Consider the following 56,190-nt stretch of genomic DNA (forward strand, 5'->3'; position numbering starts at 1 on the left):
CTGTCACATACCCAATTTGCTGAAGCGTCGAAAGACGAGTCGGCACACCGAATTTCTTGACGACCATAGAGCATTGGAACCACCTGATCCCATCCCGAACTCAGCAGTGAAACGATGCATCGCCGATGGTAGTGTGGGGTTTCCCCATGTGAGAGTAGGTCATCGTCAAGATTAAATTCCGAAACCCCAATTGCGAAAGCAGTTGGGGTTTTGTTTTGCGCGTAGAAAAAGTCGCAAGATCAAAAAAGGGACGGCCTGATGGGCCATCCCTTTTTTTGTGCTCGAGCGTTAATGAGGCTTCAAGGGAACGCCACCACTGGCCGATAACCTTAGGGTCAAGCGGTCTTCACTTCTCGCCGTTTCCATTCGTATTTGCAGTTCAAGAGAAAACGCTTGATAGGCCGTGGCTACTGGCTATCATCTGCGCGCCGTAAAGGGGGCAGTTGATCTTATTTGTGTATTTGTGTTTTTGGCTCTTCTTCTTAATCTGCCTGGAAATCTTCGATGCTGTCGTATCACCAAAAGAGTTTTCTGATCGTCGATGATTTCTCGGATTTCCGCAGTTCCGTCAGGTCCATGCTGCGGGAGTTGGGTGTCAAGGATGTGGACACGGCAGACACTGGCGAACAGGCGCTGAAAATGTGTTCGCAGAAGTCCTATGATTTCATCTTGCAGGATTTCCACTTGGGCGATGGCAAGAAGAATGGCCAGCAAGTGCTCGAAGACCTGATGATCGAAAAGCTGATCAGCCATGAAAGTGTGTTTGTCATGGTCACCGCCGAGACCAGCCAGGCCATGGTGCTGAGTGCTCTGGAGCACGAGCCCGACGCGTACCTGACCAAACCCTTCAACCGTTCCGGTCTGGCCCAGCGTCTCGAGCGGCTGGAGCAGCGAAAAACCTTGCTCAAGCCGATTCTTCAGGCGCTCGATCGAGGCAAACCGGTTGAAGTGCTCAACGCTTGCATCGCCCTGTGTAAGCAAGACATTCGTTACTCGCCGTTGTGCCTGCGTTACCGTGCCGACGCCCTGCGTGACCTCAATCAGAATGAGGCGCTGGAGCGCCTATACGACAGCATCATTGCCGATCGACCTTTGCCTTGGGCATTCGCCGGGCTTGGCAAGCTACTGTTCAAGCGCGGCCAGGTCGCTCAGGCCAAAGGTGTCTACGAAAAGGCATTGAAGGTGTTCCCGATGATGCCGGCGCTCTACGATGGCATGGCGGATGTACTGGTCGCGGAAGGGGATACCAAGGCCGCCCAGAAAGTATTGGAAGAGGCGATTCGCCTTTCGCCCTTGGCAGTGCGTCGGCAGGCACAGCTAGGCAAACTGGCAATGACCAACGAGGATTTTGATACCGCCTCCAAAGCCTATCGCCAGGCTGTTGCTCAAGGTGCGCAATCCCGTTTCAAGGATGCGGAGAGCAACCTCGGACTGGCCCATGCCTTGATCAGCAAAGGCAGCGAAAGAGGTCTGGATACCCGGAGCCGTCTGGAGATCAACACAACGCTGAGTGCCGTGGCCAAGGAGAATCCAACCGATCCGGGCCTGCAGATTCGCGCACGGTTGATGAAGGCCACCAGTTTGTTGCTCAACGATGCCGAAACCGCCGACAAGCTCACTGAGCAAGCGATGATGCGCCTCGACGGTATGGAGCAGTTCATGAGCGCTGAGGCGGCGCTGCTGGTCGCCAAGCAGTTGCAGATGCTTGGACAAGCCGATGCAGGCGCCTCGATGTTGAAAAACTGCGCGGAAATCTACGGGGATGATCCGGCGGTCATGAAGGGCATTGCCAAACTGACCGATGACCCGAGCATTCTCAATTCGGGTAACGATGCTGCTGAACTCAATCGTCAGGGCGTGCGGGTGTACAAGACCGGCAATCTGGTGGAGGCCCGACAGGTGTTCCGCAAAGCGCTGGCGCTGCAACCGAAGAACATCAGTATCGCGTTGAACCTGGCGCAGGCGCTGTTGCATGGCACTGATACAAATGTCGCGTCGGCTGAACTTGAAGAATGCCGCACCTGCCTGAAAATGGTTGGTTTGATGCCTGACTCCGATGCACGTTATCCGCGATACCAGAAGCTCAAAAGCAAGGCGTTTGGCGAATGAATGACGACTCGCAATCCCTAGATTTTTCTACGGTGATCGCGTCCACCGTGCACGATATGAAGAACTCGTTGGCCATGCTCATGCAGGCCCACAGTCAGTGGCTGACCGGGCTGCCAGAGCCGGCTCGGCATACGCCGGAGCAGGGTGTGATCGAATTCGAGTTTGCTCACCTCAACGGAATGCTCGTGCAGTTACTGGGCCTGTACAAGCTGGGCGTCAATCAGATGCCCTTGCAGCCCGCCTATCACGAACTGGACGACTTCATCGAGGCGCAGTTGGCGTGTCATCAGGATGTGTTCGTCAGTCGCGGTATCGCTGCGACGTTTGAAGTGGATCCGTTGAGTCCGTTGGGTTTCTTCGACCGTGAATTGATCGCGTCAGTGCTGGCCAACGCCATCAACAACGCCATTCGTTATGCGCGTCATGCTGTGTTGATCAGTGTCAGCGACGAGGCGGGCCAATTGGTGCTGACTATCAACGACGATGGTGACGGTTACCCAGGCGAGATGATCGAGCGTCAGGCTGATTACGTGCAGGGCATCAATCAAAGCAGTGGCAGCACTGGCCTTGGTTTGTATTTCGCCGGCCGGATTGCCGCTTTGCATCAGCGCAACGGTATCGGCGGGCGCACCGAAATCAGCAACGGCGGCCCGTTGGGTGGCGGCGTGTTCAGTATTTATCTGCCCTGATTGTTCTCGCGCGAAGCTTTTTGTTGGGCGCTGCTTGATATTCCGAACACGCGAAGCCTATTTTGTACGGGTCGCCGTTCGCGGCTCGTACGATAACAAGGATAGCGTCATGACAACCGATGGCCAGGGCTCACTCGCGCAGCGATTGACGGGCGTTGATGAGATTGAATGTGTTACGCCGGATTTGAATGGCGTGCCACGGGGCAAAGTGATGACCGCCGAGGGTTTCCTCGAAGGGCGGCGTTTGCAGTTGGCGCGGGGCGTACTGCTGCAATGCATCATGGGCGGATATCCGCCAGCACGTTTTTACGGCAGCGATGACGGCGATCTTGCTCTGGTGCCAGACCCGACGCAGATTCACCGTTTGCCCTGGAGCAGGCAGCCGCGCGGATTTGCCATCTGTGATGCGGATGAACTGACCGGCGAAAGCTCCAGCCTGTCGACTCGCGGCCAACTCAAGGCCATCATCGCACGCTACACCGCACTCGGCCTGGCGCCGGTGGTAGCGACTGAGCTCGAGTTTTTTGTCTTCGCCCCCAATCCTGATCCGACGCAACCTTTCCTGCCGCCAATTGGCCTGGATGGTCGCCGCGAAGACGGTCATTCGGCGTTCAGTGTCAGTTCCAATAGCGGCTTGCGGCCGTTTTTCAATGAAGTGTATGAGTGCATGGCGGCGCTGGGTTTGCCTCGCGATACGTTCATGCATGAGATGGGTGTCAGCCAGTTCGAGATCAACCTGCTGCACGGTGATCCGCTGTTGTTGGCCGACCAGACATTTCTGTTCAAGCACCTGCTCAAGGAAGTCGCGCTCAAGCATGGCCTGACCGTGGTGTGCATGGCCAAGCCGTTGGCGCACACGCCGGGCAGTTCGATGCACATTCACCAGAGCATCGTAGACATCGATACCGGGCGGAACGTGTTCAGTGATGATGCCGGGCAACCGACGGCAATCTTCCGGCATTTCATCGCTGGGCAGCAGGCCGGCATGGCGGATTTCACGGCGTTGTTTGCTCCGAACGTCAATTCGTACCAGCGCTTGTGTCATCCCTTCGCATCGCCGAACAATGCGTGCTGGTCCCATGACAACCGCTCGGCAGGTTTGCGTATTCCCGCCAGTGCGCCGGTCGCTCGCCGGGTTGAAAACCGCTTGCCAGGTGCCGACGCCAACCCCTATCTGGCGATTGCCGCGAGCCTTGCAGCGGGGTTGCATGGTATTGAGCGACGACTGGAGCCGAGCGAGCCGATCCAGGGGGAATTCGAGGTGCCGGATAATCTTTCGTTGCCGTGTACCTTGCACGCTGCTCTCGAACGTCTGAAGCGTAGTCACTTGGCGAAGGAACTGTTCGGCAAGGAGTTCATCGAAGGCTACATCGCTTCGAAGACCATGGAGCTGACCAGCTTTTATGATGAAATCACGCCCTGGGAACGACGTGTTCTAGCCGCTCAGGCCTGACGAAATATCGACACCGGGCTATCGTTTGGTAGCCCGTTACTCACTGCAAGGAGCCGCTCGGAACGCCGATGCGCCAAATCTGGAAATCCTTTCGAGCGCTTTATTTCGCCTCGCTGATGATGTTGATCGGCTCAGGCCTGTTGAGTACTTACCTGGCGTTGCGCCTGGCTGCCGATAATGTCGATAGCCTGTGGGTTGGTGCGCTGATGGCAGCCAACTATTTCGGCCTGGTGCTGGGCGGCAAGATCGGCCACCGGCTGATTGCCCGGGTCGGGCATATTCGAGCCTATTCCGCCTGCGCCGGGATCGTCGGTGCGGCGGTGCTGGGCCATGGTCTGGTCAACTGGCTGCCCGCGTGGCTGTTCCTGCGGGTGATCGTCGGCCTTGGCATGATGTGCCAGTACATGGTCATCGAAAGCTGGCTCAACGAGCAGGCCGAGGCCAAGCAGCGCGGTCTGGTGTTCAGCGGTTACATGATCGCTTCCTACCTGGGCTTGGTGCTGGGTCAGCTGATTCTGGTCATGCACCCGGGGCTCGGTCTTGAACTGCTGATGTTGGTCGCCTTGTGCTTCACTTTGTGCCTGGTGCCGGTGACCCTGACACGACGGATTCACCCTGCGCCTTTGCATCCTGCACCGATGGAGCCACGGTTCTTCATCAAGCGTGTGCCGCAGTCGCTAAGTACGGTGTTAGGGGCGGGCTTGATCGTTGGCTCCTTCTACGGTCTGGCGCCGCTGTATGCCTCGCAGCAAGGGTTGTCCACCGAGCAGGTGGGTCTGTTCATGGGTAGCTGCATTTTTGCCGGGTTGCTGGTGCAGTGGCCATTGGGCTGGCTATCCGATCGCTATGACCGGGCGCTATTGATTCGTTGTTTTGCGTTCAGCCTGGCGCTGGCCGCCATGCCGCTGGCGATCATGACGCAGGTGCCACTGGAGGTGTTGTTCATCGCCGGTTTCCTGTGTTCGCTGGTGCAGTTCTGCCTTTACCCGTTGGCGGTGGCGTTCTCCAACGACCACGTCGAGGGGGATCGCCGGGTCTCGCTGACGGCCATGTTACTGGTGACCTACGGCGTGGGTGCCAGCATCGGGCCGCTGGTGGCTGGTGTGCTGATGAAGTTGTTCGGCAGTCAGATGCTTTATGCGTTCTTCAGTTTCTTTGCGTTGGTGCTGGTGTGGCGCATTCGCCCGAAAGCGGTGACCAACTTGCATCAGGTGGACGATGCACCGCTGCATCACGTTGCGATGCCAGACAGTATGTCGAGCTCGCCACTGGTGGCTGCTCTCGATCCGCGGGTGGATGAGCAAGTGGTGCAGGATCAGATGCAGAACCCGGTTCCCCCTGAGCCGACGCCCGATCCTGAGTCCCCCTCTGATACTCCGCCAGAAGATCCGGATGCGGGGAGGGAGCAGAGCTTCACCGAAGCCAGGCCTTAACCTTCAGCCAAAAAAAACGGGCAGTCACCGCGAGGGACTGCCCGTTTTTATTGATACGTTGCTATCAGAAATCGTCTTTGTCGAAGCGGCGTGCTTCGCGCTGCAACTGATAGACGAATCGCTCGACCTGACGCTGCACCAGCCCGCTCATGTTATGGAAGCGAACACCGGCGAACGTCGTGGAGATTCTTTCTTCGAAGTGCAGGTAGCGCAGTTCGACCGGGGCCGTCATTTTGCCGAAGGGCAGGGCGGCCGAGAAGCGGTCATAGACCTGACCCAGTTGCAGGCTGCCGGTGATGTCGCCTTCAAAGCGTAACTTGCAGCCGGTAGCGGAAATGTCCAGCAGTTTGCCGCTGATAGGGGCCTTGAGTTTTTCGCCGTCCAGGTCGACGTTGACCAGTTGGGCCAGCTTCAACGCCGCGCGGAACGCATTGCGGCGCTGGTGGTAGACCACTTCATCGGGCAGCGTGCCGCGGTAGCAACGAGCGCCACCGGATTCGTCGATGGTCAACGGGCCATTGCTTTCCCAGGCGATGCGGACGCCCTCGTGAAAGCCTTCGACCTTGAACGGCTCGCCGGCCAGCAGAAAGCGCTCGCCGTCACGGGGGATCATTTCGTCCAGGGCAATCATGTTGCTTTCACGGTCGATGTCCACCAGATAGCTCTGGAAGCGCTGGGTGCGCTCATGGAACGTGATGATCAGCGGGTCATGACTTTCTTGCAGCTGGCGCAGGTTGCCGGAGATTTCCAGGGGCGTGCTGAGCACCTTGGGTGGCTGCGGAGCATCTTCCGCATTTAAGGCATTGGACACGGTTAATCAATCTCCAGACAAATTTTGACTACTACTGGCCATCATATTGCCAGCATGTTTCGCGTCTTGATAGAGCGCGCTCATCGATGGGCTCAAGCCTGACTGAGCGGACGCGGTTTCACAAGCTTGGAAAAGGTTCCACTGGCATCGTAGAGCGCTGGAGGTTCGCCGCCGGTAAGGATTTTCAGCTGGGTGGCCGTGGCGACCTGCTGAACCACGATCGACTGACCGTTGTTGGCATTGGCCGCTTGGCACTGGGACAGAAGGTCGGTGAGGACATCGCTTTGCGCCAGCAACGCTTCGCCAACGCTGGACTGGCTGGCGAGTTGCTCAAGTCCACTGCGGTTGGTGGGCAAATTGAGACTGGCAAGAATTTCGCTGCGCTTGCGGCCATGCTGTTCGAGCAAGATGATCAATGCCTGCTTCTGCGCCAGGATGCCTTCGAGCAGGTTCATGTCGCGACCATGCAAGGCAAGGGATTCGATGCGCAGTAGCTCCAGCAATTGTTGCGCCGGAGCAAAATCGTCGGTGATCAGTTGCAGTAAATTAGTGTCGTGCATGGCTGGCCTTGGGGTTTAAGCGTCCAAAAGCCTCGCGCTGGCCGTGGCCTAGCGCTGGGCTTCGAAGTTGAGCAGTTTGCTGGCTACACGGTTGCTGTCGACTTTATAGCTGCCATCGGCAATCGCTGCTTTCAACTCGGCCACACGGGCTTTGTCGACAGCTGGCTGATCGCGCAGCGTATCAGTGACCTTCTGCAACTGTTGAGCCTCATTGCTGAGATGTACCGATTCCCCGCTCGTGACGGTGCTGGCCTGTTCGGCCGGGGTATTCAGCGGCGCGGATTTGCCGGCATCGGCGGTTTCCTTGGCAACGCTGGTACGTGTACTGCCCGTGAGTGACGAGGAGCTGTTCAAACGGCTGAAATCGATGACCATGATAAAAAACCTCTGGGAATTTGGACGCTTGCCATGTTTTCGGCCATACCCGGAAAAACTTTAGGCTCATTTATCAATGAGCTTGCGCGCGCCAGCGCTTGCCCTGCACAGGGCACAGTTTAGGGAACAGCCTCGGTTAGCGCCACATCTGCACAAGCAGAGCGACCTACATGGGCACCTCGACCTGCCCCGGCGCGATGACTTGCGCCTTGATCACTCGATTTGAATTGAGATTCTTCACCCGGATTTGTTCGCTCAAGCCACCGTTGGCCAGTGCTTCGCCGGGCATTCGCACGCTGAGCGTACCACTGCGGGCGGTAATCACCACCTGATCGCCTTTGCGGATGACTTCCGCCTGTTCGATGTGCACCAGGCTGATGACCTGGTCGTTGACCATTGGTCGGGTCAATCGCTGCCCGATCGCCTGGTCCAAAGACGTCAGATAGCCCTGGCTGAGCAGGCTGACATCGCGCTCACGCAAGGTGACGTCCGCGGGTTCGACAATACCGGCACGGCGCAGGGGCCGGGTGGTGGTCACAACATCGCGAAACAGGCGAACTTGAGCGGGTACGAAGACGGTCCACGGGGATGTTCCCTCACAGCGGACCTTGACCGTTACCCGGCCCAACGGCTTGGCCGGACTCTCCAGAGTGGCTGTCAATTCCTTGTCGCACATTGGCATGCGCAGGCGTGGATCGAGCTGGTTGACCTGGATCTCGTAGCGACCTTCCGTTTGACTGGTAGCCAGATAGTCTTCTACGGTGAACTCAAGAAAGCCCTGAGTGACGCCGATAAGCATGTCAGGCAAGGTAACTGTGTCGGCAAGGGCAGGGCTGCCAGCGTTGAACAGGCAAGCAGCGGCGAGCACACCGAGCCATTGGCGGCAGGGGGTGATCAGGCGTCGGAAAAATGTCGGTTCTGTGTTCATAGAAAGATAAAAAGCAAGCGCCGTGCCGTTTAGAGATGAATGTGCGTCGCAACAACACTTAGCGTTGGTGTAGGAGTCTGGGCATGGCTGGTGTAATGGATTCGGTGAACCAGCGCACGCAACTGGTGGGGCAGAATCGCCTTGAGCTGTTGTTGTTCCGTCTCGACGGCCAGCAGCTGTATGGGATCAACGTGTTCAAGGTTCGGGAGGTGCTGCAATGCCCCCAACTGACGTTGATGCCCAAATCCAGTCCTGTCGTGTGCGGCGTGGCAAATATTCGGGGGGCGACCATTCCGATCCTGGATCTGGCAATGGCGACCGGCTCCGGTGCTTTGAAGGACAAGAACAATCCCTTCGTGATCATCACGGAGTACAACACCAAGACCCAGGGTTTCCTGGTGCGCTCGGTGGAGCGCATCGTCAACATGAACTGGGAGGAGATCCATCCGCCACCCAAGGGGACGGGACGCGATCACTACCTGACGGCAGTGACGCGGGTCGACAATCAGTTGGTGGAAATCATCGACGTCGAGAAGGTGCTGGCGGAAGTGGCGCCGACACCGGAAGCGATTTCGGCTGGCGTGGTGGATGTCGAAACCCAGCACAAGGCGCTTTCGTTGCGCGTGCTGACGGTCGACGATTCGTCGGTGGCGCGCAAGCAGGTGACGCGTTGCCTGCAGACGGTGGGTGTGGAAGTGGTGGCGTTGAACGACGGTCGGCAAGCGCTGGATTACCTGCGCAAACTGGTCGACGAGGGCAAGAAGCCGGAAGAAGAGTTCCTGATGATGATTTCCGACATCGAGATGCCGGAGATGGACGGGTACACGCTGACGGCCGAGATCCGCAACGACCCTCGCATGCAAAAGCTTCATATCATCCTGCATACTTCGTTGTCCGGTGTGTTCAATCAGGCGATGGTCAAGAAAGTCGGTGCCGATGACTTTCTGGCCAAATTCCGACCTGATGACCTGGCATCCCGGGTCGTTGACCGGATCAAAGCAGCAGATATCAGCTAGGGGCGTTTGGCCCCCGGCAGTCAACACGATTTAAGAGGCGGCAGCATTGTCTACGGGTAATTTGGATTTCGAACAGTTCCGGGTATTCCTGGAAAAAGCCTGTGGCATTTTGCTCGGTGAAAACAAGCAGTATCTGGTCTCGAGCCGTCTCAACAAACTGATGGAGCAGCAAGGCATCAAGTCCCTGGGTGAGCTGGTGCAGCGTATCCAGACGCAGCCGCGCAGTGGTTTGCGCGAGATGGTGGTGGACGCGATGACGACCAACGAAACCCTGTGGTTTCGTGACACCTATCCGTTTGAAGTCTTGAAGAACAAGGTGCTGCCCGAGGCGATCAAGGCCAGTCCCGGCCAGCGTCTGCGGATCTGGTCGGCGGCGTGTTCGTCGGGGCAGGAACCGTATTCGCTGTCGATGTCCATCGACGAGTTCGAGCGGGTCAATGCCGGGCAGTTGAGGATGGGCGTGCAGATTGTTGCCACCGACCTTTCCGGCACCATGTTGAACAACTGCAAGACCGGCGAGTACGACAGCCTGGCCATCGGCCGTGGTCTGTCACCGGAGCGCTTGCAGCGTTACTTCGACCCGAAAGGGCCGGGGCGCTGGGCGATCAAGGCGCCGATCAAGAGCCGGGTTGAATTTCGCTCCTTTAACCTGCTGGACAGCTACGCGAGCCTGGGCAAGTTCGACATCGTGTTTTGCCGCAACGTGCTGATCTACTTCTCTGCTGAAGTGAAGAAGGACATCCTGTTGCGCATTCACAGCACGTTGAAGCGCGGTGGTTATCTGTTCCTGGGTGCTTCCGAGGCGCTGAACGGATTGCCGGATCATTACCAGATGGTCCAGTGCAGCCCGGGGATCATTTACCAGGCGAAATGATTTGATGGCGGTAACGAAAACGGGAGTCCTCAAGGGGCTCCCGTTTTTTTATGCCTGATGATTTCCCGCCCACACCACTAAACCCTGTGGGAGCCTGCTCGCGAACGGTGGGTCGGGCAACGCAGGTGTCGACAGACAAGACGCCTTCGCGAGCAGGCTCGCTCCCACAAGGGGATCTGCGTTGCTCTTGAGAAAGCGGCAGAAAAGCGGCATTCAGCGGAAACCGGTTGCCGCTTTTCTGGCATTGCCGTCTTGCCACTGCCCGCAAAGCCCCGGTTTACGGGCTTTTTTGAATTGGCATGACGCTTGCTATGTTCATCGTACGAAAAATCAGGTCACCCGAAGGTTTCCCGACATGAGCATCAGCTTCGATAAAGCGCTCGGCATTCACGAAAAGGCTCTGGGCTTCCGCGCCCAGCGTGCCGAAGTCCTGGCCAACAACATCGCCAACGCCGACACCCCGAACTACAAGGCGCGGGATCTGGAGTTCTCGAAAGTGCTCGAGGCGCAGAACGACAAAGCCAGGAACGGCACGTTCGCCTTGAACATGACCAACAGCCGGCATATCGAAGCCGAAGGCCTGGGCAATGGCGACGAGTCGCTGATGTACCGCACGCCGATGCAACCTTCGATCGACCAGAACACCGTGGACGCCCAACTGGAACAGTCGAACTACGCGGAAAACTCCGTGAACTTCCAGGCCAGCTTCACCCTGCTCAACAGCAAATTCAAAGGGCTGGTGTCAGCCCTGCGCGGAGAGTAAGCCATGTCTCTATCCAGTGTTTTCAACATTGCCGGTAGCGGCATGAGTGCCCAGACCACTCGCTTGAACACCGTCGCGTCGAACATCGCCAACGCCGAGACCGTTTCGTCGAGCATCGACCAGACCTACCGCGCGCGTCACCCGGTGTTTGCCACCATGTTCCAGGGCGGCCAGAGCGGTGGCAGCGATTCGCTGTTCCAGAACCAGGATGCCGCCGGTCAAGGCGTGCAGGTGCTCGGCGTAGTCGAAGACCAGAGCAACCTTGACGCGCGCTACGAACCGAACCATCCGGCAGCCGATGCCAAGGGTTACGTCTACTACCCGAACGTCAACGTGGTGGAAGAGATGGCCGACATGATTTCCGCGAGCCGTTCTTTCCAGACTAACGCCGAAATGATGAACACCGCCAAAACCATGATGCAGAAAGTCCTGACCCTGGGTCAGTGATAAGGGGCGACTCAGATGAGTGTTAGCGATACCACCAGCGGTATGTCCCTCAACGACATCCTGGCCAACTCCTCGATCAAGACCAACAAGGACACTGATTCCCTGGCGTCGGCGGCCGGCAGCGCCACCGGTAAAAAGGCCCTGGGCAAAGACGCATTCCTGCAGTTGCTGGTGACGCAACTGAAAAACCAGAACCCGCTGGAGCCGCAAGGCAACGGCGAGTTCGTGGCGCAGCTGGCGCAGTTCAGCAGCCTTGAAGGCATCACCACACTCAACGATACGGTGAGCGGCATTGCCGGCGCCTTCGGTTCATCCCAGGCACTGCAGGCCTCGTCGCTGGTGGGCCGTTCGGTCATCGCGCCGGGTGACAAGGCTGTGGTCGACACCACCAAGGGAATGACCGGAGCGGTCGTACTGCCACAGTCGGTGGCTCAAGCCGAAGTGAAAATCACCGACAAGGACGGCAAAGTCATTCGCACCATCACCCTGGCCGACCAGAAAGCCGGCAATGCCAGCTTCACCTGGGATGGCAAGGACGAAGCAGGCAATGTGGCTCCGGCGGGTACTTACACCTTCGCGGCAACCACCACCATCGATGATCAGGCTGTTGCGCTGATCACCAACCTGCCGGCGACCGTCACCAGTGTGACGCTCAGCCAGACCGGTGGTGAATTGATGCTCAACCTCGCCGGGCTGGGCAGCATTGCCCTGTCCAAAGTGCAAACCATTGGTATATAGAGCCGACTAACCCGGCACAAAGGAGTGGAATATGTCTTTCAACATCGGCCTTAGCGGTCTCTATGCCGCCAACAAGCAACTGGACGTGACCGGCAACAACATCGCCAACGTCGCGACCGTTGGCTTCAAATCGTCCCGTGCGGAATTCGAAGATGTGTACTCGGCGACCCGGCTGGGCACCGGCAGCAAGACCACCGGCAGTGGCGTGCGTCTGGCCAACGTTTCCCAGCAGTTCACCCAGGGCGACATCAACAACACCGGCAACGTGCTGGACATGGGCATCAATGGCTCGGGTTTCTTCGTGCTCAACGACAACGGATCGTTGTCCTACACCCGTGCCGGTACCTTCAAGGTCGACAAGGAAGGCTACGTCACCAACACCGACGGTACCGCGCGTCTGCAAGGTTATGGCGTGGACGCCAATGGCAAGATCATCAATGGCGTGCTGACGGACCTGCGCATCGACACGTCCAACCTGGCACCGAAAACTACCACCAACGTTTCGTCGACGATCAACCTGGACTCCAAGTCCGATGTGATCGACCAAGTGGCCAACCCGTTCGACCCGAGCAAGCCGGGAACCGCTTTCACAAAGCAGTTCACTACCCAGATCTACGATACTCAGGGTAACAAGCACCAGATGGACCAATACATGGTCAAGACGGCGGCCAACACCTGGGATGTCTATACGTTGATCGATGGTCGCAACCCGGACGGCAGCGATCCGATGAACGCAGCTTCGCGTCCGGTCCCTTCGACCATGGCTTTTGACACAAGTGGCAAGCTGGTTTCGGTCACCACGCCGGGCACTCCGCCAGTCGTCAGCCCTGATCTGCAAATCACTGGCTGGATTCCGGGCAAAGTGACCAATGGCGTTTGGGCGCCCAACGGCGCAGCCGCCGACCCGGCGGGTGTGACTGTCGCCATGGGCAACACCACGCAGTTCAACGCTGACAGCGCTCGTTCCATTCCTGATCAAAACGGCTACGCCACCGGCCAGATCACCAACCTGACCATCGATGGCAGCGGTGTGATGCTGGCCAACTTCAGCAACTACCAGACCAAGCCGATCGGTCAACTGGCGCTGGCCAGCTTCACCAACGAACAAGGCCTGCAGCCAGTGGGCGGCACCAGCTGGAAGGAAACCTTCGCCTCGGGTCAGCCGGGCTACGACGCACCGCAAACCGGTTCCCTCGGTGAGATCCACTCCAACTCCCTGGAAGAATCCAACGTCAACGTCACCAACGAACTGGTCGACTTGATCAAGGCGCAGAGCAACTACCAGGCGAACGCCAAGACCATCTCCACCCAGAGCACCATCATGCAGACCATCATTCAGATGACCTGATGCTGGATTGCGCTTCATAAAAAGCCCCTCGGAAGAGGGGCTTTTTTGTAGCTGACAACATCACATTCTCCCGAACCTTGTAGGAGCCGGCTTGCTGGCGATCCAGGCGCCTCGGTTTTCCAGACAGACCGCGTCATCGTTCATCGCCAGCAAGCCGGCTCCTGAAAAAAGAAAACCCCCGACAATCCAGAGGACTAATCGGGGGTTTCAGGTCAGCGCCATGCGGCGCTTAACGGCTCAGCTTATTGGCAAGCTTCGCAATCCGGCTCGTCGATGGCGCAGGCCTTTGGCACTGGAGCAGGACCGGCAGGGGCTGCCAGGACCGAGTCGTCACCGTGGTTGCCGCCGCTGGAAACAGCGTTCAGCTTGCCGGTGTTGATGGTCGACTTCTCGGTGCTGGTCGCGGCCAGGGCACGGAGGTAGTAAGTGGTTTTCAGGCCACGGTACCAGGCCATGCGGTAGGTCACGTCCAGCTTCTTGCCCGAAGCGCCAGCGATGTACAGGTTCAGCGATTGAGCCTGGTCGATCCACTTCTGACGACGGCTGGCGGCGTCAACGATCCACTTGGTGTCCACTTCAAACGCGGTCGCGTAGAGCTCTTTGAGTTCTTGCGGGATGCGCTCGATCTGCTGCACCGAACCGTCGTAGTACTTCAGGTCGTTGATCATGACCGAGTCCCAGAGGCCGCGAGCCTTCAGGTCGCGAACCAGGTACGGGTTGATCACGGTGAATTCGCCCGACAGGTTCGATTTCACATACAGGTTCTGGTAGGTCGGTTCGATCGACTGCGATACGCCAGTGATGTTGGCGATGGTCGCGGTCGGTGCGATGGCCATGATGTTGGAGTTACGGATACCTTTCTGCACACGGGCGCGCACAGGTGCCCAGTCCAGGGTTTCCTTCAGGTCAACGTCGATGTACTTCTGGCCACGGGCTTCGATCAGGATCTGTTGCGAATCCAGTGGCAGGATGCCTTTGGACCACAGCGAACCCTGGAACGTCTCGTAGGCGCCACGCTCGTCAGCCAGGTCGCAGGACGCCTGGATCGCGAAGTAGCTGACCGCTTCCATGGACGTGTCGGCGAACTGCACGGCAGCATCGGAACCGTAAGGAATGTGCTGCAGGTACAGCGCATCCTGGAAGCCCATGATGCCCAGGCCGACCGGACGGTGCTTGAAGTTGGAGTTCTTCGCTTGCGGCACCGAGTAGTAGTTGATGTCGATCACGTTGTCGAGCATGCGCACGGCAGTGTTCACGGTGCGTTCCAGCTTGGCGGTGTCCAGCTTGCCGTTGACGATGTGGTTCGGCAGGTTGATCGAGCCCAGGTTGCAAACGGCGATCTCGTCCTTGTTGGTGTTCAAGGTGATCTCGGTGCACAGGTTCGAGCTGTGGACCACGCCAACGTGCTGCTGCGGGCTACGCAGGTTGCACGGGTCTTTGAAGGTCAGCCACGGGTGGCCGGTTTCAAACAGCATGGACAGCATTTTGCGCCACAGGTCTTTGGCCTGGATGGTCTTGAACAGCTTGACCTTGCCCGGGTACTCGGTCAGGGCTTCGTAGTACTCGTAACGCTCTTCGAACGCCTTGCCGGTCAGGTCGTGCAGGTCCGGTACTTCGGATGGCGAGAACAGGGTCCACTTGCCGTCATCGAAGACGCGCTTCATGAACAGGTCAGGGATCCAGTTGGCGGTGTTCATGTCGTGGGTACGACGGCGATCATCACCGGTGTTCTTGCGCAGCTCGATGAACTCTTCGATGTCCATGTGCCAGGTTTCCAGGTAGGCACAGACAGCGCCTTTGCGCTTGCCACCCTGGTTAACGGCGACGGCGGTGTCGTTCACCACTTTCAGGAACGGTACGACGCCCTGGGATTTGCCGTTGGTGCCCTTGATGTACGAACCCAGCGCACGAACCGGCGTCCAGTCGTTGCCCAGGCCGCCAGCGAATTTCGACAGCATGGCGTTGTCGTGGATCGCGTGGTAGATGCCCGACAGGTCATCCGGCACGGTGGTCAGGTAGCAGCTCGACAGCTGTGGACGCAGGGTACCGGCGTTGAACAGGGTCGGAGTCGACGACATGTAGTCGAAGGACGACAGCAGGTTGTAGAACTCGATCGCACGGTCTTCTTTGTGCTTCTCTTCGATCGCCAGGCCCATGGCCACGCGCATGAAGAAGATCTGCGGCAGTTCGAAACGCACGCCATCCTTGTGGATGAAGTAACGGTCGTACAGGGTTTGCAGGCCCAGGTAAGTGAACTGCTGGTCACGCTCGTGGTTGATCGCCTTGCCGAGTTTTTCCAGGTCGAAGGAGGCCAGGACCGGGTTCAGCAATTCGAATTCGATACCCTTGGCGATGTAGGCCGGCAGGGCCTTGGCGTACAGGTCGACCATTTCGTGGTGGGTAGCGCTTTCGGCCACACCGAGGAAGCCCAGGCCTTCGGCACGCAGGGTGTCCATCAGCAGGCGGGCGGTCACGAACGAGTAGTTCGGCTCACGCTCGACCAGGGTACGGGCGGTCATCACCAGGGCGGTGTTGACGTCGGTCAGGGCCACGCCGTCGTACAGGTTTTTCAGGGTTTCGCGCTGGATCAGGTCGCCGTCGACTTCTTCCAGGCCTTCGCACGCTTCAGTGACGATGGTGTTCAGACGACCCATGTCCAGCGGTGCAAAAGTGCCGTCGGCGCGGGTGATGCGGATCGACGGGTGAGCGTTGACGGCTTCTTCGGCCGGCGCATGGGCCGCGCGTTCTTTGGAGCGACCGTCACGGTAGATCACGTAGTCACGAGCGACTTTCTGCTCGCCGGCGCGCATCAGGGCCAGTTCGACCTGGTCCTGGATTTCTTCGATGTGGATGGTGCCGCCCGATGGCATGCGACGCTTGAAGGTGGCGGTGACCTGTTCGGTCAGGCGGGCCACGGTATCGTGGATTCGCGACGAAGCGGCAGCGGTACCGCCTTCAACTGCGAGAAACGCTTTGGTGATGGCGACGGTGATCTTGTCATCGGTATAAGGAACGACAGTGCCGTTACGCTTGATCACGCGCAGTTGGCCAGGCGCGGTGGCGGACAGATCCTGATTCGAATCGGTAGCCTGCGGCAAGGTGCCCTGCGGGTTCTCGCGAGTTGTGTCGGTTTGCATGGGGGGTTGTCTCCACATTCTCTATGTTTGTTTGGGCACCATCACAGTGCCCACCGTTCCGTCCTGAAGCACTACAACCGGCAAGGGCCGGGCATACCAACTTCGGGACAGATCAGGAAGGGGGCTATTGGGCGCCGCTTCCATGCCGAAGTCTTTGGTCTTGCGCCTTGGGCGCAAGACCGGGGTCCTTTGAGGTGACAGTTCAGGACTGCAACACCCGTACCGTTTTCACCCCTTCGGGCCGAAATACAGTAGCCATCCGCATGCGCGGTTTGGTCTTTCGAAAATACGCTTGAATCAACCGGACAGAGGCAAGAAAAGCGCTTGAAATTGGTGTCCGGTTTGTGTTTGGTTTTTTGCGCTAAACCCTACATCTAGGGTTTTTTTGGCGCTGGGGTACAAGATAATGCGTTTTGGGGGGCGATTGCAACGTACTACCTGTGGATAAACCTGTGCGTAAATTGTGTGTGAAAGAGCGAACCGGCGTGTAGGCCGCGATGCTGCTGGACCGGACCTTTTTTCTCCAGTTTTCAATGATTGAAAACGGCCGGCCGGATTTTTAAGGGCGCGAACCCTATCACAAAAAAACGCCACGTCCGAACGCATTTACCGGCTTGTGTTCTGTGCGGGCGACGTTCTATACAATCGGTTAGCGTGTATGCAATCTATCCCCCGAATCATTACAAAAAGACGGGCGGATCCTTCCTTATCAGCGTCATTGGCAAGCAGAGGTCACCCGTGGAGCAAGAAGCCTGGCAGGTATTGATTGTGGAGGACGACCAGCGTCTGGCCGAGCTGACCCGCGATTACCTGGAAGCCAATGGCCTGCGTGTGTCGATCGAGGGCAATGGTGCCCTGGCGGCGGCGCGCATCATCAAGGAACAGCCGGACCTGGTGATCCTCGACCTGATGCTGCCCGGTGAAGACGGCCTGAGCATTTGCCGCAAGGTCCGTGACCGCTATGACGGCCCGATCCTGATGCTCACCGCGCGCAGCGACGACACCGACCAGATCCTCGGCCTCGACCTGGGCGCCGACGATTACGTATGCAAGCCGGTGCGTCCGCGCTTGCTGCTGGCGCGGATCCAGGCGTTGCTGCGACGCAGTGAAACCCCTGAGCCGGTCCCGGAAAAACAACGGCGTCTGCAGTTCGGCCCGCTGGTGGTCGACAACGCCTTGCGCGAAGCCTGGCTGAACGACAATGGCATCGAACTGACCAGCGCCGAGTTTGACTTGCTCTGGCTGCTGGTGGCCAACGCCGGGCGCATTCTGTCCCGGGAAGAAATCTTTACCGCGCTGCGCGGCATCGGCTACGACGGCCAGGACCGCTCCATCGACGTGCGCATCTCGCGCATCCGTCCGAAGATCGGCGACGACCCGGATCATCCACGGCTGATCAAGACCGTGCGCAGCAAAGGCTATTTGTTCGTTCCCGAGGCCTGCGTAGACCAAACCCTGTGAATTCGATCTTCCTGCGTATTTATGGCGGCATGTGCGCCGCGCTGATTCTGGTAGCGGTGCTTGGCGTGCTGGCGTTGCAAATGCTCAACCAGGTGCGCAGCGAGCAGTACCGCGAACGTCTGGCCCACGGCACGTTTTCGTTGATGGCCGACAACCTGCAACCGATGAACCAGACCGAGCGCCACCGGGCATTGCTGGTGTGGGAGCGCTTGCTGGGGATTCCGCTGGCGCTGAAAACCTTCAGCGAAACCGAACTCGACTTGCGTCAACGCACCCGCGTGCTGCACGGCGAGGCGCTGGTGGAGCAAACCGGACCGCATGCGGCGAAGGTTTACCGCCTGGTCAGCGACAAGGAACAACTGATCCTTACCGGGGAAGTGCAGCAGATCAGCGAGCAACTGGCCCGGGCGACAATTTACCTGTTGGCCGACGAACTGGTGCGCTACCCGGTGGGCGAGCAGCCGGTGCGTTTGGCGCAGTTGAAGCAGGACAAGGGCTTTGGTTTCGACTTGCGCCTGGTCACGGTCGAAGACGCCGACATGGACGAAGACCAGAGCCGTCGCGTGTCCGAAGGTGACACGGTGATGGCGCTGGGCAAGGGCGGCGATTCGATCCGGGTGTTCGCCGGGATGGTCGGCACGCCGTGGGTGCTGGAAATCGGTCCGTTGTACCAGATGAATCCCTATCCACCGGAATGGCTGGTGCTGATTGCCGCGCTGGGCCTGACCCTGATCGGTTTGATCGTCTACCTGCTGGTGCGTCAACTTGAGCGGCGCTTGCGCGGTCTGGAAGCCGCGGCCACGCGCATTGCCAAGGGCAGCCTGGAAACCCGCGTACCGGCGCGCGGCGCGGACTCGGTCGGGCGACTGGCTTCGGCCTTTAATGGCATGGCCGAGCACTTGCAACAACTGCTGGCGATCCAGCGTGAACTGGTGCGCGCGGTGTCCCATGAACTGCGTACACCGGTGGCGCGCCTGCGGTTTGGCTTGGAGATGATCGGCTCGGCCACGACGCCGCAAGCCCTGGAAAAGTACTGCGAAGGCATGGACCACGACATCGAGGACCTTGATCGCCTGGTGGATGAAATGCTGACGTATGCGCGACTGGAGCAGGGGTCGCCGGCGCTGAATTTTCAGCGCATCGATCTGGATGCTTTGGTCAATCAGGTGATCGAGGAGCTGGCGCCGTTGCGCGCCGATGTCACGGTGCAACGCGGGTTGTGCCTGTCGGCGGCCGATAACGACGACGCCTGGGTCGAGGCCGAACCGCGTTACCTGCATCGGGCGATCCAGAATCTGGTGAGCAACGCCATGCGCCATGCGCAATCACGGGTGACCATCAGTTATCAGGTGGGGCAGCAGCGTTGCCGGGTGGATGTCGAAGATGACGGGCCGGGCGTCCCGGAAATCGCCTGGGAGAAAATCTTCACCCCATTCCTGCGCCTCGACGACAGCCGCACCCGGGCCTCGGGCGGGCATGGCCTGGGCTTGTCGATTGTGCGACGGATTATCCATTGGCATGACGGACGGGCGTTGATCGGCAAGAGCAAAAGCCTGGGTGGGGCTTGTTTCAGTTTGAGTTGGCCGAGAAATCAGGAGCGGCGTTGAGAGGTGTGGGGAATGGCAGGAGCCGGCTTGCTGGCGACGGCGGCCTCAGGCCCTGATACTGACCAGACTCAACAACTGTCCATCCTGCACTCCGAACTGCGCCTCCAGCTCCGTACCGTTGCGCCACTCGCTGGACAAATCCGTCAGCAACCGCAATCGCACCGCACCGGCGTCGGTCCATTCCAGCACTTCGGCGTGTTCAAAATAAAAGCGCTTCTGAACGATCGGGTAGAGCGCCTTGAACAGGCTTTCCTTCACCGAAAAGGTCAGGGTCACCCGCAACGCCAATTGATCGCGTCGGCCGGCGGCCATGCGCTGCAACTCGGGCGCGGTGAGGATTTCCCCGGCCAGGCGTTCGGCGCGTTCGGTGTTGAGCAGGTTTTCCAGGTCCATGCCCAACCCGCGCCAATGGCTTTTTTTCGCGACGATGGCCGCTGCCCGACCGGTGCTGTGGGTGATCGAACCGGTGATGTGCGCCGGCCAGACGGGCGCCCGGTCCTCGCCGATGGCCGGGCTGAAGCCCAAACCTTCGAGTTGCTGCAGGGCGGCACGGGCGCAGATTCGCCCGGCGAGAAACTCTGCCTGCCGCTTGGCGACGGAGCGCTGGATGCTCGCTGGCGCCTCGATGGCGCTGCGCTGGAAGTCATCGCCGAGCAGTTGCGCAGGATCGAAGTGGGTACTGAGCAGCACCGTATCTGGCAGCGCAATCGGTAGCGGCCAATGGGCATCGAGGGGGGTGCAGCAGGCGGGCATGGCAGGGACGGAATTCATGGCGGACATTTTGCCGGGTTGAGCTGCGGCTGGGTAGTGCAAAAGGGCTTTTGTGGCGAGGGGGCTTGATGGCGGCTTGGCCGGGGCTGCTCAGGGCCAGCAAGAGAACAACGAGAAACATGCGCAGGGGCGAATCTCCTGTTGAAACGTGCCGAAACAGTCAGGTCGAGTGGGTTCAGCTCAGGTTCAGAGAGCGTTCAGGGGGAGTTCAGGGCGGGGGCCGTAACCTTGCGCCATACCCGAAAAGCAAGATAGCGCATGAGGTAACTCCGCAATGACTACTTTCAAAAAACTGCTGTTGGCTTTCACTGTGATGGGCGCCAGCGTCGCTGCCCACGCGGCCGATGAAAATTTTGCCAGCCTTACTTTTGGACAGACCAGCGACAAGGTTAAAAAGTCCAACGCGCTGGACTCCAACCTCAACCACCCGAATGCCGATGGTGTGATCGGCAAGGACAACACCTGGGGCGTGCGTCTGGGGCAGCAAAACAGTCAGGGCCGTTACTACGCCACCTACGACAACGTGTCTGGCTCGCACAATGGGATTAAACTGCGTCAGGAAAACCTGCTGGGCAGCTACGATCTGTTCTATCCGGTGGGCGGCAGCACCAAGTTGTTCGGGGGCGCCACGGCCGGTTTGACCAAGCTGACCCAGGACTCGCCCGGCTACAGCCGCGACAGCGATATCGGTTACGCCATCGGCGGGCAACTGGGCGTCCTGCAACAGGTTTCGCAAAACGCCTCGGTTGAATTGGGTTACCGCTACCTGCGCAGCAATGCCAGCACCGAAATGAGTGTGAACGGTGGTAATAAACAGGGCTCGCTGGATTTGACCAGCAGCGCGCAGACTTACCTGTCGGCCAACTACGCGTTCTAAAGCGGTTCGCCTTAGTAGTCTGGAGGAGCCTTGCAGGCTAATTCCCACAGACTACTAAGGTCTGGAGATTCTGATTTACCCGGGAGAGCGTTATGAAACTGCTGGTTGTCGAAGATGAAGCGCTGTTGCGCCATCACCTGCAAACCCGCCTGACGGAAAGCGGCCACGTGGTCGAGTCGGTGGCCAATGCCGAAGAAGCCTTGTATCAAACCGGGCAGTTCAATTTTGATCTGGCGGTGATCGACCTCGGCCTGCCGGGCATGGGCGGGCTTGATCTGATTCGCCAGTTGCGTTCGGGTGGCAAGACGTTCCCGATCCTGATCCTCACCGCCCGGGGCAACTGGCAGGACAAGGTCGAAGGCCTGGCCGCCGGGGCCGACGACTATGTGGTCAAGCCGTTTCAGTTCGAAGAACTCGACGCCAGGCTCAATGCCTTGCTGCGCCGTTCCAGCGGTTTTACCCAGTCGACCATTGTTGCCGGCCCGTTGCTGCTTGATCTCAATCGCAAGCAGGCGTCCCTCGACGAGCAACCGCTGGCGCTGACAGCCTACGAGTACCGCATCCTCGAATACCTGATGCGTCATCATCAGCAAGTGGTGGCCAAGGACCGGTTGATGGAGCAGCTCTACCCGGATGACGACGAGCGCGATCCGAATGTGATCGAAGTGCTGGTCGGCCGTCTGCGCCGCAAACTCGAAGGCCCGGCAGGCTTCAAGCCGATCGACACCGTGCGCGGTCTCGGCTACCTGTTCAATGAGCGCTGCACTTGATTCGTTCTCTTCGCGTTCGCTTGATGCTCGCCGCCACACTGCTGGCGGTGTTGTTCATGCTGGCGTTGCTGCCGGCCATGCAAGGCGCGTTCAGTCTCGCCTTGCAGGACTCCATCGAGCAGCGCCTGGCGTCCGACGTGACGACGCTGATTTCTGCCGCCCGGGTTGAGAACAACAGCTTGCAGATGCCGGCGCAATTGCCCGACGAGCGCTTCAATCTTACCGACAGCCGTTTGCTCGGCTACATCTTCGACCGCGAAGGACGTCTGGTCTGGCGGTCGAAGGCCACTCAGGAAGAACACATCAACTACAAGCCGCGCTACGACGGGCGCGGCAACGAGTTCGCGAGAATCAGCGAGGCCAACGGCGCGGAATTCTTCGTCTATGACGTCGAGGTCAAACTGCTGGGGGGCAAGAGTGCGGCGTTCAGCATTGTTGCCCTGCAACCGGTGCGCGAATACGAAGTCACCCTCGAAGGCCTGCGGGAAAACCTCTACCTGGGCTTCGGCGCGGCGTTGCTGGTGCTGTTGGCGTTACTGTGGTTCGGCCTGACCTGGGGTTTGCAAGCCTTGCGTAGGTTGAGTCAGGAACTGGACCAGATTGAAGGCGGCACTCGCGAAAGCCTCAGCGAAGAGCATCCCCGGGAACTGTTACGACTGACCGGCTCGCTCAACCGTTTGCTGCACAGCGAGCGCGAACAGCGCAGTCGCTATCGGGATTCCCTGGATGATCTGGCACACAGCCTGAAAACGCCGCTGGCGGTGTTGCAAGGCGTCAGTGAAGACATGGCGCAACGCCCGGAAGATCGCGATCAGGCGTGGGTGCTGCAAACCCAGATCGAACGCATGAGCCAGCAGATCAGCTACCAGCTGCAGCGCGCCAGCCTGCGCAAAAGCGGTCTCGTACGGCATCAGGTGCGCCTGCGGCCGGTGCTGCAAAGCCTGTGCGACACGCTGGACAAGGTTTACCGCGACAAACGTGTGCGGGTCGCCTTCGATCTGCCGCAAGAATGCTTCGTGCCGATCGAGCAGGGGGCCTTGCTGGAAATGCTCGGTAACTTGCTGGAGAACGCCTATCGCCTGTGCCTGGGCGAAGTGCGCATCAGCGTGCGGGAATCTCTCATCGGTATGGAGTTGTGCGTCGAAGACGACGGCCCCGGCGTGCCGATGGACCAGCGGGCGCGGATTCTCGAACGCGGCGAGCGACTGGATCGACAACATCCGGGGCAGGGCATCGGCCTGGCGGTGGTCAAGGACATCATCGAAAGCTACAACGCCAAATTGACCCTGGGCGATTCACCCATGGGCGGCGCGGCGTTCCGGATTCATTTTCCGGTGGTTTGACCGGCAGATCGTTACTGCACTTGCTTGCCCGCGATGGGGGTGGTTTGAGCACCGAAAAAGTCGAGTCTGAAGCTCAATTTTCCTGCGCGCGATACGCGCCCGGTGTCAGCCCCGTCCACTTCTTGAACGCCCGGTGAAACGCCGAAGGCTCGGAAAACCCCAGTTGCTCGGCAATCTGTTGCAATGACAGGTCCGCGCGGCTCAGGTGATAAATCGCGATGTCCCGACGCAACTGATCCTTCAGTTCCTGAAAACTGGTGCCTTCCTCACGCAGATGCCGACGCAGCGTTTGCGGGCTGATGTGTAAATGCGCGGCCACTGCGTCGAGGTCCGGCCAGCGAGCATCGTCGCGGCTGAGCAAGCGGCGCAATTGACTGCTCAGGCTGTTGCCGTCGTCCGGGCGTGACAGCAGATCGGCCGGCGAGTGTTCGAGAAAATGCTTGAGGGTGCGTTCGTCCTGCAACAGCGGCATGTTCAGGTAGCGGCTGTGAAATAGCAGGCTGCTCTGATTTCCGGAAAACGTTAACGGGCAGGAGAACAGCAAGTCGTACTCGGCGCCGTGTTCCGGTCGCGGGTAACTGAAGGCGGCCTGCTCCAGGCGAATCCGCTGGCCGATCAGCCAGCTGCCGAAGCGATGCCAGATCACCAACAAGCTCTCGCTGAGAAAATGATCCGGGTCCCAGAGCTGCGAATCGTCGAGGCTCAGGCGGATCATGTCGTCTTCGCGCTTCAGGGTCAGGCGCGGGGCGTCGGGGAACAGGCTATAAAACAACAAACCACGATTGAGCGCCTTCTCCAGGTTACGGCAGTGGATCACCGCATGGCACATCATCGCGAAGCTGCCCGGCTTGCTGGGGCCACGTCCGAAACCCAGGTATTCGTCATCCAGTGCCAGCCACAACCCCTGAATCAGCCGGGTGAACTGTTCCGGGGCAATGCGCGCGCGCGGCTCGTCGAGCAATTCGGGGCTGATCGCCAATTGTTGCAACAGGCTCGAATAGTCCAGGCCACGACGTTGCGCGCCACCCAGGACGGCGCGGGCAAAGTGACTGGCGATGGTGCGTTCGCGCATAGCGGGCAAATCCGTCCATTGAGCGACGGATGGTAGCTGCGGTTCCAATCGATGAACAAGGCGGATATCCGCCAAATTGCAGGACCTGATTTGTTTGAAGGGCGGAAATCCGCCATTGCGCTTCAGTCGAGCAATGACCAGGCACGACCGGCAACCCTTGATATCAAAAGGCTCGCGGGTGTTTCAGCGGAGGTGGCACGGGCTTTGCGATACAACGGGCAGAGGCCTGCCGTCGCGCAGCTCGAAAAAACAAATCCCTCCAGTGCAGGAGGGTTCGCAATTGAGGTGTCCCGGGCAACAGATGGATTTGCCTGCGCGCACTCTTGAGGAACTTTGCAATGACGACTCGTCAGCCACTGTACAAATCCCTGTATTTCCAGGTGATCGTTGCAATTGTCATCGGTATTTTGCTCGGTCACTACTATCCACAGCTCGGTGTGGCCGTAAAGCCGCTGGGTGACGGGTTCATCAAACTGATCAAAATGATCATCGCCCCAATCATCTTCTGTACGGTTGTCAGCGGTATCGCCGGCATGCAGAGCATGAAGTCGGTCGGCAGGACCGGTGGTTACGCACTCCTGTATTTCGAAATCGTTTCGACCATCGCGTTGCTGGTTGGCCTGGTCGTGGTCAACATCGTGCAACCAGGCGCTGGTATGCACATCGACGTGAGTACCCTGGACGCCTCCAAAGTCGCTGCCTATGTGTCGGCCGGTGCTGACCAAAGCGTCGTTGGCTTCCTGCTCAACGTGATCCCGTCCACCATCGTCGGCGCGTTCGCCACGGGCGACATCCTGCAAGTGCTGATGTTCTCGGTGATCTTCGGTTTCGCCCTGCATCGCCTGGGTGCCTACGGCAAGCCGCTGCTGGACTTCATCGATCGTTTCGCCCACGTGATGTTCAACATCATCAACATGATCATGAAGCTCGCGCCAATCGGTGCCTTCGGTGCCATGGCGTTCACCATCGGTGCCTACGGTGTCGGCTCGCTGGTGCAGTTGGGTCAACTGATGATCTGCTTCTACATCACCTGCCTGCTGTTCATCCTGATCGTGCTGGGCGGTATCGCACGCGCTCACGGCTTCAGCATCCTGAAAATGATCCGCTACATCCGTGAAGAACTGCTGATCGTGTTGGGTACTTCCTCTTCGGAATCGGTACTGCCGCGCATGCTGATCAAGATGGAGCGTCTGGGTGCGCAGAAATCCGTCGTGGGTCTGGTGATCCCGACCGGTTACTCGTTCAACCTCGACGGTACTGCGATCTACCTGACCATGGCGGCCGTGTTCATTGCCCAGGCAACTGACACCCACATGGACATCACCCATCAAATCACCCTGCTGGTGGTGTTGCTGCTGTCCTCCAAAGGCGCTGCTGGCGTGACCGGTTCGGGCTTCATCGTACTGGCTGCCACCCTGTCCGCCGTGGGCCACCTGCCGGTTGCCGGCCTGGCGTTGATCCTCGGTATCGACCGCTTCATGTCCGAAGCCCGTGCCCTGACCAACCTGGTGGGTAACGCCGTGGCGACCATCGTCGTGGCCAAGTGGGTCAAGGAACTGGACACCGACGTGCTGCAAGCCGAACTGGCCTCGGGCGGTCGCGGCATTGCCGAAGAGCCTAAAGACGACGTTCTGGGCCACGCCGATGAGCTGGCCCCGGTTAACGCCAAGTAAATCGGCTGCAATGAAAAACCCGCTTCGGCGGGTTTTTTTCTGCCTGCGACTTGAGCGCAACGGTCAGCGTCACTGGCACATAAGGTTATTGCCCCTGAGCGTCCGGCTGCCTAGGCTGGGAGCATCATTCAGGGAGAATATCCATGCTCGGTCCACTGGCATCACTCAAGGTTCTGGATTTCTCGACGCTGCTGCCGGGGCCGTTCGCCTCATTGTTGCTGGCGGACATGGGCGCTGAGGTGCTGCGCATCGAATCGCCAACCCGCATGGACCTGCTGCGCGTGCTGCCACCCCACGACCGGGGTGTATCGGCCAGCCATGCCTACCTCAACCGCAACAAACGCAGCCTGGCGCTGGACCTCAAGCAGCCTGATGCACTGGCGGTGATCAAACAGTTGTTGCAGGACTACGACATCGTGCTGGAGCAGTTTCGCCCCGGTGTCATGGAGCGTTTGGGGCTGGGCTATGAAGCCTTGAAGGCGATCAACCCGAAGCTCATCTATGTGTCGATCACCGGCTATGGCCAGACCGGCCCCTACAAGGACCGCGCCGGCCATGACATCAATTACCTGGCGCTGGCCGGGCTGGCGAGCTACACCGGCCGCGCCGACAGCGGACCGCTGCCTCTGGGGCCGCAGGTGGCGGATGTCGCCGGCGGTTCGCTGCACGGGGTGATCGGACTGCTGGCGGCGGTGATTGCCCGGCAGCAAACCGGGCAGGGGCAGCACCTGGATGTGAGCATGACCGATTGCGCCTTCAGCCTGAACGCCATGGCGGGCGCGGGGTATCTGGCCTGCGGTGTCGAGCCGGGCCGGGAAGACCAAGTGCTCAATGGTGGCAGTTTTTACGACTATTACCGCTCGCGGGATGGACGCTGGTTGTCGGTGGGCAGTCTGGAACCGGCGTTCATGAAACAATTGTGTGTGGCGCTGGGCCTGGAAGAGCTGGCGAGCCTCGGACTGTCGCCACAACCGGCGCAGCAGAAGACGCTCAAGGATGCGTTGACGGTTGAGTTCGAGAAGCATGACTTTGCCGAACTCTGCGCGTTGTTTGCCGAGCTGGATGCCTGTGTCGAGCCGGTATTGAGCGTGGGCGAAGCGCTGCGGCATCCGCAGTTGCAGGCGCGGGAGCTGGTCACCCAAGTGCCGCGTGGCGATGGCTCGAGCCAGGCGCAGATGGCGTGTCCGCTGAAGTTTTCGGATGGGTTGCCGGAACCTCGACACATTGGCGCGGCGTTGGGGGAGCATACGGATCAGGTGTTGGGGGAGTTGGGGTTTAGTGCGCAGCGGATAGAAGAGTTGCGGCGGTCCAAGGTGGTTCTTTAGTGCCTGATAAATAGTAATCGCCAGCAGGCTGGCTCCCACAATGGATCTATGGTGGACCGTTGATCCCCTGTGGGAGCCAGCCTGCTGGCGATGAGGCCAGTGCAGCCACAACAAAAGCCCAGCTACTCGACCCGCATCTCCCCACTGAAAACCAACGTACTGCGACAGCGTCGACACAAATACCGCCGCCCTTGCCGCACCAGCCCATGGCGCTGTGACGAAAAGGGAAAATCACTGTCGGGGCACGGGCACTTGTAGATGTAGCGGGTCACGCTGCGGCGCTTGACGTCGTAGGTGTGGCAGCGATTGGGCGGCAGTTCGTAAACGCCGCGCATGATCAATTGCCACTCTTCGCCGTGGGGCTGGATGCGGTCACCGAACAGTTGATGAGCAATCAGATGCGCGACTTCATGGGCCACGGTCTGCTTGAGGAAATCTTCAGTGTTTTCCCGGTACAACTGCAGGTTGAAACGCAGCAGATTCTCGTGCAAATGCGCGACGCCGGCTTTTTGCCCGCGCAGCTTGAGGCTCACCACGGGGCGTTTGAAAGGTCGTTTGAAAAAAGATTCGGCTTGTTGGAAACAGTCTTCGACGCGGGTATTGAGTTGCTCGGGCATGCTTGATGGATCTCCAGAGACGTCGAGTATGCCGCAACCCTCGGGCCTTGCGAATCGTTTGAGCGCCGAATGGTCGTTGCGTTTCTCCTGGCAGATGCATCAAAAGGCCGCCTTGCGGCGGCCTGTGTCGGCAGATCTGATTATTAGGGGGAGTGTTGCTAATTTGTATAGACCGGCCCCACGCCGAGTCCCCAGACAATGACTGTAAACGCCATGATGGCCACCAGCACCACCAGGCCTACGGCGAGTACCGAACTGGAAAACAGAAAGCCCTCGTCAGATGGAATGTTCATGAACGTCGGTAGCCCGACATACAACAGGTAGACCGTGTAGCAAATCGCCGCAGTGCCGACGATCATCCCCAGCCACATATGCGGGTACAGCGCCGCCAGGCCACCGATGAACAGCGGTGTCGCGGTGTAGGTCGCAAATGCTACGCAGCGTGCCAGGCTGGGATTGGCGTCATAGGTGCGAGCCATCCAGTGGATGAACGCGCCCATCACCGCAACGCCGCCGAGCATCGCCAGGTACGACATGATTGTCATCCATAGCGCACTTTCCATGGTCAACATCACTGGCGCTCGATTACCGATCACCCAGCCGACCTGCGTGGTGCCGATAAACGCCGACACGGCAGGGATCGCCGCCAGAATCAGGGTGTGGGTCAGGTACATGTGGCTGATGCTTTCCTCCTGGTCGCCACGGATTTCTTTCCATTCTTGGTCAGGGTGGGTGAAGAGCCCCACTACGTGATGGATCATGCCAGTCACTCCTCTTTTTTACCGTCGCCCCCCAGTGGAGCGCCTACGGACCAATACGGCCCAGCAAGTCATAGGTCTGAATTCCAATGCGACCTTATGTCGCAGTATAGAAAGGAGTTAACCGCACAAGGAGAGAGGGCTTAGAGCAAATTGCGCTGTAAAGAGGTGGGGTAATCGCGGAAGTGTCTGTGGATGTGCCTGTGTGACGACAGTGGCGATAGTGGGCACTTCGCCCTCAAGGCGTTTTTGCGTAAAATGCCCGCCTTTCGTCACACCTCACGGATTTCGCGTCATGGGCACTCTTACGGTCAACCAGAACAAACTGCAAAAGCGCCTTCGCCGTCAGGCCGGTGAGGCTGTTGCCGATTTCAACATGATTGAAGACGGCGACAAGGTCATGGTCTGCCTGTCCGGCGGCAAGGACAGCTACACCATGCTTGACGTGCTGATGCACTTGCAGAAGGTCGCGCCGATCAAGTTCGAGATCGTGGCCGTGAACATGGACCAGAAACAACCGGGTTTCCCCGAGCACGTGCTGCCGGCCTACCTCAAAGAGCTGGGCATCGAATATCACATCGTCGAAAAAGACACCTATTCGGTGGTCAAGGAACTGATTCCCGAAGGGAAAACCACTTGCTCGCTGTGCTCGCGCCTGCGTCGCGGCACGCTATACACCTTCGCCGACGAGATCGGTGCGACCAAAATGGCCTTGGGTCATCACCGCGACGACATCGTCGAGACCTTTTTCCTCAACATGTTCTTCAACGGTTCGCTCAAGGCCATGCCGCCAAAACTGCGCGCCGATGACGGGCGCAACGTGGTGATCCGCCCGTTGGCCTACTGCAACGAAAAAGACATCCAGGCCTATTCCGACCTCAAGCAGTTCCCGATCATCCCGTGCAACCTCTGTGGTTCCCAGGAAAACCTGCAACGCCAGGTGGTCAAGGAAATGCTCCAGGAGTGGGACCGCAAGACACCGGGGCGCACCGAGAGCATTTTCCGCAGCTTGCAGAACGTGATCCCGTCGCAGCTGGCGGACCGCAACCTGTTCGACTTCACCAACCTCAAGATCGATGAAACGGCGGCTTCGCGCTTCGTCAACGTGGTCAACCTCTAACCGTAATCACTGTAGGAGCCAGCCTGCTGGCGATGGCGGTGTGTCAGGCACATTATTGTTGACTGACACCCCTTCATCGCCAGCAGGCTGGCTCCCACGGGTTTTGTCACAAGTTGGCAGTTCATTTTTCAATCCCCAGGAGAGGGCATGCGCGATTACAAGTGGCTGAATGAATACTGCTTGAACCGTTTCGGTTCGGCGGCTGAACTGGAAGCCCATCTGCCCGTTCCCAAGTCTGCGGCACAATTGCGCAAGATCAGCGATGACCGTTACCTCTCGACCATGGCTTTGCGCGTGTTCCGCGCCGGGCTCAAGCACAGCCTGGTAGACGCCAAGTGGCCGGCCTTCGAAGAAGTGTTCTTCAAGTTCGACCCGGAAAAAGTCGTGTTGATGAGCGCCGAACACCTGGAGCGCCTGATGCAGGACGCGCGGATTATCCGCCACCTGGGCAAGCTCAAGAGCGTGCCGCGCAATGCGCAGTTCGTGCTGGACGTGGCCCACGAGAAGGGCAGTTTCGGTGCCATGATCGCCGACTGGCCGGTGACCGATATCGTCGGGTTGTGGACCTTTCTGAAAAAGCGCGGCCATCAATTGGGTGGTCTGTCGGCGCCGCGTTTCCTGCGCATGGTGGGCAAGGACACGTTTGTGCCGAGCTACGACGTGGTCGCGGCGTTGAATGCGCAGAAGATCATCGACAAGGTGCCGACCAGTCTGCGCGACCTGGCGTTGGTGCAGGATGTGTTCAACCAGTGGCACGAGCAAAGTGGCGGGCGGTCGATGAGCGAAATTTCGATGATGCTGGCTTATACCGTCAATCATTGAGACCGAGTTGTGATCAATCGCCAGCAGGCTGGCTCCCACATTGGATCTGTGCCGAACAAGTCCCCTGTGGGAGCTAGCTGCTAGCGATTGCAATCTGTCAGGCGACGGAAACATCCCCCTCGCCAGCCAGCTTGCGGTTCAGCTGATACCGCCACCGCACATACAACAAAGCCGAACAGAACACCGCCAGGCTCGCGGCCATCTCCAGCACCCCGAAGATCTGCCGGTTCGGGTCATACGCAGCCAATGCGCCCTTGATGAAATACAGGTTCACCACGAAACACATCCAGGAATGCCCTCGGGCGTTGCCGACAATCATCCCCGGTGCGAGCAATAGCAGCGGCACCAGCTCGATCAGCAAAATCACCCACGGCCGCGCACCGTGCAGATCGGCGACCATCAGGTAGTAAACGCAGAGCAATCCCACCAGGCCAAAGAAGCACAGCAGGCTGATGACGCGCATCGCCTTGACGCGCGGTTCGAGCCATTCGATGGCGGGCAGAATCTTCGGCTTCTTGGCCACCCTTAGCCCTCCAGCTTCTGAGCTGTCTTGGCCAGGCGCATGCCCAGCGCGCGGCACAACGCCACTTCGTGAGTGTCCAAACCGCTTTTGCCATCGGCCCCGGCGTGGTGGCTGGCGCCGTACGGCGTGCCGCCGCCCTGGGTTTCCAGCAAGGCCGATTCGCTGTAGGGCAGGCCGGTAATCAGCATGCCGTGGTGCAACAACGGCAGCATCATCGACAGCAAGGTGGTTTCCTGGCCGCCGTGCAGGCTCGCCGTGGAAGTGAATACCCCCGCAGGTTTGCCCACCAATGCGCCGGTCAGCCACAGATTGCTGGTGCCATCGAGGAAGTACTTGAGCGGCGCCGCCATGTTGCCGAAGCGGGTTGGGCTGCCGAGCGCCAGGCCGGCGCAGTTTTTCAGGTCGTCGAGGCTGGCGTAGAGCGCGCCTTCGTCCGGAATGTCCGGCGATACCGCTTCGCACTCGGTGGAAATGGCCGGCACGGTGCGCAACCGCGCTTCCAGACCGGCCTGTTCGACACCGCGGGCAATTTGCCGGGCCATTTCATTGGTCGAGCCACTGCGGCTGTAATACAAAACCAGAATGTACGGCGCACTCATGGCAACAGTTCCAGAATCTGCTCCGGTGGACGGCCGATGACGGCTTTGTCGCCGACTTCGAGGATCGGCCGCTCCATCAGTTTCGGGTGGGCGGCGATGGCGGCGATCAATTGCGCTTCGCCGAGGCTGCTGTCGGCGAGGTTGAGGGTCTTGTACTCGTCCTCGCCAGGGCGCAGCAGTTGCCGGGCGCTGATCCCGAGTTTGCCCAGCAGGCGCTGGATTTGCGCGGCGTCGAGCGGGGTTTCCAAGTAACGGACCACGGTCGGGGCCAGGCCACGGGCTTCGAGCAATTCGAGCGCACCGCGGGATTTCGAGCAGCGCGGGTTGTGATAAAGCGTCAGATCGGTCATGAGCGGGTCGCATCTTGCGTAAGGTGGCGGCTATTCTAACTGTGCAGCGCGTAATCCAGAACCTTGGGAGGCGATGGGTCGCAGGCGCAATCAATTTTTGATAAGGAACACGACATGACAAGGCGACTGGCAGCAGCATTGACGATCTTTGGGGCGTTGATGCTGGGGGGCTGCGGTAACGACTTCGGGACCGATCAGAATGGGCAGAAGGTCGCCGCCGAGCGTCTGGACGGTAAATGGCTGGTGCTTAATTACTGGGCTGAATGGTGCGGACCGTGCCGTACCGAAATCCCGGAACTGAACGCTTTGGCCGATCAACTCAAGGACAAGAAGATCGGCGTGTTCGGGGTCAACTTCGACAATGTGCAGGGCGAGGAACTGAAAAGCGCCAGCGAGAAACTCGGAATCAAATTCACCGTGCTGGCCCAGGACCCTTCCGAGGTGTTCGAGTTGCCGCGCAGTGAAGCACTGCCCGTGACCTACATCATCGATGACAAGGGCAAGGTGCGCGAGCAGTTGATGGGCGAGCAGACAGCGGCGGGGGTGATGGCGAAGCTGGAGGCGTTGCAGGCAAAGAATTAATCGCAGTGATGATGACGAGCAGACGAACTCTGCAGGAGCCGGATTGCCGGCTCCTGCAGGTTGAAAAGGGGATCAACCCTCTTCAAGCCACCAGCGCAGCGGCTTGCCTTCGGCCGGCCAGAAACGCATCTGCTCGATGGACGAGACGTCCCAGCGTTGCACGTTCTCCAGCGCCTGAAGGAAGCGTTTTTCCTGCTCCATCAGTGCTGGCGCGCAGAGTTTACGGGTGCTGCCGATTTTGCCGAAGCTCAGCTTGTTGCCTTCCAGCGTGTACGGCGCGAACCAGTGGTTGCAGCCGCCGTTACCGTAGGCGCGACCATCTTCGCCGAGGGTGATGGTCAGGTGGCTGTAATCCATCAATGGACGTTCACCGATCCATTCCAGAATGTAGCTGCGGTTTTGTTGCAATTGCACCGGATCGGCAGCGCAGCCCATCAGGCTTGCGCCGACCATGGCGGTCAGAGCGAGGCGTTTCATCACGCAGGCTCCTGGCATGTCGGGCACAGGTGCTTTTCGCCAACGGTGGTCCAGCCCAATTCGGCAATCCGCGCGGTGGCGGCAGGCTTCTCAGCCTTGTTGCCCAGCTTGGCGTCGACGGCGAACTCGAAGCTCAGCTCTTTCGCACAGCTGTCGCAGTTGACCTGCCAGGTGTGGATCGCCAGTTCGCCGAACACCGGGCCACTGGCCACCGCGACCCATTGGCCGGGCGGATTGATCAAGTGGCGAACCGTTTCGACGGTCAGGCGCATGGACAAGTCCTTGGCGCCCTTGAGGGTCACTACCAACACGTCGTTATTACGAATCGAGCCGCCGTTGCCGGTGACTTGATAACGCCCCGGCACCAGGGCGCGGCATTCGGTGAGGGTGTGTTGCGGGTTCATCAGGCTGTAGCGGAAATCGTGTTCGACCATGGGTCCTCCAAATATGCGCGATATGCTAGCACGGGCATTCGCGTTGCATGGCGCGGGCGCATGACCTTCGATCAGGTTCAGTCAGCCATGACCAGGTTTTGCGGGTTACCGGCATTCCAGGATGAGATGTTGTGCAAGGTGGTCGCGGCAATTGCGCCAAGGGCTTCACGGGTGAGGAAGGCCTGATGGGCCGTGATGATGACGTTAGGGAACGTCAGCAACCGCGCCAGAACATCGTCCTGCAGCGGCAGGTCGGACCGATCCTCGAAGAACAGTTGCGCCTCTTCTTCATACACATCCAGCCCCAGATAACCCAATTGCCCGCTCTTGAGGGCGTCAATCAGCGCGGGCGTGTCCACCAGGCCACCGCGACCGGTATTGATCAGCATTGCCCCCGGTTGCATGTGCGCCAAGGATTCGCGGTTGATCAGATGCTTGCTCTGATCGTTGAGCGGGCAGTGCAGGCTGATGATCTGCGACTCGGCCAGCAGTTGCGGCAAACTCAGGTAACGGGCGCCGAGCGCTTCGACCTGCGGGTTGGGGTACGGGTCGTAGGCCAGCAACTGGCAACCGAAACCGTGCATGATTTTCGCGAACGCTGCGCCGATTTGCCCGGTGCCGACCACGCCGACGGTTTTGCCCACCAGGTCGAAACCCGTCAGCCCATGCAGGCTGAAATCGCCTTCGCGGGTACGGTTGTAGGCGCGGTGCAAGCGGCGGTTGAGTGCCAGGATCAGCGCCACGGCATGTTCGGCCACCGCATGGGGCGAGTAGGCCGGAACGCGCACCACCGCCAGCCCGAGACGTTTCGCGGTCGCGAGGTCGACATGGTTGTAACCGGCCGAGCGCAGGGCGATCAGACGTGTGCCGCCCGCCGCCAGGCGTTCGAGCACCGGCGCACTGAGGTCATCATTGATGAAGGCGCAGACCACCTCATGCTGATCGGCCAGCGCCGCTGTATCAACGCTCAGCCGCGCCGGTTGAAAGTGCAACTCGATGCCGGGGGGCAAGTCGGCGGCGAGGAAACTGTCGCGGTCGTAAGTCTGGCTGCTGAATAGAATTGTGCGCATGTGTTCTCCCTGAAGACTCGGCGTATTCACTCTCTGTGCAGGCGCAGCCTGCGCGCCTACCTTAGTCCTTCGCGCTGGCGGCGTCTTTGCGCCACGTCAGGCGTTGATGCGTGCCTGGGCGGCCAGGCGATTGATGGCCCGGTCGAGTTCTTCCAGTGCGCCGAAGGCTTTCGGGTCCTGTTGCTTGAGCAGGGTTTCGCTGCGTTGGCAGGCGGCGCGCAGTTGCGGCACGCCGCAGTAACGGGTCGCGCCGTGCAGGCGATGGACACGTTCGATCAGCGCGTTGTGATCGCGGCTTTCCTGGGCCTGGCGGATCGCTTCGCGGTCGGCCTCCAGCGACGCCAGCAACATGGCCAGCATGTCCGCCGCCAGATCGGCCTTGCCCGCGGCCAGGCGCAGGCCTTCTTCGTGATCGAGTACCTGCAGCTCATAGGCACCGGCGTGGCTATCGCTGGCGCGCTCCGGACTGTGGTTGCGCAGCGCCAGGCCACTCCATTTCAGCACCACTTGCGCCAGTTGCCGCTCGCTGATGGGTTTAGTCAGGTAGTCGTCCATGCCGCTTTGCAACAAGGCGCGTTTTTCATTGGCCATGGCGTGGGCGGTGAGCGCCACGATCGGCAACGGAGTGCAATGCCGCTCGCTCTCCCATTGGCGGATCGCTTCGGTGCTTTGTCGTCCGTCCATCCCCGGCATCTGCACGTCCATCAGCACCAGGTCGAAGGTCTCGTTCTGCACGGCTTTGACCGCGGCGTAACCGCTGTCCACGGCGAGCACCTTGGCGCCCATGTCTTCGAGCAGGGTCTGCACCAGCAGCAGGTTGGCCGGATTGTCATCGACGCACAGCACTTTGGGCGCTCGACTGGAAACCGGCTCGCCCGGTTCACTGCGAATCTGACGCGGGTTGACCAGATCAGACAGCGCGCGTCGCAACTTGCGGGTACAGGCCGGCTTGGCCTGGAGCTGGCTGTGCGGGTTGGGCACCGAGAGGTGGAACAGCGTCTGTTCCGTGGTCGGGCACAGCACCAGCACTTTGCAGCCCAGATGCTCGAGGTCCCAGATGTACTGGTTGAGGCGCTCGGGCGGCATGTCGTTGCTGGTCACGCCCAACACCGCGAGGTCGATGGCCTGGTCGGTCTGGTGGGCGCCGGTCACACCATTGGTCAAGCTTTCCAGGGTGTTGAACGGGGTGACGGCGAGGCCGCAATCTTCCAGTTGATGCTGCAACGCCTGACGCGCCAGGTCGTGGTTTTCCAGCACCGCCACGCGACGACCGGACAGCGGCGGGCCGGGCAAGTCTTCGGCGTCGTCGCGGGTTTTCGGCAGGCTCAGGCTGATCCAGAATTCCGAACCTTCGCCCGGTGTACTGTCGACCCCGATTTCGCCGCCCATCTGTTCGATCAGGCGCTTGGAAATCACCAGCCCCAGCCCCGTGCCGCCCGGTTGCCGGGACAGCGAGTTGTCCGCTTGACTGAAGGCCTGGAACAGCGCGCGCACATCCTGGTTCGACAGGCCGATGCCGGTGTCCTGAATACTGATGCGCAGTTGCACGCTGTCATCGTGTTCTTCTTCGAGCATGGCGCGCGCGACGATGGTGCCTTCGCGGGTGAACTTGATGGCGTTGCTGACCAGGTTGGTGAGGATCTGCTTGAGCCGCAGCGGGTCGCCCACCAGCGACAGCGGCGTGTCGCGATACACCAGGCTCACCAGTTCCAGTTGTTTGGCGTGGGCGGCGGGGGCGAGGATGGTCAGGGTGTCCTGCAGCAGGTCGCGCAGGTTGAACGGAATATGGTCGAGCACCAATTTGCCGGCCTCGATTTTCGAGAAGTCGAGGATCTCGTTGATGATCCCCAACAGGCTGTCGGCGGACTTTTCGATGGTACCCAGATAGTCGAGCTGGCGCGGGGTCAGCTCGCTTTTCTGCAACAGATGGGTAAAACCGAGGATACCGTTGAGTGGCGTGCGGATTTCGTGGCTCATGTTGGCCAGGAACTCGGATTTGATCCGGCTCGCTTCCAGTGCTTCCTTGCGCGCCAGGTCGAGTTCGATGTTCTGGATCTCGATGGTCTCGAGGTTCTGGCGTACATCCTCAGTGGCCTGGTCGATGCTGTGCTGCAATTCTTCCTGGGCATTCTGCAGGGTACCGGCCATGCGGTTGATGCCGGACGCCAGTTCGTCCAGCTCCTGACTGCCAAGGGGCGGCAGACGGGTTTCCAGGTGACCGTCCTTGAGTTGGGCTACGGCCTGCTTGATCTGGGTCAGCGGTCGGTTGATGGTGCGGCCCATGCGCAGGGCCAGCAACGCCGCGCCGCACAGGCCGGCGGCAATCATCATCAGGCTGGCGAACAGGCTGCGGTAACCGCGCAGCAGCATGCCGTTGTGCGACAGTTCCAGCTCGACCCAGCCCAACAGGCGATCGGCCTCTTCGGGAATCACATCGCCGGCCAGGTTGCGATGCTTGCCGAACACCGGCAGCAGATAACGCGTCGCATCGCTGCCACTGCGTCGCAACATTTGCGAGCCATCGCCCATCGGCGCCTGGTTAAGCATGGTCGGACCGGCGTGGGCCAGTAACGTGCGGTCAGGCGCGAGGAAGGTCACGGCGCGCACGTCCGGTTGCTCGAGGGACTGAGTGGCGATGCGTTCGAGCAACTCGCTATTCTTATGGCCCATGGCTGGCGCGACCAGCGGTGCCAGTTGCTCCGCGATCATTTCGCCGCGCTGCATGAGTTGGGTTTGCAGGTCGGATTGCTGCATCCAGGTAAAATAACCGCCCAGGACCAACGCCATCAGGCTGGTCGGCAATAACGTCAGCAACAGCACGCGGCCTTTGATTCCCAGTTTCTTGAGCACGCATCTCTCCTGCATCCAGCTATCGATAGACCTGCACTAGCGTGCGGCACGCACCACCTGCGCAGTGTAGCGATTTGCAGGCGGGCAATCTTCGTAAAATTGATGTCGTCATTCGTCGGCCAATTCGAGTGTTTTCGCTGGCTGCATCCGCGTCGGGTTGCCTCGCGCGGCGCAATCTTCAATAATTATCAACTGAGAATTATTTGCAGATACTCATGACTCCCATCGCCTCTGGTCATCCGCGCATCCTTTCCATCGAAGACGACCTTGTACTCGGTGCCTATGTTCATGAGCATCTGGGCCGAAGCGGCTTTCAGGTGACCTGGTGCCAGAACGGCCAGGAAGGCCTCGACGCTGCCCGCGCGCAAGCCTTCGATGTGGTGCTGATGGACATTCTGTTGCCCGGGCTGGACGGCTTGTCGGTGTTGACGCAATTGCGCCAGAGTCACTCCACTCCGGTGCTGCTGATGTCGGCGCTGGGGGCCGAGGCCGATCGCATCAGCGGTTTTCGGCTGGGTGCCGATGATTACTTGCCCAAGCCCTTCAGCATGGTCGAGTTGCGGGTGCGCATCGAAGCGATTCTGCGCCGCGTCGCGCTCGATCGTCGACCGACGCCGGCGGCGATTGCTACGCCGGTAGACAGCCTTCATTTCGACGATGAACGTTTCGAGGTTTTCTACGGCGAGCAAGCCGCCGGCCTGACCCGCAGCGAATACCGGCTGCTGGAAACCCTGAACCGCAACGACGATGAAGTGTTGAGCAAAGCTTTCCTCTATCAACATGTGCTGCAACGCGGTTACGCCGCCCATGACCGCAGCCTGGACATGCACATCAGTCAGATCCGCCGCAAGCTCAAGGCCATCGGCTATACCGAGCGCGAAGTGCGCACGGTCTGGGGCAAGGGCTACATCCTGAGCGCCAGTGATGAAATGTAATTTGCCGAGCCGGCATTCGCTGTTCTGGAAGCTCGCCTGCTTGCTGGTGGCGTTCTGTCTGCTGATGATCTGGTTGAGCTGGTCCTGGGGGCGTTACATGGAGCAACGCAACCAGTTCCTCTCCGGTGAGGCCCGCGGCACCCTGACGCGCTACGCCGCCGAAGCCGAGCAGGCCTGGCAACAGCGCCAGAGCGCCGGCATCGATGACTGGCTGCAGACCATGCACCAGCGGGAAAAAGGCTGGGTGGGTGTCATTGGCGGTGATTTGCAGTCCTTGAGCAACCAGACCCTGACGGACAAGGAAATCGAACGCCTGACCTCTCTGCGCGGCCTCGATTGGCCCGTTCACATAAAAGGTCGACCGTGGATGCGTATACCGTTCCCCGGCGACCCGTCCACCGGCAGTCTGGTGATCGAACTGCCTGAACGCTTTCTGCCGGGACAATACCGATTGTTCTGGCGGGTGATTACCAACGGTGTGATTCCGGGGTTGTTCACGCTGCTGCTGTGCGTGGGGCTCTACCGTTTGCTGGTGGTGCCGCTCAATCACTTGCGAGCACAGGCCAATGCCTGGCGCGCCGACCAGTTGAATGTGCGCCTGTCGAGTCGGACAACCAATCGCTCGGATGAGTTGGGGGAATTGGGTAGAGCGTTCGATCACATGTCCGAACGCCTGCAAAGCACCGTGGCATTGCAGCAGCAATTGCTGCGCGACCTGTCCCACGAACTGCGCACGCCGCTCAGTCGGCTTCGAGTGGCCAGTGAAAGCGAGCAGAGCCTGGACGCGTTGCGCGAGCGCATTGGTCGTGAAGTCGACGGCATGCAGCGCTTGGTGGACGACACGCTGCAACTGGCCTGGCTCGACACCGAACGCACCCGACTGCCTGACGAAGCGATCCAGGTCCAGGCGTTGTGGGAAATGCTGACGGAAAACGCCTGCTATGAAAGTGGCTGGCCGGCCGCTCAATTGCGCTGCGAGGTCGATGCAGCCTGTTGGGTGCGCGGCAATCTCAACACCTTGGCCCAGGCACTGGAGAACATGCTGCGCAACGCCATCCGGCATTCGCCGGCCGGTGGTGTCGTCGCCCTGGGTGGCCGACGGGAAGGCGATTTCTGGCGCCTGTGGCTGGAAGACCAGGGCGGCGGTGTCGAAGAAACTGATCTGGAGCGAATCTTCCTGCCGTTCACTCGTCTGGATGGCTCGCGACCGGGCCATGGCGGGTTTGGTCTGGGCCTGAGCATCGCCAGGAACGCGGTGCAGCGACAGGGTGGCAAGCTTTGGGCACAGAACACCGGGAGCGGGCTGCGGATGAATATGAAGTTGTTGGTTCATGCGTCGCCGGTTTAATCGGCGAGGTTAAGATTGTTGTTTTGAGATAATTCGCAACATCTTCGCAGGACAATCCCTGGATAAAGTTCTCAAGGTTTGAAGTTGGGTGGCGATATCCAATTTGAGAATAAAATTCAGGGAGATGGTTGATGAATATTAATTATCCGGTCTTGTCGATGAGGGCAGATGCCTATTTCGTCAAGAATCCACTTGAAGTTACAAATAGCTACACAAAGACGACGGCCGAAGATGCTAGTGATGTGTTGGCGCTTAATGGAAAGCTTTCACTTGACGAGTTGAAAAACTCTTTGAAGGGGTATGATTTCACGTCGGTGAGTACCTATGAACTTGCCAAGGTTGGCTCTTTGCTTCGTGAGAATGGTTTGATAGACAATTATGTGTCGATCATTTTTACTTCAGGCAGTATGGCGACGGATGACAATGGTCATCAAGCTGGAGCAGATGTCAAATTTAATGCGATAGCCATGCTCAATCAGATGCTTGAGGAAAGACTGGAACATGGCGCAACTGAAGCCGCTGGGTTTCATGAATTCACCAAAGGCCTGATTCGCGCAAATCATGTATTGGGCGCGCTCTCCTATTTTGCTAGCTCAGTTCAAAGCGACCTGTCCATCAGCATTCAAGCTTGAGATCACCGACGCCCGAGGCTAGAGCCTATGGGCGCCGTTGATCTTACAGCTTAGCGTCCATAACGCGTTGTGCCTGAATAACCTCTTGCTACGTTATGATCGTTTACATGACGAACCCGATAAGTCCCTAGCGCTCCAAGTGTGGAAGCTGTGCTGCGGTTGCCACCGTCAATGTGCTTCCAGACTGAACCATCCAGTTTTTCAATTACAAGACTTGGTGGAGAACCAAGTCCCAAGCCTGTAATGGTAGAAGTGATATTTGCCTGTCGACAACCATTTGCACCCGTGATGGTGAATGGCCCCTGCACAACTACAAATGAATTGGCAGGCACTATTCCACTATAAGTATTTTGAATATAAACGCATGCAGCAGAAGCGTGGCTGCTCGCAAACATCAGCGCTGCGAAAGGCAGTGCAAGTAAAGTCTTCATTTCTTCTTCCTTGAGTTAAATCCAGCATTGCAAAAAATTAGGGGGTGAGCATCACAAACGAAATTTCGTGCTGCCCGGTACCCATGCTCAGCGAGACGTCATGTCCGACTGAACATTGAAAAAGATTATCTGCTACTTCTGGTGTCCACTAGTTCATGCATGCCGTTGCAAGGTGCAGGAAGTTTCTGATGAACACATTCTTTTTTCCTACAGAAAAGTCCATTTTCTGACAGCGATTTCTTACTCTACAATCGCAAACTGACTGCTTACCTCCATTTATCGCGCCTTGGAAAGTCTCCCGCGGGTGCGACAATTTCTGGGTCAACCACACTGAACGCTACGCACGCAGACGAACAGTGAATCCGCGGCTTATTCCCATACGCCATAAGCACCACACTTTGCGTGATATGGCCGGCGAACGTTTGCCGGTATGATAGGCGCCCCCGCAGTCTGGATTGCGAATACGCCATGACCTTGCAGTACCCAACCATCGCCGATTGCGTCGGCAACACTCCGCTGGTTCGTTTGCAGCGCCTGCCCGGCGCCACCAGCAACACCCTTTTGCTCAAGCTTGAAGGGAACAACCCGGCGGGTTCGGTCAAGGACCGTCCGGCGCTGTCGATGATCACCCGCGCCGAGTTGCGTGGGCAGATCCACGCTGGCGATACGCTGATCGAAGCGACTTCGGGTAACACCGGCATTGCGCTGGCCATGGCCGCCGCGATCAAGGGTTACAAGATGATCCTGATCATGCCGGACAACTCCAGCGCTGAACGCAAGGCTGCCATGACTGCTTATGGCGCCGAATTGATTCTGGTCAGCCAGGAAGAAGGCATGGAGGGCGCCCGCGACCTCGCACAGCGAATGGAAGCGGAAGGCCGCGGCAAGGTGCTGGATCAGTTCGCCAACGGCGATAACCCCGAGGCGCACTACACCACCACCGGCCCGGAAATCTGGCGCCAGACCCAGGGCACCATCACTCACTTCGTCAGCTCCATGGGCACCACCGGCACCATCATGGGCGTTTCGCGCTACTTGAAAGAGCAGAGCGACAACGTGCAGATCGTCGGACTGCAACCGATGGAAGGCTCGGCGATTCCGGGCATCCGTCGCTGGCCTCAGGAATACCTGCCGAAGATCTACCAGGCTGATCGCGTGGACCGGATCGTCGACATGGCACAAAGCGAAGCTGAAGACGTGACCCGTCGACTGGCCCGTGAAGAAGGCATCTTCTGCGGCGTGTCCTCGGGCGGCGCCGTGGCAGCGATGCTGCGTCTGTCCAAAGAAGTTGAAAACGCGGTGATCGTCGCGATCATTTGCGACCGTGGCGACCGTTACCTGTCGACCGGCATTTTCGACGCGCCCAACTGATGGCCAAGCAAGAGAGAGGCCTGCGCTTCCAGCCCACCGGCGGCAGCAAGGCCCCGCAAGTCCCGACCGGCAAAAAGCAGCGCCTGACGATCGAGCGCCTGGCCAATGACGGTCGCGGTATCGCGTTTTTCGAAGGTCGGACCTGGTTCGTCATCGGCGCACTGGCCGGTGAGGAGATCGAAGCGCGTGTACTTGGCGCTCACGGCAAGGTGGTCGAAGCCCGCACCGAACGGGTATTCAAGGCCAGTGAATTGCGCCGGCCGGCACCGTGCGCCCATGCCGGTCGTTGCGGCGGTTGCAGCGTGCAGCATCTGCCTCATAACGAACAGCTCGCCCTGAAACAGCGCATGCTCGCCGAGCAGTTGTCCAGGGTCGCGGGTGTCGAGCCCGAAGAGTGGGCCGCGCCATTGAGCGGTCCGGAGTTCGGCTACCGGCGTCGCGCCCGCGTCGCCGTGCGCTGGGACATGAAGGCCAGGAAGCTCGAAGTCGGTTTCCGCGCCGCTGGCAGCCAGGACATTGTTGGTATCAATGAATGTCCGGTGCTGGTACAGCCCTTGCAACCGATCATGACCGGCTTGCCGGAAATGTTGCGACGCCTGAGCAAACCTCAGGCACTCGGGCATGTGGAGTTGTTCAGCGGTTCGTCGCTGGCGGTGTTGCTGCGGCACATGGCGCCGTTGTCTGAAGCCGACCTGACGATCCTCAAGGATTTCTGCGCGTTCCATCAAGCCCAGTTGTGGCTGCACGGCGAGGGTGAGCCGCAACCGGTCGAGGCCGATCAGTCGTTGGGCTATCGTCTTCAACAGTGGGATCTGGAACTGGCCTATCGTCCAGGGGATTTCATTCAGGTCAACGCCGGGGTCAACGAAGCGATGGTTGCCCAGGCGCTGGACTGGTTGAAACCGACGGCGGCTGAACGCGTTCTCGATCTGTTCTGTGGTCTGGGCAACTTTGCCTTGCCGCTGGCCAAAGCCACTCGCGAAGTGGTGGCGGTGGAAGGCGTGCAGACAATGGTTGACCGGGCGGCGGCGAACGCGGCTAGCAATAATCTGCATAACGCGAAGTTTTTTCAGGCCGATTTATCCCAGCCTTTGACCGACGCCGAATGGGCGCGGGAAGGCTTTTGTGCGGTACTCTTGGACCCACCGCGTGACGGTGCTTTCGAGGTCGTGCGCAAGCTCAGGACATTGGGTGCCGAACGGTTGGTGTATGTGTCGTGCAACCCTGCAACTCTGGCGCGCGACACGGTCGAATTGATCAAGCAGGGCTACCGGTTAAAACGTGCCGGGATTCTCGATATGTTTCCTCAGACGGCACATGTCGAGGCCATGGCGTTATTTGAAGCGAGCTAGGATGCTCGTCTGGTCCGACTGGCCCGCCCGTGCAGCCGCGCACCAGCCCTACGTGGGCGCATGGGCAACGAAGGTCAGCGATTTGACGCATTGAATCTGCGTCGTAGGGAAGGTAAGCAAGATGGTACAGGTGAGAGCACACCAGCCGATCAATACTGACGGCAGTATCAATCTCGAGGCTTGGCTCGATCATGCGGTCAGTGTCGATCTGGCACTGGATCGCGAAGCCTTGAAGGAGGCTTGCGAGTTCGCTCGCGAGTCTGAGCAGCAGGCCAATGCGGCCAAGAATCTGTGGTCGGAAGGGAACTCGAGTTTCCGCACCGGCCTTGAGATCGCCGAGATTCTCGCCGACCTCAAACTCGATCAGGATTCGCTGGTCGCCGCGGTCCTGTACCGAGGCGTGCGCGAAGGCCAGATCCCGTTGCCGGCGGTCAGCCAGCGCTTCGGTCCGGTGGTGGCCAAACTCATCGACGGCGTGCAACGCATGGCGGCGATCAGCGACAGCCTGAGTCCGCGTAAATCCATGGTGATGGGCACTCAAGGCCAGGTCGAAAACCTGCGCAAAATGCTCGTGGCGATGGTCGACGACGTGCGTGTCGCGCTGATCAAACTGGCCGAACGCACCTGCGCGATTCGTGCGGTGAAAACCGCCGATGACGAAAAGCGCAACCGCGTGGCCCGTGAAGTCTTCGACATCTACGCGCCGCTCGCCCATCGTCTCGGTATCGGTCATATCAAATGGGAACTGGAGGACCTTTCCTTCCGTTACCTCGAGCCCGACCAGTACAAGCAGATCGCCAAATTGCTGCATGAGCGGCGACTGGATCGCGAGCGTTTCATCAGCGATGTGATGAGCCAGCTGAAAAACGAGTTGCAGGCCACCGGTGTCGATGCCGACATCAGCGGTCGGGCCAAACACATCTATTCGATCTGGCGCAAAATGCAGCGCAAGGGTCTGGAGTTCAGCCAGATCTACGACGTGCGCGCCGTGCGCGTGCTGGTGCCGGAGATGCGTGATTGCTACACCGCGCTCGGCATCGTCCACACCCTGTGGCGGCACATCCCGAAAGAGTTTGACGACTACATCGCCAACCCGAAGGAAAACGGCTACCGCTCGCTGCACACTGCGGTGATCGGGCCTGAGGGCAAGGTGCTGGAAGTGCAGATTCGCACCCACGCCATGCACGAAGAGGCCGAGCTGGGGGTTTGCGCTCACTGGAAGTACAAAGGCACCGACGTCAAATCCGGTTCCAATCACTACGAAGAGAAAATCTCCTGGCTGCGTCAGGTGCTCGAGTGGCACGAGGAACTGGGCGACATCGGCGGTCTGGCGGAACAGCTGCGTGTCGATATCGAGCCTGACCGGGTCTACATCTTCACCCCGGACGGTCACGCCATCGACTTGCCGAAGGGCGCGACGCCGCTGGACTTCGCTTACCGCGTGCACACCGAAATCGGCCACAACTGCCGTGGCGCCAAGATCAACGGGCGCATCGTTCCGCTCAACTACAGCCTGCAAACCGGTGAACAGGTCGAGATCATCACCAGCAAGCACGGCACCCCGAGTCGTGACTGGCTGAACCCGAACCTGGGTTACGTCACCACCTCGCGGGCGCGGGCGAAGATCGTTCACTGGTTCAAATTGCAGGCCCGCGACCAGAACGTCGCGGCCGGTAAAACGCTGCTTGAGCGCGAGCTCAATCGCCTCGGCCTGCCGGCGGTGGATTTCGAAAAGCTGGCCGACAAGGCCAACATGAAAACCGCCGAAGACTTGTTTGCCGCCCTCGGCGCCGGCGATTTGCGCCTTGCACAACTGGTCAACCTGGCGCAGCAACTGGTCGAGCCGGAGCGCGGCAACGAGCAGCTGGAACTGATTCCACGCAAGGCCACCGGTTACAAACCGGGCAAGCGCGGTGACATCCAGATCCAGGGCGTGGGCAACCTGATGACCCAGATGGCGGGTTGCTGCCAACCATTGCCGGGGGACGCCATCGTCGGTTACATCACCCAGGGCCGCGGCGTCAGCATTCACCGCCAGGACTGCGCCTCGGTGCTGCAACTGGGCGGGCGCGAGCCGGAGCGGATCATCCAGGTCAGCTGGGGGCCGGTGCCGGTGCTCACCTATCCGGTGGACATCGTCATTCGTGCCTACGACCGTTCCGGTCTGCTGCGTGACGTCTCGCAGGTGCTGCTCAACGAGCGGATCAACGTGCTAGCGGTCAATACCCGCTCGAACAAGGAGGACAACACCGCGCTGATGTCCCTGACCATCGAGATTCCGGGGCTGGATGCATTGGGGCGGTTGCTGGGACGGATTTCCCAATTGCCGAACATCATCGAAACCCGGCGTAACCGTACGCCTTGAAGATGACTTCGATCCATTGTAGGCGCTGGCTTGCCAGCGATGCAGACAACTCGGTCTCTCTGGAAGATCGAGGTGATGCCATCGCTGGCAAGCCAGCTCCCACAGGTTTTGTGGTGAGACAGAAAAATGACATACAGCCTTGAAGACCTGCTGCACCTGATGAACCGCTTGCGTGATCCGCAGTTCGGGTGCCCGTGGGACATCAAGCAAACCTACGCCACCATCGTCCCGCACACACTTGAAGAGGCCTACGAAGTCGCCGACGCCATCGAGCGGGGGGACTTCGATCATCTGCAAGGTGAGTTGGGCGACTTGCTGTTCCAGGTGGTTTATTACAGCCAGCTGGCCCGGGAAGAAGGGCGCTTCGAGTTTGATGGCGTGGTCGACAGCATCACCCGCAAGCTGATCCGTCGACATCCCCACGTGTTCCCTACAGGCGATCTCTATGCACCGCTGGATGTCCCGCGCTTGAGTGAAGAGCAGGTCAAGCAGCGCTGGGAAGAGATCAAGGCCGAGGAGCGTGCGCAGAAATCCTCGGCGCCCGAGCAGCTGTCGTTGCTCGATGACGTGCCCACTGCGTTGCCGGCGTTGTCACGCTCGGCAAAATTGCAGAAGCGTGCAGGGCAGGTCGGTTTCGACTGGCCGGACGCGCTGCCGGTACTCGATAAGGTGCGCGAAGAACTCGACGAAGTTCTCGAAGCCATGTCCGAGAACGATCCTGAAGCGGTGGCCGACGAGATCGGCGACCTGCTGTTTTCCGTGGTCAATCTGGCGCGACATCTCAAGGTCGATCCCGAAACCGCACTGCGTGGCGCCAACAACAAGTTCGAAAGACGCTTCCGTTTTATCGAACAGGCATTGCGCGATACCCTGCGTCCCATAGAAGATTGCACCCTTGAAGAGTTGGACGCCCTATGGGGTGAAGCCAAACGTCAGGAAAAGAATTTGCCCAGCTGCGGTTGAGCAGTTGCCTAAGTGAGTAATAAGCACCATGAGCATTTCCCTTCGCGACCAGTTGCTCAAAGCAGGGCTGGTCAACCAGAAGCAGGCCAAGCAGGTCAGCAAAGACAAACAGAAGCAACAGCGTCTGGCCCACAAAGGTCAGGTTGAACTGGATGATTCCCAGCAACGTGCCGCTCAGGAAGCCATGGCCGAGAAGGTCAAGCGCGATCAGGAGCTCAATCGTCAGCAGAAGGAAAAAGCCGAGGCCAAGGCCCGTGTTGCGCAGATCAAGCAATTGATCGAAGCCACGCGCCTGCCGAAGTTGACGACCGAGGACTACTACAACTTCGTCGACGACAAGAAGGTCAAACGCCTCTCGGTCAACACGCTGATGCGCAACAAGCTCAGCAACGGCTCCCTGGCCATCGTGCACCACGCCGGTAGTTACGAGGTGATTCCACGTGAAGCGGCGCTGAAGATCCAGGAGCGTGACCCACAGCGCATCGTTCAGTTGAACGTGAAGACTGAAGAGGTTGCTATCGAGGACGATCCGTACGCGGCCTATCAGATCCCTGACGATCTGATGTGGTAAGTCGTTCAAGTCTGCATTAAAGACAAACCCCGCTCATGGCGGGGTTTGTCGTTTTCAATGCTGTCATTGCTCAAGCGGAGCGTAGCGTTCGTTGCTGCTCCTGGGTTTCCAGTTCGGTCTTGTAATTGTGAGCGTCAGTCTCTGAGTGGAACATCCCGACCAGCAGGTCTTGTTGGTACACGTCCCAGATCCGAATGCCGGCGGCTACGCCTTCATGGGACATATGTGAATCGTCGCGTTCAGTTACTTTTACAGTCATCTGCTAGCTCCAATTTCTGTTATCTGCAGCAAGGCGTGTGCAGGACTCAGTTATATGATTTGGTAGCTTGCTAAGTAAACGACTGAATTTGGAAAGGGATTTTTGCAAAACCGGAAAAAATCCTGCAGGCCTTGAAATGCGCGACATTCAGTCGCAGGGCCTTAAGTTTCATGACAAAAGCTTCATGTTCATGCGCAAGACCCGTGGGCAAAACGCTGACCCTGTGGGAGCGAGCCTGCTCGCGAAGAGGGCATCAAGGTCAACAAAATTATCGACGCTCACGCCGCCTTCGCGAGCAGGTCGATCCCACAAGGGAGTGTTTTTGAGGGATAAAAAAACGCCCCGAACCAGTCGGGGCGTTTATGTGCGGCTCAGCGGGGAATTACTTGCCTTCCCAGCGCTTCAGCACCAGCGTGGCATTGGTGCCACCAAAACCGAAGCTGTTGCTCATCACGGTGTTGATGGTGGCGTTTTCGCGGGTCTTGGTCAGCACCGGCAGGTCGGCCACTTCAGGGTCCAGCTCGTCGATGTTGGCGGAGCCGGCAATGAAGTTGCCTTCCATCATCAGCATGCAGTAGATCGCTTCGTGAACGCCGGCGGCGCCCAGGGAGTGACCCGACAGGCTCTTGGTGGAGCTGATGGCCGGAGCCTTGTCGCCGAACACTTCACGCACACCTTTCATTTCCGCGACGTCGCCGACCGGCGTCGAGGTGCCGTGGGTGTTCAGGTAGTCGATCGGGGTGTCGACGGTGGACAGCGCCTGCTGCATGCAGCGGATCGCGCCTTCGCCACTCGGGGCAACCATGTCGTAGCCGTCGGACGTCGCGCCGTAGCCAACGATTTCCGCGTAGATCTTCGCGCCGCGGGCCAGAGCGTGTTCCAGCTCTTCAACCACGACCATGCCGCCACCGCCAGCGATGACGAAACCGTCACGGTCAGCGTCGTAGGCGCGGGAGGCTTGTTCCGGGGTGTCGTTACGCTTGCTGGACAGTGCGCCCATGGCATCGAACAGGAACGACTGGCTCCAGTGCTCTTCTTCACCGCCGCCGGCGAAAACGATGTCCTGCTTGCCCATCTGGATCTGTTCCATGGCGGTACCGATGCAGTGAGCACTGGTGGCGCAGGCAGACGCGATGGAGTAGTTCAGGCCCTTGATCTTGAACGGAGTGGCCAGGCAAGCGGAAACGGTGCTGCTCATGGTCCGCGTTACGCGGTATGGGCCGACGCGCTTGACGCCTTTTTCGCGCAGGATGTCCAGCGCTTCCATCTGGTTCAGGGTCGATGCGCCACCGGAACCGGCGATCAGGCCGGTACGCGGATTGGATACTTGCTCTTCGGTCAGGCCGGAGTCAGCAATGGCGTCTTTCATGGCCAGGTAGGCATACGCTGCCGCGTGGCCGACGAAACGATAGATCTTGCGATCGATCAGTTCTTCAAGGTTGAGGTCAATGGAGCCGGAAACCTGGCTACGCAGACCCATTTCAGCATATTCCGGGTTGAACCGGATGCCAGGGCGGCTTGCACGCAGGTTAGCGGAGACGGTCTCTTTGTCATTGCCCAGGCACGAAACGATGCCCAGACCAGTGATAACGACGCGGCGCATGCGAATAACCCTTAGAAGTTGTCAGTGGAGGTGAACACGCCGACCCGAAGGCCTTCGGCGGTGTAGATTTCGCGACCGTCGACAGTGACCGAACCGTCGGCGATGGCCAGGTTCAGCTTGCCCTTGAGGACGCGTTTGATATGAATGTTATAGGTGACTTTCTTGGCGGTCGGCAGGACCTGGCCGAAGAATTTCACTTCGCCCGAACCCAATGCACGACCGCGGCCCGGCAGACCCTGCCAGCCCAGGAAGAAGCCGACCAGTTGCCACATGGCGTCGAGGCCCAGGCAGCCCGGCATCACCGGATCACCTTCGAAGTGGCAAGCGAAGAACCACAGGTCCGGATTGATATCCAGCTCGGCGACCAATTCACCTTTGCCGTACTTGCCACCCTCTTCGCTGATCAGGGTGATGCGATCAACCATCAGCATGTTCGGGGCGGGCAGTTGCGCGTTACCTGGGCCGAACAGCTCACCGCGACTGCAGCGCAGCAGATCTTCCCGGGTAAAGGCGTTTTGTTTGGTCATGCGAGCTCCTCAATAGTCCCATGCGGCAGGTGGGGCAAATCTTCCCGGCCGATCGAAGCGTTCATGCCTCGAACCGGCAGCCTACTCATAGACTATTGCGTTGTGGTGAAAGTCACAGCACCAAGGACATGAATGTACACTTGTGCACTGAAATTTTTATTCAAGCCCCTTTTCGGGCCTGTTCGGGTGCCTAAGACTGCCGCACTTTCGCCTTTCACGCCAGTCACAGATGGTCGAAAGGCCTGTACTACTGCACCCAGCGCTGCAGAATTTGCTGTAGATCATTACGTTTGAACGGCTTGGCCAGGTAATCGTTCATCCCTGCCGACAAGCAGGCTTCGCGGTCGCCCTGCAAGGCATTGGCGGTCAGGGCGATGATCGGCAGGTCGGTGCAACCGGGCAATTGGCGGATCTGTCGGGTGGCTTCATAACCGTCGATGATCGGCAGACGACAGTCCATGAGGATCGCTTCGAAAATCAGACTCTCGGCACTGCGCACAGCCTGCGCGCCATCGGCAGCGACGCTGACAGTAAAGCCCAGACTGCGCAACATTGCCTCGATGACGGTTTGATTGACCGGGTTGTCTTCGACCAGCAGCACATTGCGGCCCTCACCATCGCCATTGCCCGAGGGCGTGCGTGCGGCCAGCACCGGCAAGGCCTGTTGATAGAGCGCCAACGGGATTTCCAGCGTGAACACCGAGCCACGACCTTCTTCGCTCTGGGCTCGCAAGGTCCCGCCCATGCGTTCGGCGAGCGTGCGGGCAATCGGCAGGCCCAGGCCGGTGCCGCCGTAGCGTCTTGAGATAGAACTGTCGGCCTGCTGGAACGCATTGAACATCAACTCCAGGCTGTCGGCCGCAATACCGATGCCGCTGTCGCGCACGCTGCAGGTAAACCACAACAGCTCGTGGTCCAGCGATTGCCACTGTGGTTCGATCGTCACGCGGCCTTGTTCTGTGAACTTCAACGCGTTGCCGATGAGGTTCACCAGGATCTGGCGAATCCGCGTCGGATCGCCCTGAACCTGCAACGCGCGCATGTCCTCGGGGATCTGCAACTGCAATGCGAGCCCGCGTTGCGCAGCGCTGTGCTGGAAGGACTGGGCGCAGGCGCTGATCAGGTCGGCAAGGTTGAGCGGGATGTGTTCCAGCTCCAGCTCCGAGCGTTCGATCCGCGAGAAATCGAGAATGTCATTGATGACCTTGAGCAAGTGTTCGGTGGACTCCGAGGCCAGCGCCGCGTACTCGACCTGCTCCTCGGTCATTTCGGTGGTTTCCAGCAGCTGCAGCATGCCGAGTACGCCGTTCATGGGCGTGCGCAATTCGTGGCTCATCATGGCCAGGAAGTCTGACTTGGCGTTGTTGGCCTTTTCTGCTTCTTCGCGGGTCTGGATCAGTTGCGCCATCGCTTGATGCTGTTCGCGGCTGGCCTGCTCGAGGCCGCTGGCGAGGTTGTTGATGTGTTGCGACAGCGCGCCCAGTTCAGTGTCGTCGACGATCGGCAGCGGCGTCTTGTAGTCGCCCTCCTGAATCGCCTTGACCGCGTTGCCGATATCACGGATGGGCTGCGACAGACTCCCGGCCAGGCGTCGAGCCAGCAGGAAAGTAAATAGCAGGGCGAACAGTGCCAGGATGGCCGCCTTGAGCAGGATTTCCTGCTGGCGCTGACTGAACGCGTCGTTGGACAACCCGACGATCACCCGGCCCAGATAATCCTCGGCGGGAGCGGTGGCGACGACCTTGTTGTTCTGGAAGAAATCGTTGTGCAGCGGGACCCGCTGCAGCCGCACGGGCGCCTGGAACACTTCGACCTGATGCGGGCGGTTATGGCTTGCCGACGGCTGCTCGACGTACACCAGAATCCGGTTGGCGCTGTCCTGGACCTCCAGAAAACGCACGTTGGGCGTGGCGAGCGTGGCTTTGAGCAGGCTTTCAAGCACTTCGTTGTTGCCGGATATCACCCCGTATTCCGTGGCGGGCGCCAGTTGGTTGGCGATGAGCTGGCCGGTGTGGTTGAGCTCCTGGCGCAGGTCCTGGATCCGCACGAAAGTAAAGAAACTGATCAACAGCAACGTCAGCAGCAGGGCCGGGCCGAGGCTGATGATCTGGGTGCGGGTATTGATGTCCCAACGGCGTCGGAAGGTCATGGGCGGCGTTCTCCTTCAGCCAACAGTGTTGCGACAGACGCTTCGTTTATCTGTTCAATACCTAATGAACGAGCGACCTGTGGATTGCTTGAGACTTTGAAGCGCGGCGGATAATACGTGCGCGGCCAGGTGGCGGTTGGCTGGTCCAGCAGTCGATCGAGAATCACCAGCCAATCGCTCTGATCGCTGTAACTGCTGGCCAGGCTTCCGGCCTTGACGAACCCGGCGTTAGGGCCGATCAGCGCCAGTTGTCGTGAATAGCTGCTCAGCAACAGGTTTTTCGCGGTTTTCGAGTTGTACAGGTCGGGATCATCGAGGCCGAGCAATACGTCGCTTTTGTCGAGCAGGGTTTGCAAGGGGCGACTGTCCTGAGTGTTGTCCCAGCGTTCGGTGACCACCTCAAGTCCCAGCGGGTGAGCGGCCTGACGCAACTCCTTCAAGAGGAATTCGCTGTGATTGTCATACAGCACGCCAACCCGTTTCACTTGGGGCAGGAGGATCCGGGTCAGGCGCAGTTGGCGATCCAGCGGTGGATCACTCCAGAGCAGGCTCAGGCGCGGGGGCAGGGCGTCGCCCAAGTGTTGCCGGGCTTGCAGGCGGCTGATGCGCAGCACCAGAGTCGCCGGGCCCTGGTTGTCTTGCAGGCGCCAGTCGAGGCTTGGCAGATCGAGCAGGATCAAGCGGATATCCGCCGGCAGTTTGCCCGGCGCCGGCAGTTTGGCCAGCGCCTGAAAACGCACGTGGTCCGCGGGCCGCAACTCGCGCAGTGCCTCGACGAAGGATTGCACGCCGGCGCTGTCTTCGGCGCCAGTCAACAGAATGTCCGCGGCATTGGCCGAAAGGCTGCCTAGCCAGCCACTAATCACCAGGCACAGCATGGCCAGCAGATGGCCCAGGCCTGGCGTCTGGCGTGGCGGACACTGCGCCATCTTAAAACGCCAGCTCCGCACTGAAGTACATCACTCGGCGCTCGTCATAATTGTTGTCGGCGAAGGTGGTCGGTTGATGGTCCAGGCGCTGCTGAAGCACACCGGCCAGTTCCAGGCTGGCTTTACCCAGGCGGATACGTTTGGCGATACGCGTGTCGATCCGTTCGAAGCGGTAGCCGTTCAAAGCGTCGTCACCGTAATAGAAAAGCGCGCTGTTCCAGTCTTGCCCCCAGTCACGCATCCAGCCGGCGGAACCACTGTTGCGTGCGGTCTGTTGTACATCCTGGGGATTGCTCGCGTCGGCATCGACGTAGGCGTAGGTGAAGCGCAGACGGTCGGCGGTGCCAACTCGCCAGTCAAGCTGGGTTTGCGCTCCGGAAAATCGGGCCGTGTTGGCGTTGCTGGCGATGTACTGATTGTTGCGCAGCGGTTCGCTGATCATGCCGGTGATTTCGTCATGGAACAGCTTCACATCGACCGCCAGCCTCTCTTGAGCAAAGTAACCGTTGTAGCCCAGCTCACGAGAGCGCATGTGTTCCTGGTCGAGATCGCCGGGGCCGCGGGTCTTGACGAAATAACGGGCGCTGGACTGGCCATAGGCAGCCGGTTGCAGGTTAGTAACGCGGTAACTCCAGTTGACGCTGTTCTCGAACATGTCTGGCGAACGGATGGCTTCGGAGTACACCGCACGCAAGCCGTGACGCGGGTTGATCAGGTAGTTGACCGCCACGCGCGGAGTCAGCGAGCTGCCGATCAACTGGGTGTCTTCGAACATGGCGCCGCCTTGCAGCAACCAGTGTTCGCTGGCGCGCCACTCGAGTTGGCCGAATGTCCGCCACGTGGTGTCATCGAGCGTGCCATTGAAGTAGGTCTCGGAATCTGCCCGGTCATAACGATAGTTCAAGCCGCTGACCAGTCGCAGACTATCGGTCAGGCTCAGGGTGTCCTGCAGCTCCAGATCGTAGCGGGTTTCCCGGGTGCTTTGGTCGATGTCGCCGCAGACGGTCTGCCGGGCGCCATTTCGCCATTGATCAAGCGCCTGGTTGGCCAGCGCTTGCTGGGCTGGATCGCCGGGAGGGGCGCCGGGGCCGGTGAAGCGTTCGATGTTGCGTGCCAGGCGTTCGGTGTAATCCGGGTTGAGCTGCCAGAGTTCGGTCAGCTGCGGGCTGAACGACACCTCGGCATCGCACGCACGCCAGGTTTGCTGGCGATCCCAATGCTGGGCCGAGCCCTGTATATAAAGGCTGTGATCGGGATTGATGTCGAGGTTCCAGCGCAACGAACCGGCGTAGTCCTTGGCGGTGACGTCGGAATTGTCGCCGGCACGGGTAATCCCCGAAAACACTGGGCGGTAGGTATAAGGCCGCTGGTTACTGCCTTCTTTGGCGTTCAACTGCCAATCGAGGCTTTGGCGTTCGTCGAGCGCCTGGCTGACGGCGAGGTTGAAACGATTCAAACGGCGGCTGTCGCGATAATCGGCGCCGTTGCGGTCGCTGTCGAAGCCGTCGTCTTGCTGGCCGGACAGGGACAGGCGCATATCGCCGTCACTCCAACCCACGCCCTGGCTGGCGTAAAAGTCGTTGATGCCGCGTTGGCCGCGAGTGACCTTCATCCGCGTGCCATGGCTGTCGGCCGGGTTGCGCGTGATGACATTGACCACCGCCATCAATGCATTGGCGCCATAGCTGACGGTGTTCGGGCCGCGGAAAACTTCGATGCGCTCGATATCCTCCATGGCCACCGGAATGTCGCTCCAGTCCACCGTGGACAGGCCGGCGCGGTACACCGAGCGACCGTCGATCAGCACCTGCATGCGTCGTGCTTCGCTGGCGCTGGTGCCGTGATAGTTCACCGTCGCCTGGTTGCCGCTGATGTTGCCGACCATCATCCCCGGCACCAACCGCAGCACTTCACTGATGTCCCGGGCGCCACTGGCGTTGATCAGTGCGCTGTCGATCACGGTCATGCTTCCCGGCACGGCAGCCGGCGACTGTTTCAGGCGCGTGGCCGTCAGCACCTGCGGCAACGGCTCGCTGTCGAGGAACAAATCGTCAGCCAGCAATGGCGAGCTGAAGACCAGCGCCAGTACCAACGGCGAGCGGGGTGAAGCGCAACCCAGTGACACAACACATCCTTGTTTGCAATTGATGGCGCGCATGTTAACCGAGGCCGACGACTTTTCCAGTCACGATGTCAGCATTTTCCTCGGTTTTATTCGGCTTCTTTCAACGTGCGCCGGTAATTGACGCAGGGGCTGGCCGACACTGGGACGCTCCGTATAATGCCGACATCGCCACTGGTATGGATTAACGGAATACATATGACTGAACAGCGCCCGATTGCGGTCCTGGGAGGCGGAAGTTTTGGTACCGCCGTGGCAAACCTGCTGGCCGAAAACGGGCATCAGGTCCTGCAGTGGATGCGCGATCCCGAACAGGCCGAGGCCATTCGGGTCAATCGCGAGAACCCGCGTTACCTCAAGGGCATCAAGATTCTGCCCGGCGTAGTGCCGGTGACCGACCTGCACGCCACCCTTGAAGCCTGCGATCTGAGTTTCGTTGCGCTGCCCTCCAGCGCGTTGCGCTCGGTGCTGGCCCCGCATGCCGAACTTCTGAGCGGTAAAATGTTGGTGAGCCTGACTAAAGGTATCGAAGCCCACACCTTCAAACTGATGAGCCAGATCCTCGAAGAGATCGCCCCGCAAGCGCGCATTGGCGTGTTGTCCGGGCCGAACCTGGCGCGCGAGATCGCCGAACATGCGCTGACCGCGACGGTGGTCGCCAGCGAAGACGAAGCACTCTGCGAGCAGGTCCAGGCTGTGCTGCATGGCCGCACCTTTCGCGTGTACGCCAGCGCCGACCGTTTTGGCGTGGAGCTGGGCGGGGCGTTGAAAAACGTCTACGCAATCATCGCCGGCATGGCGGTGGCACTGGAGATGGGCGAAAACACCAAGAGCATGCTGATCACCCGGGC

Annotated in this window: 53 protein-coding genes and 1 rRNA gene (1 of these 54 only partly in view); 31 read left to right on the forward strand and 23 right to left on the reverse strand. The window is 59.5% G+C overall.

From position 1 onward, the window contains the following. The first annotated feature begins 55 nt into the window (after positions 1 to 55). From rrf to M5G20_RS10340, 5 genes are all read left to right on the forward strand, one after another. A 5S ribosomal RNA gene (rrf, locus tag M5G20_RS10320) occupies positions 56 to 171 on the forward strand. Positions 172 to 504: 333 nt separating this feature from the next. Continuing rightward, positions 505 to 2,109, forward strand: coding sequence for a tetratricopeptide repeat-containing response regulator (locus tag M5G20_RS10325; RefSeq protein ID WP_273919055.1), 1,605 nt, complete (start codon positions 505 to 507; stop codon positions 2,107 to 2,109). Beyond that, on the forward strand, positions 2,106 to 2,798 hold the full coding sequence (locus M5G20_RS10330) for a sensor histidine kinase (protein WP_150735017.1): 693 nt from the start codon (positions 2,106 to 2,108) through the stop codon (positions 2,796 to 2,798). The genes M5G20_RS10325 and M5G20_RS10330 overlap by 4 nt, the downstream gene beginning before the upstream one ends. Before the next feature lie 211 nt (positions 2,799 to 3,009). Then, complete coding sequence (locus tag M5G20_RS10335; RefSeq protein WP_273919266.1) at positions 3,010 to 4,251, forward strand: glutamine synthetase family protein; 1,242 nt, start codon at positions 3,010 to 3,012, stop codon at positions 4,249 to 4,251. 68 nt (positions 4,252 to 4,319) lie between these two features. Continuing rightward, a complete protein-coding gene (locus tag M5G20_RS10340) occupies positions 4,320 to 5,684 on the forward strand; it encodes an MFS transporter (RefSeq protein WP_273919056.1) in 1,365 nt (454 codons plus the stop codon). Positions 5,685 to 5,748: 64 nt separating this feature from the next. On the opposite strand, the gene M5G20_RS10345 is transcribed toward M5G20_RS10340, so the two are convergent. The 4 genes from M5G20_RS10345 to flgA form a co-directional block, all read right to left on the reverse strand. After that, a complete protein-coding gene (locus M5G20_RS10345) occupies positions 5,749 to 6,495 on the reverse strand; it encodes a flagellar brake protein (protein ID WP_273919057.1) in 747 nt (248 codons plus the stop codon). Between the two features lie 92 nt (positions 6,496 to 6,587). Next, positions 6,588 to 7,055: a flagella synthesis protein FlgN gene (locus M5G20_RS10350; RefSeq protein ID WP_273919058.1), complete on the reverse strand. Its 468-nt coding sequence runs from the start codon at positions 7,053 to 7,055 to the stop codon at positions 6,588 to 6,590. Between the two features lie 48 nt (positions 7,056 to 7,103). Next, positions 7,104 to 7,430 carry a flagellar biosynthesis anti-sigma factor FlgM gene (gene flgM / locus M5G20_RS10355; RefSeq protein WP_056853155.1) on the reverse strand — a complete coding sequence of 109 codons (327 nt, stop codon included), beginning with the start codon at positions 7,428 to 7,430 and terminating at the stop codon, positions 7,104 to 7,106. A 166-nt stretch (positions 7,431 to 7,596) separates the two neighbouring features. Then, positions 7,597 to 8,358, reverse strand: coding sequence for a flagellar basal body P-ring formation chaperone FlgA (gene flgA, locus M5G20_RS10360; RefSeq protein ID WP_273919059.1), 762 nt, complete (start codon positions 8,356 to 8,358; stop codon positions 7,597 to 7,599). A gap of 83 nt (positions 8,359 to 8,441) precedes the next feature. Here flgA and M5G20_RS10365 point away from each other — a divergent pair, with 83 nt between their 5' ends. The 6 genes from M5G20_RS10365 (at position 8,442) to flgE (ending at position 13,544) form a co-directional block, all read left to right on the forward strand. Beyond that, positions 8,442 to 9,374 carry a chemotaxis protein CheV gene (locus M5G20_RS10365; protein ID WP_075948861.1) on the forward strand — a complete coding sequence of 311 codons (933 nt, stop codon included), beginning with the start codon at positions 8,442 to 8,444 and terminating at the stop codon, positions 9,372 to 9,374. A 46-nt stretch (positions 9,375 to 9,420) separates the two neighbouring features. Continuing rightward, positions 9,421 to 10,248 (forward strand): protein-glutamate O-methyltransferase CheR, encoded by an 828-nt coding sequence (gene cheR, locus M5G20_RS10370; RefSeq protein WP_273919060.1) that lies wholly within the window; start codon positions 9,421 to 9,423, stop codon positions 10,246 to 10,248. Between the two features lie 355 nt (positions 10,249 to 10,603). Further along, on the forward strand, positions 10,604 to 11,011 hold the full coding sequence (gene flgB, locus M5G20_RS10375; RefSeq protein ID WP_075948859.1) for a flagellar basal body rod protein FlgB: 408 nt from the start codon (positions 10,604 to 10,606) through the stop codon (positions 11,009 to 11,011). Between the two features lie 3 nt (positions 11,012 to 11,014). Further along, on the forward strand, positions 11,015 to 11,458 hold the full coding sequence (gene flgC / locus M5G20_RS10380; protein WP_010457154.1) for a flagellar basal body rod protein FlgC: 444 nt from the start codon (positions 11,015 to 11,017) through the stop codon (positions 11,456 to 11,458). 15 nt (positions 11,459 to 11,473) lie between these two features. Further along, entirely contained in the window at positions 11,474 to 12,196 is a 723-nt protein-coding gene (flgD, locus tag M5G20_RS10385) for a flagellar hook assembly protein FlgD (RefSeq protein ID WP_273919061.1), read from the forward strand. A gap of 31 nt (positions 12,197 to 12,227) precedes the next feature. After that, a complete protein-coding gene (gene flgE, locus M5G20_RS10390; RefSeq protein ID WP_273919062.1) occupies positions 12,228 to 13,544 on the forward strand; it encodes a flagellar hook protein FlgE in 1,317 nt (438 codons plus the stop codon). A 242-nt stretch (positions 13,545 to 13,786) separates the two neighbouring features. Here flgE and M5G20_RS10395 read toward each other — a convergent pair whose 3' ends face one another. Beyond that, positions 13,787 to 16,681: a ribonucleoside-diphosphate reductase subunit alpha gene (locus M5G20_RS10395; protein WP_150735010.1), complete on the reverse strand. Its 2,895-nt coding sequence runs from the start codon at positions 16,679 to 16,681 to the stop codon at positions 13,787 to 13,789. A gap of 738 nt (positions 16,682 to 17,419) precedes the next feature. On the opposite strand from M5G20_RS10395, the gene M5G20_RS10400 reads away from it, so the two are divergent. Then, positions 17,420 to 18,142, forward strand: coding sequence for a response regulator (locus M5G20_RS10400; protein WP_273919063.1), 723 nt, complete (start codon positions 17,420 to 17,422; stop codon positions 18,140 to 18,142). Then, on the forward strand, positions 18,139 to 19,749 hold the full coding sequence (locus M5G20_RS10405; RefSeq protein ID WP_273919064.1) for an ATP-binding protein: 1,611 nt from the start codon (positions 18,139 to 18,141) through the stop codon (positions 19,747 to 19,749). The genes M5G20_RS10400 and M5G20_RS10405 overlap by 4 nt, the downstream gene beginning before the upstream one ends. A gap of 45 nt (positions 19,750 to 19,794) precedes the next feature. On the opposite strand, the gene M5G20_RS10410 is transcribed toward M5G20_RS10405, so the two are convergent. Further along, a complete protein-coding gene (locus M5G20_RS10410) occupies positions 19,795 to 20,520 on the reverse strand; it encodes a 4'-phosphopantetheinyl transferase family protein (RefSeq protein WP_273919065.1) in 726 nt (241 codons plus the stop codon). 274 nt (positions 20,521 to 20,794) lie between these two features. On the opposite strand from M5G20_RS10410, the gene M5G20_RS10415 reads away from it, so the two are divergent. The 3 genes from M5G20_RS10415 to M5G20_RS10425 all read left to right on the forward strand — a co-directional run bounded on the left by M5G20_RS10415 (position 20,795) and on the right by M5G20_RS10425 (position 23,510). Beyond that, entirely contained in the window at positions 20,795 to 21,397 is a 603-nt protein-coding gene (locus M5G20_RS10415) for a hypothetical protein (protein ID WP_273919066.1), read from the forward strand. Positions 21,398 to 21,489: 92 nt separating this feature from the next. Further along, positions 21,490 to 22,167: a response regulator gene (locus M5G20_RS10420; protein ID WP_150704900.1), complete on the forward strand. Its 678-nt coding sequence runs from the start codon at positions 21,490 to 21,492 to the stop codon at positions 22,165 to 22,167. After that, complete coding sequence (locus M5G20_RS10425; RefSeq protein ID WP_273919067.1) at positions 22,164 to 23,510, forward strand: ATP-binding protein; 1,347 nt, start codon at positions 22,164 to 22,166, stop codon at positions 23,508 to 23,510. The genes M5G20_RS10420 and M5G20_RS10425 overlap by 4 nt, the downstream gene beginning before the upstream one ends. A 73-nt stretch (positions 23,511 to 23,583) precedes the next feature. On the opposite strand, the gene M5G20_RS10430 is transcribed toward M5G20_RS10425, so the two are convergent. Next, positions 23,584 to 24,582, reverse strand: a complete 999-nt coding sequence (locus tag M5G20_RS10430) for an AraC family transcriptional regulator (RefSeq protein WP_273919068.1) — start codon at positions 24,580 to 24,582, stop codon at positions 23,584 to 23,586. 51 nt (positions 24,583 to 24,633) lie between these two features. Between M5G20_RS10430 and M5G20_RS10435 the strand changes: the two genes are divergently transcribed. The 3 genes from M5G20_RS10435 to M5G20_RS10445 all read left to right on the forward strand — a co-directional run bounded on the left by M5G20_RS10435 (position 24,634) and on the right by M5G20_RS10445 (position 27,580). Beyond that, on the forward strand, positions 24,634 to 24,909 hold the full coding sequence (locus M5G20_RS10435; protein ID WP_273919069.1) for a hypothetical protein: 276 nt from the start codon (positions 24,634 to 24,636) through the stop codon (positions 24,907 to 24,909). Between the two features lie 11 nt (positions 24,910 to 24,920). Next, positions 24,921 to 26,255 (forward strand): dicarboxylate/amino acid:cation symporter, encoded by a 1,335-nt coding sequence (locus M5G20_RS10440; RefSeq protein ID WP_273919070.1) that lies wholly within the window; start codon positions 24,921 to 24,923, stop codon positions 26,253 to 26,255. A 143-nt stretch (positions 26,256 to 26,398) separates the two neighbouring features. Further along, the gene (locus tag M5G20_RS10445) at positions 26,399 to 27,580 is read left to right on the forward strand and encodes a CaiB/BaiF CoA transferase family protein (RefSeq protein WP_273919071.1); all 1,182 of its coding nucleotides are present in this window, start codon (positions 26,399 to 26,401) and stop codon (positions 27,578 to 27,580) included. 122 nt (positions 27,581 to 27,702) lie between these two features. Here the strand turns inward: M5G20_RS10445 and M5G20_RS10450 are convergent, their stop codons facing one another. Both M5G20_RS10450 and M5G20_RS10455 read right to left on the reverse strand, forming a co-directional pair. Beyond that, entirely contained in the window at positions 27,703 to 28,197 is a 495-nt protein-coding gene (locus tag M5G20_RS10450) for a SprT family zinc-dependent metalloprotease (protein ID WP_273919072.1), read from the reverse strand. Positions 28,198 to 28,355: 158 nt separating this feature from the next. After that, complete coding sequence (locus M5G20_RS10455; protein ID WP_030131100.1) at positions 28,356 to 28,958, reverse strand: Yip1 family protein; 603 nt, start codon at positions 28,956 to 28,958, stop codon at positions 28,356 to 28,358. 292 nt (positions 28,959 to 29,250) lie between these two features. Between M5G20_RS10455 and ttcA the strand changes: the two genes are divergently transcribed. Together ttcA and M5G20_RS10465 are read left to right on the forward strand one after the other, a co-directional pair. Continuing rightward, positions 29,251 to 30,075 carry a tRNA 2-thiocytidine(32) synthetase TtcA gene (gene ttcA / locus M5G20_RS10460; protein ID WP_075948844.1) on the forward strand — a complete coding sequence of 275 codons (825 nt, stop codon included), beginning with the start codon at positions 29,251 to 29,253 and terminating at the stop codon, positions 30,073 to 30,075. A 147-nt stretch (positions 30,076 to 30,222) separates the two neighbouring features. Then, positions 30,223 to 30,897 (forward strand): DNA-3-methyladenine glycosylase I, encoded by a 675-nt coding sequence (locus M5G20_RS10465; protein ID WP_273919073.1) that lies wholly within the window; start codon positions 30,223 to 30,225, stop codon positions 30,895 to 30,897. 97 nt (positions 30,898 to 30,994) lie between these two features. Here M5G20_RS10465 and M5G20_RS10470 read toward each other — a convergent pair whose 3' ends face one another. Genes M5G20_RS10470 through arsC form a run of 3 tightly spaced genes read right to left on the reverse strand, consistent with a single transcriptional unit; the run spans position 30,995 to position 32,369 of the window. After that, entirely contained in the window at positions 30,995 to 31,420 is a 426-nt protein-coding gene (locus M5G20_RS10470) for a DUF2069 domain-containing protein (protein ID WP_150734999.1), read from the reverse strand. 2 nt (positions 31,421 to 31,422) lie between these two features. Then, positions 31,423 to 32,019, reverse strand: a complete 597-nt coding sequence (wrbA, locus tag M5G20_RS10475) for an NAD(P)H:quinone oxidoreductase (protein ID WP_273919074.1) — start codon at positions 32,017 to 32,019, stop codon at positions 31,423 to 31,425. After that, entirely contained in the window at positions 32,016 to 32,369 is a 354-nt protein-coding gene (gene arsC / locus M5G20_RS10480) for an arsenate reductase (glutaredoxin) (protein ID WP_273919075.1), read from the reverse strand. Before arsC ends, wrbA begins: the two co-directional genes overlap by 4 nt. Before the next feature lie 114 nt (positions 32,370 to 32,483). Between arsC and M5G20_RS10485 the strand changes: the two genes are divergently transcribed. Next, a complete protein-coding gene (locus M5G20_RS10485) occupies positions 32,484 to 32,951 on the forward strand; it encodes a TlpA disulfide reductase family protein (RefSeq protein ID WP_273919076.1) in 468 nt (155 codons plus the stop codon). Positions 32,952 to 33,023: 72 nt separating this feature from the next. Here the strand turns inward: M5G20_RS10485 and M5G20_RS10490 are convergent, their stop codons facing one another. From M5G20_RS10490 to M5G20_RS10505, 4 genes are all read right to left on the reverse strand, one after another. After that, positions 33,024 to 33,428 (reverse strand): META domain-containing protein, encoded by a 405-nt coding sequence (locus M5G20_RS10490; RefSeq protein ID WP_150734996.1) that lies wholly within the window; start codon positions 33,426 to 33,428, stop codon positions 33,024 to 33,026. Further along, positions 33,428 to 33,862, reverse strand: coding sequence for a hypothetical protein (locus tag M5G20_RS10495; protein WP_273919077.1), 435 nt, complete (start codon positions 33,860 to 33,862; stop codon positions 33,428 to 33,430). The genes M5G20_RS10490 and M5G20_RS10495 overlap by 1 nt, the downstream gene beginning before the upstream one ends. Before the next feature lie 77 nt (positions 33,863 to 33,939). Continuing rightward, entirely contained in the window at positions 33,940 to 34,932 is a 993-nt protein-coding gene (locus tag M5G20_RS10500) for a 2-hydroxyacid dehydrogenase (protein WP_273919078.1), read from the reverse strand. A 96-nt stretch (positions 34,933 to 35,028) separates the two neighbouring features. Then, positions 35,029 to 37,782 (reverse strand): response regulator, encoded by a 2,754-nt coding sequence (locus M5G20_RS10505; protein WP_273919079.1) that lies wholly within the window; start codon positions 37,780 to 37,782, stop codon positions 35,029 to 35,031. A gap of 215 nt (positions 37,783 to 37,997) precedes the next feature. Here M5G20_RS10505 and M5G20_RS10510 point away from each other — a divergent pair, with 215 nt between their 5' ends. From M5G20_RS10510 to M5G20_RS10520, 3 genes are all read left to right on the forward strand, one after another. Beyond that, on the forward strand, positions 37,998 to 38,717 hold the full coding sequence (locus tag M5G20_RS10510) for a response regulator transcription factor (RefSeq protein WP_273919080.1): 720 nt from the start codon (positions 37,998 to 38,000) through the stop codon (positions 38,715 to 38,717). Beyond that, positions 38,707 to 40,065, forward strand: coding sequence for a sensor histidine kinase (locus M5G20_RS10515; RefSeq protein WP_273919081.1), 1,359 nt, complete (start codon positions 38,707 to 38,709; stop codon positions 40,063 to 40,065). Before M5G20_RS10510 ends, M5G20_RS10515 begins: the two co-directional genes overlap by 11 nt. Before the next feature lie 131 nt (positions 40,066 to 40,196). Then, positions 40,197 to 40,697 carry a hypothetical protein gene (locus M5G20_RS10520; RefSeq protein ID WP_273919082.1) on the forward strand — a complete coding sequence of 167 codons (501 nt, stop codon included), beginning with the start codon at positions 40,197 to 40,199 and terminating at the stop codon, positions 40,695 to 40,697. Positions 40,698 to 40,747: 50 nt separating this feature from the next. Here the strand turns inward: M5G20_RS10520 and M5G20_RS10525 are convergent, their stop codons facing one another. After that, the gene (locus tag M5G20_RS10525; protein WP_273919083.1) at positions 40,748 to 41,128 is read right to left on the reverse strand and encodes a hypothetical protein; all 381 of its coding nucleotides are present in this window, start codon (positions 41,126 to 41,128) and stop codon (positions 40,748 to 40,750) included. Positions 41,129 to 41,596: 468 nt separating this feature from the next. Here M5G20_RS10525 and cysM point away from each other — a divergent pair, with 468 nt between their 5' ends. The 5 genes from cysM to M5G20_RS10550 all read left to right on the forward strand — a co-directional run bounded on the left by cysM (position 41,597) and on the right by M5G20_RS10550 (position 47,750). Further along, entirely contained in the window at positions 41,597 to 42,499 is a 903-nt protein-coding gene (cysM, locus tag M5G20_RS10530) for a cysteine synthase CysM (RefSeq protein ID WP_053122764.1), read from the forward strand. Beyond that, positions 42,499 to 43,851: a 23S rRNA (uracil(1939)-C(5))-methyltransferase RlmD gene (rlmD, locus tag M5G20_RS10535; RefSeq protein ID WP_273919084.1), complete on the forward strand. Its 1,353-nt coding sequence runs from the start codon at positions 42,499 to 42,501 to the stop codon at positions 43,849 to 43,851. The genes cysM and rlmD overlap by 1 nt, the downstream gene beginning before the upstream one ends. A gap of 121 nt (positions 43,852 to 43,972) precedes the next feature. Continuing rightward, on the forward strand, positions 43,973 to 46,216 hold the full coding sequence (relA, locus tag M5G20_RS10540; protein ID WP_075948829.1) for a GTP diphosphokinase: 2,244 nt from the start codon (positions 43,973 to 43,975) through the stop codon (positions 46,214 to 46,216). A gap of 126 nt (positions 46,217 to 46,342) precedes the next feature. Beyond that, positions 46,343 to 47,179 (forward strand): nucleoside triphosphate pyrophosphohydrolase, encoded by an 837-nt coding sequence (mazG, locus tag M5G20_RS10545; RefSeq protein WP_273919085.1) that lies wholly within the window; start codon positions 46,343 to 46,345, stop codon positions 47,177 to 47,179. 28 nt (positions 47,180 to 47,207) lie between these two features. Continuing rightward, the gene (locus M5G20_RS10550; protein ID WP_273919086.1) at positions 47,208 to 47,750 is read left to right on the forward strand and encodes a DUF2058 domain-containing protein; all 543 of its coding nucleotides are present in this window, start codon (positions 47,208 to 47,210) and stop codon (positions 47,748 to 47,750) included. Positions 47,751 to 47,820: 70 nt separating this feature from the next. On the opposite strand, the gene M5G20_RS10555 is transcribed toward M5G20_RS10550, so the two are convergent. The 6 genes from M5G20_RS10555 to M5G20_RS10580 form a co-directional block, all read right to left on the reverse strand. Continuing rightward, positions 47,821 to 48,009 (reverse strand): hypothetical protein, encoded by a 189-nt coding sequence (locus tag M5G20_RS10555; RefSeq protein ID WP_273919087.1) that lies wholly within the window; start codon positions 48,007 to 48,009, stop codon positions 47,821 to 47,823. Between the two features lie 382 nt (positions 48,010 to 48,391). Beyond that, complete coding sequence (gene fabB, locus M5G20_RS10560) at positions 48,392 to 49,612, reverse strand: beta-ketoacyl-ACP synthase I (protein WP_007957797.1); 1,221 nt, start codon at positions 49,610 to 49,612, stop codon at positions 48,392 to 48,394. A gap of 11 nt (positions 49,613 to 49,623) precedes the next feature. After that, the gene (gene fabA / locus M5G20_RS10565) at positions 49,624 to 50,139 is read right to left on the reverse strand and encodes a 3-hydroxyacyl-[acyl-carrier-protein] dehydratase FabA (protein ID WP_003227150.1); all 516 of its coding nucleotides are present in this window, start codon (positions 50,137 to 50,139) and stop codon (positions 49,624 to 49,626) included. A gap of 247 nt (positions 50,140 to 50,386) precedes the next feature. Further along, positions 50,387 to 52,288, reverse strand: coding sequence for an ATP-binding protein (locus M5G20_RS10570; RefSeq protein WP_273919088.1), 1,902 nt, complete (start codon positions 52,286 to 52,288; stop codon positions 50,387 to 50,389). Next, a complete protein-coding gene (locus M5G20_RS10575) occupies positions 52,285 to 53,217 on the reverse strand; it encodes an ABC transporter substrate-binding protein (protein WP_273919089.1) in 933 nt (310 codons plus the stop codon). Before M5G20_RS10575 ends, M5G20_RS10570 begins: the two co-directional genes overlap by 4 nt. Before the next feature lies 1 nt (position 53,218). Further along, positions 53,219 to 55,342 (reverse strand): TonB-dependent receptor plug domain-containing protein, encoded by a 2,124-nt coding sequence (locus M5G20_RS10580; protein WP_273919090.1) that lies wholly within the window; start codon positions 55,340 to 55,342, stop codon positions 53,219 to 53,221. Positions 55,343 to 55,537: 195 nt separating this feature from the next. Here M5G20_RS10580 and M5G20_RS10585 point away from each other — a divergent pair, with 195 nt between their 5' ends. Continuing rightward, on the forward strand, positions 55,538 to 56,190 hold the 5' portion of the coding sequence (locus M5G20_RS10585) for an NAD(P)H-dependent glycerol-3-phosphate dehydrogenase (RefSeq protein WP_273919091.1). 373 nt of this gene lie beyond the right edge of the window; the window shows 653 of its 1,026 coding nt (coding positions 1–653); it begins with the start codon at positions 55,538 to 55,540; its stop codon lies beyond the right edge, outside the window.

Origin of the sequence: Pseudomonas sp. TNT2022 ID1044 (assembly GCF_028656895.1) — a bacterium.
GTDB classification, from domain to species: Bacteria; Pseudomonadota; Gammaproteobacteria; order Pseudomonadales; family Pseudomonadaceae; genus Aquipseudomonas; species Aquipseudomonas reinekei.

Bases quoted from the DNA above. Each gene is read 5' to 3' on its own strand.
- mazG (WP_273919085.1), top strand. From the start codon at position 46,343: ATGACATACAGCCTTGAAGACCTGCTGCACCTGATGAACCGCTTGCGT.
- M5G20_RS10440 (WP_273919070.1), top strand. From the start codon at position 24,921: ATGACGACTCGTCAGCCACTGTACAAATCCCTGTATTTCCAGGTGATC.
- M5G20_RS10520 (WP_273919082.1), top strand. From the start codon at position 40,197: ATGAATATTAATTATCCGGTCTTGTCGATGAGGGCAGATGCCTATTTC.
- flgM (WP_056853155.1), bottom strand. From the start codon at position 7,430: ATGGTCATCGATTTCAGCCGTTTGAACAGCTCCTCGTCACTCACGGGC.
- M5G20_RS10490 (WP_150734996.1), bottom strand. From the start codon at position 33,428: ATGAAACGCCTCGCTCTGACCGCCATGGTCGGCGCAAGCCTGATGGGC.
- relA (WP_075948829.1), top strand. From the start codon at position 43,973: ATGGTACAGGTGAGAGCACACCAGCCGATCAATACTGACGGCAGTATC.
- M5G20_RS10335 (WP_273919266.1), top strand. From the start codon at position 3,010: ATGACCGCCGAGGGTTTCCTCGAAGGGCGGCGTTTGCAGTTGGCGCGG.
- M5G20_RS10495 (WP_273919077.1), bottom strand. From the start codon at position 33,862: ATGGTCGAACACGATTTCCGCTACAGCCTGATGAACCCGCAACACACC.
- M5G20_RS10430 (WP_273919068.1), bottom strand. From the start codon at position 24,582: ATGCGCGAACGCACCATCGCCAGTCACTTTGCCCGCGCCGTCCTGGGT.
- M5G20_RS10485 (WP_273919076.1), top strand. From the start codon at position 32,484: ATGACAAGGCGACTGGCAGCAGCATTGACGATCTTTGGGGCGTTGATG.
- flgE (WP_273919062.1), top strand. From the start codon at position 12,228: ATGTCTTTCAACATCGGCCTTAGCGGTCTCTATGCCGCCAACAAGCAA.
- M5G20_RS10435 (WP_273919069.1), top strand. From the start codon at position 24,634: ATGAACAAGGCGGATATCCGCCAAATTGCAGGACCTGATTTGTTTGAA.
- fabA (WP_003227150.1), bottom strand. From the start codon at position 50,139: ATGACCAAACAAAACGCCTTTACCCGGGAAGATCTGCTGCGCTGCAGT.
- M5G20_RS10350 (WP_273919058.1), bottom strand. From the start codon at position 7,055: ATGCACGACACTAATTTACTGCAACTGATCACCGACGATTTTGCTCCG.
- M5G20_RS10395 (WP_150735010.1), bottom strand. From the start codon at position 16,681: ATGCAAACCGACACAACTCGCGAGAACCCGCAGGGCACCTTGCCGCAG.
- flgA (WP_273919059.1), bottom strand. From the start codon at position 8,358: ATGAACACAGAACCGACATTTTTCCGACGCCTGATCACCCCCTGCCGC.
- flgD (WP_273919061.1), top strand. From the start codon at position 11,474: ATGAGTGTTAGCGATACCACCAGCGGTATGTCCCTCAACGACATCCTG.
- M5G20_RS10515 (WP_273919081.1), top strand. From the start codon at position 38,707: ATGAAATGTAATTTGCCGAGCCGGCATTCGCTGTTCTGGAAGCTCGCC.
- M5G20_RS10500 (WP_273919078.1), bottom strand. From the start codon at position 34,932: ATGCGCACAATTCTATTCAGCAGCCAGACTTACGACCGCGACAGTTTC.
- M5G20_RS10525 (WP_273919083.1), bottom strand. From the start codon at position 41,128: ATGAAGACTTTACTTGCACTGCCTTTCGCAGCGCTGATGTTTGCGAGC.
- flgB (WP_075948859.1), top strand. From the start codon at position 10,604: ATGAGCATCAGCTTCGATAAAGCGCTCGGCATTCACGAAAAGGCTCTG.
- M5G20_RS10415 (WP_273919066.1), top strand. From the start codon at position 20,795: ATGACTACTTTCAAAAAACTGCTGTTGGCTTTCACTGTGATGGGCGCC.
- M5G20_RS10450 (WP_273919072.1), bottom strand. From the start codon at position 28,197: ATGCCCGAGCAACTCAATACCCGCGTCGAAGACTGTTTCCAACAAGCC.
- M5G20_RS10340 (WP_273919056.1), top strand. From the start codon at position 4,320: ATGCGCCAAATCTGGAAATCCTTTCGAGCGCTTTATTTCGCCTCGCTG.
- M5G20_RS10325 (WP_273919055.1), top strand. From the start codon at position 505: ATGCTGTCGTATCACCAAAAGAGTTTTCTGATCGTCGATGATTTCTCG.
- M5G20_RS10410 (WP_273919065.1), bottom strand. From the start codon at position 20,520: ATGAATTCCGTCCCTGCCATGCCCGCCTGCTGCACCCCCCTCGATGCC.
- M5G20_RS10510 (WP_273919080.1), top strand. From the start codon at position 37,998: ATGACTCCCATCGCCTCTGGTCATCCGCGCATCCTTTCCATCGAAGAC.
- M5G20_RS10455 (WP_030131100.1), bottom strand. From the start codon at position 28,958: ATGATCCATCACGTAGTGGGGCTCTTCACCCACCCTGACCAAGAATGG.
- arsC (WP_273919075.1), bottom strand. From the start codon at position 32,369: ATGACCGATCTGACGCTTTATCACAACCCGCGCTGCTCGAAATCCCGC.
- M5G20_RS10550 (WP_273919086.1), top strand. From the start codon at position 47,208: ATGAGCATTTCCCTTCGCGACCAGTTGCTCAAAGCAGGGCTGGTCAAC.
- M5G20_RS10330 (WP_150735017.1), top strand. From the start codon at position 2,106: ATGAATGACGACTCGCAATCCCTAGATTTTTCTACGGTGATCGCGTCC.
- M5G20_RS10465 (WP_273919073.1), top strand. From the start codon at position 30,223: ATGCGCGATTACAAGTGGCTGAATGAATACTGCTTGAACCGTTTCGGT.
- flgC (WP_010457154.1), top strand. From the start codon at position 11,015: ATGTCTCTATCCAGTGTTTTCAACATTGCCGGTAGCGGCATGAGTGCC.
- M5G20_RS10420 (WP_150704900.1), top strand. From the start codon at position 21,490: ATGAAACTGCTGGTTGTCGAAGATGAAGCGCTGTTGCGCCATCACCTG.
- M5G20_RS10570 (WP_273919088.1), bottom strand. From the start codon at position 52,288: ATGACCTTCCGACGCCGTTGGGACATCAATACCCGCACCCAGATCATC.
- M5G20_RS10575 (WP_273919089.1), bottom strand. From the start codon at position 53,217: ATGGCGCAGTGTCCGCCACGCCAGACGCCAGGCCTGGGCCATCTGCTG.
- fabB (WP_007957797.1), bottom strand. From the start codon at position 49,612: ATGCGCCGCGTCGTTATCACTGGTCTGGGCATCGTTTCGTGCCTGGGC.
- ttcA (WP_075948844.1), top strand. From the start codon at position 29,251: ATGGGCACTCTTACGGTCAACCAGAACAAACTGCAAAAGCGCCTTCGC.
- M5G20_RS10445 (WP_273919071.1), top strand. From the start codon at position 26,399: ATGCTCGGTCCACTGGCATCACTCAAGGTTCTGGATTTCTCGACGCTG.
- rlmD (WP_273919084.1), top strand. From the start codon at position 42,499: ATGGCCAAGCAAGAGAGAGGCCTGCGCTTCCAGCCCACCGGCGGCAGC.
- cysM (WP_053122764.1), top strand. From the start codon at position 41,597: ATGACCTTGCAGTACCCAACCATCGCCGATTGCGTCGGCAACACTCCG.
- wrbA (WP_273919074.1), bottom strand. From the start codon at position 32,019: ATGAGTGCGCCGTACATTCTGGTTTTGTATTACAGCCGCAGTGGCTCG.
- M5G20_RS10555 (WP_273919087.1), bottom strand. From the start codon at position 48,009: ATGACTGTAAAAGTAACTGAACGCGACGATTCACATATGTCCCATGAA.
- M5G20_RS10365 (WP_075948861.1), top strand. From the start codon at position 8,442: ATGGCTGGTGTAATGGATTCGGTGAACCAGCGCACGCAACTGGTGGGG.